The following is a 57,671-nucleotide window of genomic DNA, read 5'->3' as shown; positions in this document are numbered from 1 at the left end:
TCTTTCATTATATTCTCACTCCTCCATTTCACTTTATCATATTCTATGAAACTGAAAGACCAGTAAATACAGCCATTCTGGGAGATGTTTTCCAACAAAAAAAGAGCCGCTTTCTGCGGCTCTTTTTTAATCATTATTCACCTTTATATGCTTCCATATAAATTTCTTTCAGCTCTGAAATAAGCGGTAACTTTGGATTAGCAGTTGTACATTGATCTTCAAAAGCTCTTTCTGCTAATACTCCAACAACCTCTTCAAATTGCTCTTTATCTACCCCTTGTCCTGCAATACTCATATTAATATTTAAGCTTTTTCCAAGCTCAATAATTGCTTTGACGAGTGATTCCACACCTTCTGCTACTGAGCTTGCTGGAAGCCCGAGCATTCTCGCAATATGTGCATAGCGTTCATCTGCTACAAAGTGCTCATATTTTGGGAACAATGCGTGTTTTCTTGGCTTAATAGCATTATAGCGGACTACATGCGGCATAAGAATTGCATTTGCACGTCCGTGCGGAATATGGAATTCTGGACCAATTTTATGTGCTAAGCTGTGATTAATACCTAGAAAAGCATTTGCAAATGCCATCCCTGCAATTGCAGAAGCGTTATGCATTTTTTCCCGTGCTTCTTCATCATTTCCATCTTTATATGCTCTCGGTAAATATTTGAATACGAGATCAATAGCTTTTAATGCTAATCCATCTGTATAGTCATTTGCCATAACAGACACATACGCCTCAATTGCATGTGTTAAAACATCCATACCAGTATCTGCTGTTACATGTGGTGGTACTGTCATTACAAATTGTGGATCAACAATTGCTACATCTGGTGTTAATTCATAATCTGCGAGCGGATACTTTATATTATTTTTCTTATCTGTAATAACCGCAAATGGTGTCACTTCTGATCCTGTTCCTGATGTTGTTGGAATCGCAACAAACTGCGCCTTATTTCCTAATTCCGGATATTTACATGTACGTTTTCTTATATCTAAAAACTTCTGTTTAATGCCATAGAATGTCGTTTCTGGATGCTCATAGAATAACCACATTCCTTTTGCTGCATCCATAGCTGAACCACCACCAAGTGCGATAATTACATCTGGCTTAAAGCTTCTCATCATTTCCGCACCTTTAAAGACAGTTTCATCTGATGGATCTGGTTCGACCTCAAAGAAAACTTCAATTTTCACATCATTTGCATGCTTGTTTAAATAGTGCGTGACTGTATCCACATAGCCATGTTCAACCATTCCAGGATCCGTTACAATAAATGCACGTGAAATGTTAGGCATATTTGCTAAATACGCTGTAGCATGTTTTTCAAAATAAATTTTTGGCGGCAATTTGAACCACTGCATATTCTTTTTTCTATTTGCCAGCCTTTTTATATTTAATAAATGAGTCGCTGTTACATTTTGGGAAACTGAATTTTTTCCGTAAGAACCACAACCAAGTGTAAGTGATGGAATAAATCCGTTATATATATCCCCTATTCCACCTTGTGATGAAGGTGCATTTACAATGAGACGGCAAGCTTTCATACGTAATCCAAATTGCTTTTGCACTTCTTTATTTGTAGAATGAATAACTGCTGAATGTCCTAAACCACCGAGGTTCAACATTTCTTCGCAATATGTAAATCCTTTTTCTAATGAATTCGCCTTCACACAGGCTAATACTGGGCTCAGTTTCTCACGAGATAACGGGTATGCTGCTCCAATACCTTGAATTTCAGCTACAAGCATTTTTGTATGTTCAGGAACAGTAATCCCAACTAATTCGGCAATATACTGTGCTGATTTTCCTACAATATCACTATTTACTGCACATGTATTTTCATTTATAACGAGCTTTTCTAATTTTTTTCTTTCTTCTTCTGTTACAAAGTAACAATTGTTTTCGATCATTTCTGTTTTAACATCATCATAGATTTCTTTATCGACAATGATTGCTTGTTCCGATGCACAAATCATACCGTTATCAAATGTTTTCGATAAAATTAAATCATTAACAGCTCGTTTTACATGTGCTGATTTTTCTATATAACACGGTACATTACCGGGACCTACACCTAGTGCTGGTTTTCCAGTAGAGTAAGCTGATTTCACCATACCAGCGCCTCCAGTTGCTAGAACGAGTGCCACACCCTCATGGTTCATTAATTGTTTCGTCGCTTCGACAGACGGTCTTTCAATCCATTGAATACAATGTTTTGGTGCACCAGCTTTCATTGCTGCATCATATACGGTTTTCGCTGCTGCCACCGAACAATTTTGTGCAGAAGGATGAAATGCGAAAATAATTGGATTTCTCGTTTTTATCGCAATCAAAGCTTTAAACATTGTTGTCGACGTTGGATTCGTTACTGGTGTTACCCCAGCTACTACACCGACAGGTTCTGCAATTTCTATTATTTCTTCATGAGGATCTTCGTGAATAATTCCTACCGTTTTATCTTGCTTTATACTATGCCAAATATATTCAGTGGCAAAAATATTTTTAATGCATTTGTCTTCATAGACACCACGGCCTGTTTCTTCAACAGCCAATTTTGCAAGTGGCATATGTTGATCAACACCTGCTAATGCCATTTCATGAACAATGTTGTCAATCTGCTCTTGTGTAAAACTTTCTAATGCTTGTAAAGCTTGTTGACCGTTATTTACTAACGTATCAATCATCTCTTTTACCTCTTGCATTTCATTTATAACTTTCTCTTTGACTACCATGTAAATTTCCTCCTATTCTGTTATCAGGGTCTTTATAAGTCCCTATAGGTCATAATAAGTCCCGATTAGCGAAAAAAAATAGAGTTACCGTCCTACATGAATCCCATTGTTTGTGAAATATTTCACAAGTTTACTCGTGAATAACATTTCATGAATTCAATATACATGAAATCATTTCATTTGTGTATGTCTAATTTGTGAAATATTTCACAAATTAACATAATAAAAATGCACTGCTCCACATTAGCAGTGCATTTTTTATTACGCTAGCGCTTGTGCTAAATCTTCAATTAAATCTTCACCATCTTCAATACCGACAGAAATACGAATTAATGTATCTGTAATTCCTAATTCTTTACGGCGATCTGCTGGGATTGATGCATGTGTCATTTGAGATGGGATAGAAATTAAACTTTCTACTGCTCCTAAGCTTTCAGCAAGTGTAAAGTATTGCAGTTTCTCAAGTACTTTATTTAATGTTTCCTCACTATCTACATCAAACGAAATAATAGCACCAAATCCATTTGCTTGTTCTGTTGCTAATTCATGGTTTTGATGTGATTCAAGACCTGGGTAATATACTTTATTTACTTTTGGATGATTATTTAAGAATTCAGCAATAGCGCGTGAATTCGTTTCATGTTCTTCCATACGAATTCCTAATGTTTTTAAACCGCGAAGTAGTAAGAAGCTATCTTGTGGTCCAAGAATACCTCCTGTTGAGTTTTGTACAAAGTGAAGGTCTTCTGCTAGTTGTGGGCTATTTACCACTACTAGACCTGCAACTACGTCACTATGACCTCCTAAATATTTCGTTGCACTATGAAGTACAATGTCTGCTCCTAAAGAAATCGGCGACTGCCAATATGGCGTCATGAATGTATTATCAATAATTGTTAATAAATCTTTCTCTTTAGCAAGAGTAGATATTTTCTTAATATCAGTAATTTTTAGTAATGGGTTCGTTGGTGTTTCCACATAGATCGCTTTCGTATTTGGACGAATTGCTTCTACAACTTCCTCTAAGTTTGTTGTGTCTACAAATGTATGTTCAATACCGAAGCGGTTTAATACTTTCGTAATAACACGATACGTTCCACCATAAACATCATCTGTTAAAATAACGTGGTCACCTTTTGAGAACAACATAATTGTCGCTGTAATAGCAGCCATTCCAGAACCGAATGCAAATCCAGCATGACCATTTTCTAATACAGCAATCATTTCTTCTAAAGCTGCACGTGTTGGGTTACCTGTACGTGAATATTCATATCCTTGATGCTTACCAACCGCTTCTTGTTTGTACGTACTTGTTTGATAGATCGGTACGTTTACAGATCCAGTTGAAGGTTCTCCTATGCGAATACCATGAATTAACTTTGTTTTTGCTCTCATTTTTTATTCCCATCCTTTGTATATGTCTTTACTTAAATAGCGCTCACTACTATCAGGAAAAATGGTTACAATATTTGTACCTGGTGCTGCCTTCTCTGCCTCAAGTAAACTCGCATGAAATGCTGCTCCTGAAGAGCTCCCAACGAGAAGTCCTTCTTTTTGCGCTAATTCTTTCACTCGTAAAAATGCATTTCGATCAGAAATCGTATGAATTTCATCAAAATAAGATGTCTTCAAAAATGGCGGGATAAATTCCAGTCCAATTCCTTCGGTCTCATGTGAACCAGCCTTACCACCATTTAAAATAGATCCTTCTGGCTCTACGATAACTGTTTTAATATCTATATTTTTTTCTTTCAAATAAGATGCAGTCCCCATAAACGTACCGCCAGTTCCTGCTCCAGCAACAAATATGTTAATCTCTCCATTCAGTGCATCCCAAAGTTCAGGACCTAGTGTTTTGAAATAAGCACGCGGGTTTGCTTCATTCGCAAACTGACTTGGAGAGTATGAATTCGGTATTTCATTTACTAATTCTTTTGCTTTTGCAATTGCACCGGTCATTCCTTGCTCAGTCGGTGTATGGACGACCGTTGCACCTAGTGCTTTCATTAATTCTTGTTTTTCAATACTAAATTTCTCTGGTACACAAACGATAACACGTAAATCATGTTCTAATGCTGCAAGTGCCAGTCCAATACCAGTATTCCCAGCAGTCGGTTCAATAATTGTTCCACCTTGGGTAACAAGCCCTTTTTCTAGCGCATCTTCGATTAATTCTCTTCCTAAACGATCCTTAACGCTTCCGCCTGGGTTATAAAATTCAAGCTTTGCAAATAAGCGGACCCCTTTCGGAAGTGAAAAACGAGTAATTTCTACAATTGGTGTATGACCAATTAACTCATGAACTCCACGATATACATTCATCGTGTTCTCCCCCTTGTTTGCCAATAAAGAAAAGGCAACTGTATGTATTTTCTTTATATGAGACAGTTGCCTTTTTGTTACATTACTTTAACTCTTCTAACACTTTTACGATAAAGTTTGTAGAATGAAGAGCTGCTTGATCTAAAAACTGATCAAATGAAACATTTGATTCTTTACCAGCAATATCAGAAAGTGCGCGAATGATAACAAACGGAACTTCATATTGGTGGCATACTTGTGCGACAGCTGCTGCTTCCATTTCTACCGCATAAAGATTTTCAAATTTATCACGGATGGCTGCAACGCGGTTCGGATCACTCATAAATGAATCGCCTGTTGCAATCATGCCTTTTACAACTTGAATATTTTCTTCAGTTTGCATACATTTCTCAGCTAATGCAACTAACGCCTCATCAGCTTTAAATCCAGGCGGCATTCCTGGTACTTGACCATATTCATAGTTAAATGCTGTTACATCTACGTCATGGTGACGAACTTCAGTGGAAATAACTACATCACCAACGTTTAGAGAATGATGGAATCCACCAGCTGAACCAGTATTAATTACTTTTTCAGGCTTATATTTTTCTAATAAAATTGTCGTTGACATCGCTGCGTTTACTTTACCAATACCAGACTTTAACAAGATTACTTCATGTCCTGCTAATAGTCCTTTCGTAAATTCACAACCTGCAACCGTTTCTGTCTCTGCTTGTTCTAATTTGTCACGTAAAATACGTACTTCTTCTTCCATTGCTCCAATTACAGCAATTCTCAATCTAATCCCTCTTTCTATTGCTTAGTTGCCTCCATTACCCAAACGAAATGATTTAATCTCGTAAACGTTACATGGAAGCCATTGTTTTCAAAAATAGTCTGCATAACTGGAATGCGTGTATAGTATTCCGTTTGCAAATCGTTTGCTAACTGGTGAAAACCTCTTTGTTTTGCTGTTTCAACAGTTTTATCATATGCATCTTGATCTGCAAATATCGTATCAGCAAACACTATTTTACCACCTTTGTTTAGCAATTGACTATACTTCGCAACCGCTACATTTTTTTCATCATCTGTTAAATGATGAAATGCATAGGTGCTTACAATGGTATCAATTGAATTTGGAACTTCAAACGAAAGAAAATCACCTTCTGTAATCGAAAATTCTTTTGGCAATTTCTCTTTTGCAATCATACGCATTTCACGCGACGGTTCTATACCGTAAACTGTGCGGCCAGCAAGTAATAATTTATTTGTTAAATTACCTGTACCGACACCAAATTCTAATACATTACCAAATGACTTGTTAACTACATCCTCTAGAATATCCTCATAATGGGCGAAAACTTCTTTATATTGTATATCTTCGCCTTGTACGAATGAGTCGTACGTATGAGCCCACTCATCAAATAAACCATTAAATTCTGTGCCCATAAAAATTCCCCTTTTTCTTATCGGTTTTATCAGTATGATATTCCCTCTTTCTAAAAATGTCAATTGAAATGTACATGGTATTTCCTTCTTTTCTTTGTTACACTATAGTTGATTACATAGGAGAGGGGCCGTCTTCATGTCATTTACCTTTGAAATGTTAGAAGATAAAGTAGAATTTTTTGAAGCGGGAGACTTAGCTTCTTTAGAACGAAAAATTAGTGAACAAATCGATAATAATAAAGCACTTATGCTTGAAGTTCATCACATCTCACATCAAATGGTTATGGATCCTGAAAGCAAAAGACCGTATTATAGCGCGGTTGTTCATTTTAAATTAAAGAAATTGCGTTAACTAAAAAAGAGAAGCTCCTAAGGAGCTTCTCTTTTTTAGTTTAGAGTTTGAACAAGTACTGGTTTCCAGCCCTCATTGTCTATCCAATCAATATTTACGTAATATCTTTTTCCACTTTGCTTATCTTGAACGTCACCATAAGCTTTACTCTTTCCAGTTTTGTCTCTTCCAACAAAATGGAATACTAATTGCTCCTTCGGTACTTCAATACCTGCAGCAATTGCACTTTGCATCTCATTCCAATCTGATGACCCCTGTTTAAACGTCATCGCTGGTGATGAACCTTGTTCTGTTCCTACAGCTTTCCAAGAAGGTTTTGTATAAGCCTCTTTTGCCTTGGATACAGTTTTTTCAGCTGATACTTTCTCGTTAGCTTTCGCTTCTTCTTCAGCTTTTTTCTTTTCTTCCTCAGCCTTTAACTTCTCTTCTTCAGCTTTTTGCTTAGCTTCTGCTTGCTCTTTTTCTTTTTCTTTTTTCTTAGCAGATTCTTTATCTTCTGATTTTCCAGCTTTCTCATTCTTTGTTGTTTGTTGAGAGACTTTCTTATCAGTAGAAGATGCTTGCTCTTTCGTACTAGGAACGAACAATTGATATGCTACAATAGCTACTAATAGTAATACAATAGCGATTGCAATATTTAAAACACCGTTTTGACGACGTTTTTGTTGTTTCTGTTGGAATCTTGATCCTCCTGCCATTCTCCAAACCTCCATGCAGTTTTTCCTAATTGCTATTGTAACATTAAATCTAGAAAGGTTGAACATTTACAATGATATTTTCATGAAATGAAAACAATTCACTATAAATTGCAAGATTACTTTTCATTCTCCAATTGATAGATTGCTCCTACCATATCTTTAAAAATAGGTGTGACTTTATTCACTTTGTTATCAGTCTCTAGATCAACAACAACTAAAGCATATCTTGGATTCTCATACGGAAAATAACCTGCAAACCAGCGATTCACCCTCGTCCCTTTCCCTGTTTGCGCTGTCCCGGATTTTCCAGCGACACTGAGCGGCAACGAACGGAATGCCGTTCCTGTTCCTTTCTCCCTTGTTACAACGCCTCTTAATAACTCTTGTAATGTTTTCACTGTTTCATACGAAAGCTGTTTTCCATGTAACGTATGGTTCTCAAATGTAAAAAAATCCGCTCCATTTTTATATACTATTTTTTCAACAGCTTTCACTTCCATTTTTTCTCCATTCCTCGCAATCGTCGCCATCATATTTGCAATTGCTAGAGGTGATATACGTACATCTTTCTGTCCAATCGCTGTTTGCTCTACCGCTTTTTTACTATTTTTGTTTTCTTCATTCCCCCAAATAGTAGTGCCTTTTTCTTCTGGCATTTGCTCGAAATGAGGTGTATGAAATACAGAACCTTTCCATCCAACCTTTTCATTTGCTCCTAAAGCTGCTACGTATGTTTCTAGCACCGTCCTATCCTTTTGTAATAGCTCGTTACCTAACTCGGAAAATGTCCTGTTACAGCTCCTAGCAAAGCTCTCTTTGAAGTTAAGTGTACCCATCATAACTTGTGGGTCGTTTTCACCATATAAATCTTTATTACAATTAAATGTCCGATTAAACAAATTTACTTTTTGATCAATGACTGCAGCTGCAACTACTGTTTTAAAAACAGAGCCTGGAAAATGCGGCGTTAACATTTGATTTTCAAGTGTAGTCTTATATAAATTCTTATCTCTTACTTGTAAAGACGGCTTACTGACCATCGCTAATATTTCATTTGTCTTTACATCAAGTAATACTAATCCCCCCTTCTTTATTTCATTTGCTTCAATCACTTCTTCTGCTTTTTGCTGCAACCCTTTATGTAAAGTAGTTTGAATCCTAACTGGGTAAAATGGATTTCCTGGTGAAGTATATTTCGCTTGCTTTCCGAAAATTGGTTCTCCTTGCCGATCTACTTGATACAATACTTTTGCCTCTCCATCAGTCAATAAAAATTCATCAAATGATTGCTGTAATCCTGAAATACCTATCGGCGTTTGTTTTGAAATTTTTTTCACTTCTCCATATCGCTTTTGAAATTCTCTTTCGTTCTCCCCTACATCACCAATTAAATGATTTATCTCCCCAGTTTGTTTTAATCGCACTTCAGCTGCTACAATACCTAATACATGTAATTGATTCACCTTCTCCATCTGCTCTCGTGTCACTCGAAATGGAGCAGTTTCCCCTTGCAGTATAAATGCATTTTTTTTATTTTTCATTTGTCTTCTGATCTCTTGTCTCGACACACCAATGATATGCGCGATTTTCTCTAACATGTCATTTTTTATTTGTAAAAATGGAAAAACAATTAAAACAGGATACTTTTCCTCACCTATTTCTTTACCACTACGATCTATAAACTGCCCACGTCCATCGTCTACTGCAATGTATTGCGTACGTTGCGTAACACTTTTTTCAATTAAATTTATTTTGCGATCAGTAAATGATTCTGTATCTATAATTTGGATTTGAATTAAACGACAAAGCAATAAAAACATAATGCCCATAAAACAAATTAAAACAATTGTAATTCTCCGTTTTATTTTCATAAAAAAACACCTCGTCTATTATAGTTTGGACGGAGTGTTTCATCTTTTATACAAATAAAAAAATCACTCGTTTTTACACGAGTGATTTTTTTATTATTTTACAGAGACAATCTCTACTTGCATTTCCCCGCCTGGTGTTTGGATTGTTACTTTCTCACCAATTTGCTTACCTAATAAGCTTTTTGCGATTGGAGAATCGTTAGAAATTCTTCCTTCAAATGGATCAGCTTCCGCGCTACCTACGATTGTGTACGCTTCTTCATCTCCGTTTGGTAATTCTTTAAATGTTACTGTTTTACCTAATGTAACAACAGTTGATACTTCGCCAGTATCTTTAATGATAACTGCATTACGAATCATATTTTCTAATTGTGTAATACGTCCTTCTACGAACGCTTGCTCATCTTTTGCTGCATCGTACTCAGAGTTCTCAGAAAGGTCCCCGAAGCTACGTGCGATTTTAATACGTTCTACTACTTCTTTACGTCTTACTGTTTTTAATTGCTCAAGTTCGTTCTCTAGTTTTTGCTTACCCTCTTGCGTCATAGGGTATGTTTTTTCTGTTGACATATTTTCCACTCCTTTTATATACCAATCCCCCGAAAAAAAGAGGAGTTCCATATGAAAACTCCTCCGCTTCCATTGTTAGCGGAGGTTTCTAGTACCCTCGCACTAGCGGAGTTGTCACATACAACCCCGTATTTCCAATTCTTCTTTATATAAAGAAGATATGTATGGAAAGTTGATATAAATATGCCCTCACCTATATATAGATGAGGTTGCATGTTTCATTGTATTCGATGGGAAGGGAAAAAATCCCTTCCTACCGTATATCTTTTACTATGCTATTACAAATTTACTTTTTGTTCAAGAATTGTTGCAATTTTTGTCACCATAATATCAATTGCAACATGGTTTTGTCCACCTTCAGGGATAATAATATCCGCAAACTTCTTAGAAGGCTCAATAAATTGATTGTGCATTGGACGTACAACAGTTACGTACTGATCAATAACTGAATCCATCGTACGACCGCGCTCTTTAATATCACGCTGCATGCGGCGCAGAATACGAAGGTCAGCATCTGTATCAACGAATAACTTAATGTCCATCAACTCACAAAGACGTGGGTCTTCTAAAATAAGAATTCCTTCTAAAATAATTACATCTTTCGGCTCAACTGGAATAATTTCTTCTGAACGCGTATGCAATGTATAGTCATATACAGGCTTATCAATTTGCTCATATGCAAGCAACTGCTGCAAATGTTCAATTAACAGATCATTATCAAACGCAAGCGGATGATCATAATTTGTTTTTAAACGCTCTTCCATTGGTAAATGGCTTTGATCTTTGTAATAATAATCTTGCTCCAAGATTAAAATGGAATGACCTTTAAAATGGTCAAAAATCGCTTTCGTTACACTTGTTTTTCCTGATCCTGAACCACCAGCGATTCCAATTACAACAGGCTTATTCGTCCCCATTCGACTACCACTCTTTCTTATTGAAGTATGCTTTTGCGCATCATATTATTCACATACACTGGTTGATCCACTTTGAATTTCACGATTTGCAACGGATGTCTCGCTGCATCTAATTCGTTTCCATCCTCATCCCAAATTTTCTCCACCGTCTGCGTAAAGTTTTCTATTTCTGGTCCAAAGAACTCCACTTCATGTCCTGGTTTGAAATGATTACGTTGCTCAAGCGTTACGATGCCCGTTTCTTCATTATAATCTAACACTAAACCAGCAAAATCATACGTTGTTTTCTTACTATGATTTCCAAACATTTGCTCTTGATGTCCTGGAACCCCTTCAAAGAATGCAGGAGCTGTATCACGATTTGCACATTTATCAAGCTCATCTAACCATTCTTGTTTAAACTCAAAGTTATCCGGATCCGCACAATAAGCATCAATTACTTTACGATATACAGTTGCTACAGTCGCTACGTAATGGATTGATTTCATACGTCCTTCTACCTTTAAACTATCGATTCCAATTTCAATCATTTTCGGAATTGATAAAATTAAATTTAAATCTTTTGGACTCATCGCAAAGTGAGCATCTTCTTCTTGGAATAGAGGAAGCTCTTTTGCATCTTTATGTTGTGATACTGTTTGAACTAAATCATAATCCCAGCGGCAAGATTGGCAACAACCGCCACGATTAGAGTCACGCGCTGTCATATGGTTACTTAGTGTACATCTTCCTGAATATGCGATACACATTGCACCATGGACGAATGCTTCAATTTCAATATCCACTTTGTCTTTAATTTCTTTCATTTCTTCATAGCTTGCTTCACGAGCTAATACAAGACGATGTAAACCTTCTTCTTTCCAATACTGTGCTGCTTTCCAGTTGGATAGTGATTGCTGTGTGCTTAAATGCACCTCAACAGAAGGCGCTACACGTTTACACGTCTCAATGATAAGCGGATCAGCAACGATAATTCCCGTTACGCCAGCTTTTTCAATCCCTTTTAAATATTCCTCTAGCCCGTCCATATTTTCATTATGTGCGAAAATATTTGTTGTTACATATATTTTCGCTCCATATTTCTTGGCAAATTCAACGCCTTCTGCCATATCTTCCAGCGTAAAGTTACCTGCATTCGAACGAAGACCAAATTCTTGTCCACCTAAATATACAGCATCTGCCCCATAATGGATAGCTACTTTTAATTTTTCTAAGTTACCCGCAGGGATTAACAGTTCAGGTTTCTTCACAATAACGCGCTTGCCATCGATCACTCGTGAAATTTCTTGTACAGTCATTTCCTACACCCTCCTCGTTTAGTAAACCGTTTCTTTAAAGAAGAATCCTGTGTCTAACGGACGATTTACTGGTTGCATTTCTTCTATTTCTTTATATAGAGCATCTTTCACGTCATAATACGCATCACGATCTTCTACGCATAAATCAATTGCTTGACGATATTTCTTCGTTACTTCAATAATGTATTCAGAACTTTTTAGTACACCATCGATTTTTAAGCTGTCAACTTCAGCTTCGATTAGTTCCTCTAATTCATCAATGAAACAAATATCGTTCGGACTCATAATATGAGTACCATTTTCATCTTCATAGATTGGATATTTATTATTACGCTCTGGGTCATATAAGAACATATTCTCTTCATATTTTTTCTTTTCAATGTCAAGATTACGTCCTTGATACTCAAAGTAGTTTCCTACTAATGAACGCTTCGATTGGAACATACAAGTCATACCGTGAATTTGTACTTCTAGTTCCACTTCAGCATTTTCTTTTAAATCAACAATTTCATCTAAGCTCAGCTCACGAGCTAATACAGCACGCTTCGCTCCTCTTTGTCCCCAGTAATTACAAGTGAACCAATTCGTTGCTGTCGTTTCTGTATTCCAGTGCAACTGCATATTTGGCGCTACTTCGCGAACAGCCATTAATACTGCTGGATCTCCGAAAACAATTGTATCTACATTTACTTCATTTAAAAATGAAACGTAATCTGTTAATTCTTCTACTTTATCGTTGTGGAACATAGCGTTCATTGCTACGTATACTTTCACACCATTTTCATGCGCAATCTTCACAGTTTGTTTTACATCTTCACGTGAAAACTCCCCTGCTAAACGTAAACCAAACTTTTGCTCACCGATCATTACCGCATCTGCTCCTGCTTTCGCAAGAAGTTCGATATCCGCCACCGCTCTTGGCGTTACTAACAATTCAGGTTTCTTCATACCTTGGTCACCCTCTCTTTTTACTAACAGCTACTCCATCACCAATTGGGAAAATCGTTGTATCATATCCTTCATGGTTCATAAGCCACTCATTGTACGTCTTAATACGACGGATTAAACCACGTGTACGTCTGTTTTCAATCTTCTCTTTTGTCGTTACAAGACCATGGTACATAACATTATCTGAAATAATTACGCCACCAGGATTTAATAACGGTTCATATAAGTCAAAAAAGCGACGATACTGTCCTTTTGCTGCATCAATAAAAATAACGTCAAATGTCCCGTGTTCTTTTACTTGTTCACCTGTCTCTAACGCATCACCGTAAATAACTGAAATACGATCTGTTACTGGGGAACGTTCTATATATTCAAGTGCTTTTTCATATCGCTCACGATTGCGCTCAACTGTCACAATACGTGAATTTGGAATAGCTTGCATCATACGAATACTAGAATAACCGATTGCTGTTCCAAGTTCTAAAATGCTTTTCGGTCCAATTAAACGTAAAAATTGCAGCATAAATTCCATTCCAAGTCGATCCATAATCGGCACATGATTTTCTGTTGCATATTCTTCCATTTCAAGAATTAATTTATCTTTCGGATTAATAAATGATAATAGGTACTCGTTAACTGCATCCTCCATAAATGGTCCTCCTTATTTACATGGAGAAGTGCCTCTATGACGTCTTTTCCCACATAGAATGCAATAAAAATACAAGCCAGCTTTACCCTTAGCTTGTACGTCCCGTTTTGATATTAAAAACGATTCTTCTGCCAGTTTTTAACCCGATATATTTTACCACAAAAAAGAGGGATGTGCGACTTTTTTCGCTATCCCTCCCCATTTCACTGTTTTTTCGTAATGTATTTTTGCTTTAATGCATTATGCTCTTCTAATGTTTTCGCATAGTACACTTCACCACTTGGTGCAGCTAAGAAATAATAATAATCTGTTTGCGCAGGTTCTAACGCAGCTTCCACTGAATGTTTACCAGAGTTTGCGATCGGCCCTACCGGCAATCCCTTTACAACATACGTATTGTACGGTGAGTTGACCTTTAAGTCTTCGTATAATACACGTTGTTTATGCTTTCCAAGTGCATATAATACCGTTGGATCCGTTTGAAGCGGCATACCTTTTGCTAAACGATTATAAAAGACACTAGCGATCTTTTGACGATCTGTAAAACCAGTTGCCTCTTCTTCAATAAGTGAAGATAATGTTAAAAGCTGATGAACATCCCAGTTCTTCGCTTTCATTTTCGCCTCATTTTGAACAATGATTGCATTTGTTTTCTCAAGCATCGGAATTACAATTTCTTCTAACGTTGTATCTTTCTTATAAAACGAATACGTTGCAGGATATAAATAACCTTCTAATGGGTATTTAATATTACTATCAAAGATTTTATCCGTTAATAACTTCGGATACTTTTGCTGCATTTTTTGAATAAATGCTTTATCGTTTAATTGACGCGTAACATCATCTTTATTCCACTTTAGTTCTGTCGCAATCGTTTCTGCAATTTCAGTTACTTGCGCCCCTTCTTTAATCGTCACTTTATAAAGAGCTGGACGATGCACGTTGCCAGATGACATTTGTTCGATCACATCTTCAGCATTCATTGAAGGGTTTAATAAATATGTACCTGCTTGTAAACTTTTCGATTTAGCCTTTGTATAAAAACTAAAAACTGTACCGTTTTTTACAGCGCCTTTTTCTTCTAAAATTTCTCCAATTTTACTTGTAGATGATCCTTTCGGAATTTCTACTTCAATCTCTTTTTTATTCCCGCTATCAACTGGTCCTAATGCGGATGAAATATACGCATAGACTGAACCACAAACTAAAAGCAGTGCAATAATCGAAAATAAAAAGATGCGTCTACGCTTCTTTTTCACTTGATTCTCTATCAAAACATTTCCTCCTTACTTAATTGTAGACCGTATGTACACCTTTCTATACAGCACGATGTAAAAACGCAACAAATTCACTTATCTTTTTTTAATAGACACTTTATTTTTCTACAATCCGTCTCATTATACTACAAAGACTTACACAGTTTCGACAAAAAATCTTTCATTTTACATATAAATACAAAAAAAGATGGACTGTATGTCGTCCATCTTTTCAGTACTTATTATTCAGCTTCTTGCTCATCAGCAAGAGTGTTGAACATTTCTTGTACCATTTCCCACTCTTCTTCAGATTCGATTGGAAGTAAGCTTCCGCCCTCTTCTTCATTTTGCTCATAAGCCATTGCATCATAAATTGGGTCTCCATCTTCGTCTACTTCACCGATTGGAGAGAAGACTACATATGATTTTTTACCAAATTTTTCAGCATCAAAAGTGAAAATAATTTCACATAAATGTTCGTTACCTTTTTCGTCTACAATTGTAATTTGATTTTCTTCCATTTTGGTCACCTCTTATTTACTATCTAAAAATCCTTGTAAGATTACGACTGCAGCCATCTTATCGATTACTTGTTTTCGCTTCTTACGACTTACATCAGCTGAAATGAGTAGACGTTCCGCTGCCATCGTTGACAAACGCTCGTCCCACATTACAACGTCTAATTGTAACAGCTCTCGTAGGTTTTCTGCAAATTGTTGGCACGCTTCACCACGTGGGCCAATTGTACCATTCATATTTTTAGGTAAACCTACTACTATTTTATCCACATTGTACTGCTTTACTAACTCAGAAATACGATCAAAACCAAAGTGACCTCGTTCTTCGTTAATCTTAATTGTTTCTAACCCTTGTGCTGTCCAGCCCATTTCGTCGCTAATTGCAACTCCGACTGTTTTTGTACCTACATCTAAACCTAATATCCGCATAAACTACTCCTCACGATGATGTTTCAAGTAAGACTTCACAAGCTCTTCAATAATCTCATCACGTTCAAGCTTGCGAACGATGCTACGTGCATCTTTATGGCGAGGTATGTATGCTGGGTCTCCACTTAATAAATAACCGACGATTTGGTTAATCGGATTATAGCCTTTTTCTTGAAGTGCATCATACACAGTTAAAAGTACATCATTTACATGGACACTCTGTTTTTCATCTTGAATGCTAAACTTCATTGTTTTATCAAAACCGTCCATTTCAAGCACCTCACTTATATAGTAAGTATAGGGAGAAGAACTTCTCCTCTCCCTACCATTGTACACTACTATCTCTTTATTTTGAAACAGATTTAACGTACTCTTGTACAAATGCTAAAGCTTCTTCGACTTGAGCTGGGTTTTTACCGCCTGCTTGTGCCATATCAGGACGGCCACCACCGCCACCGCCGCAACGAGAAGCTACTTCTTTCACAAGTTTACCAGCATGGTAACCTTGGCCAATTAAGTCTTTCGTTACACCTGCTAGGATGTTTACTTTATCGTCATTAACAGACGCTAATACAACAACTGCTGACTCTAATTTATTTTTTAGATCATCCATCATCGTACGTAAGTTATTCATATCTGCAACATTTACTTTCGCTGCTAATACATTTACGCCATCAACTGTCATTACAGAATCAGTTAAGTTTCCAGCTTCGATATTGCTTAATTTCGCAGCAAGAGATTCGTTTTCTTTTTGAAGTTGTTTTACTTCAGCAAATAGACCATCAACTCTTGTTAAGATATCTTTCGGATTTGTTTTCATTTTTCCTGCTGCTTCTTTTAATAAACCTACTTGATCGTTCATTAATTCGTATGCAGACTTACCAGTTACTGCTTCAATACGACGAGTTCCTGCACCGATACCAGACTCAGCAACGATTTTGAAAATACCGATAGAAGCTGTATTATCAACGTGACAACCACCACAAAGCTCTAAGCTGTAATCGCCAACTTGTACAACGCGTACAACATCACCGTATTTTTCACCGAATAATGCCATTGCGCCCATTTCTTTCGCTTCTTCGATTGCTTTTTGAGAAATCTCAACATCAATACTTTCCCAAATTTTCTCGTTTACCATACGTTCAATTTTTTCTAATTCGTCAGCTTGTACTTGACCGAAGTGAGAGAAGTCAAAGCGTAAACGTTCAGAAGTTACAAGAGAACCTGCTTGGTTAACGTGTGTTCCAAGTACATCTTTTAATGCTTGGTGTAGTAAGTGAGTTGCTGTATGATTTTTCACAACGCTACTACGGTTTTTCGTATCGATAATAGCTTTCACAGCCGCATCTTTCGTTAATGTACCTTCTTCAACAACAACTTTGTGTAAGTTTTGACCATTTGGTGCTTTTTGCACGTCTTTTACAAGAACTTTCACGCCATCAGCAAGAAGGTAACCACGGTCTGCAATTTGTCCACCGCTCTCAGCATAGAATGGTGTTACATCAAGCATTAATTGTCCTTCTTCACCAGCTTGTAAGCTGTCTGTGTATTCGCCGTTTTTCACAAGTGCAACAACGTTACTTTCTGTTGCAACTGTACCGTAACCAACGAACTCACTCGCTACTTTAACTTCTCCAAGTACACCGCCTTGAACTTGCATTGAGTCAACGTCTTGACGAGCAGCACGTGCACGCTCACGTTGTTTTTCCATTTCATTTTCGAAGCCTTCTTGGTCAACTGTCATACCAGCTTCTTCTGCATATTCTTCTGTTAATTCGATTGGGAAACCGTATGTGTCATATAGACGGAACGCATCTACTCCAGAAATAACAGTTGTTTTTTCTTCTTTTGCTTTTGTAATAACTTCAGCTAAAATTGCTTCACCATCATGAAGTGTTTCATGGAAACGCTCTTCTTCGTTTTTCACAACTTTCGCAATGAAATCTTTCTTTTCAAGTACTTCTGGATAGAAGTCTTTCATTACTTCTCCAACAACCGGTACTAATTCAAACATGAATGGACGGTTAATGTTTAATTTCTTCGAATAACGAACAGCGCGGCGTAATAAACGACGTAATACATAACCACGGCCTTCGTTAGAAGGAAGAGCACCGTCACCAACAGCAAATGTTACTGTACGGATATGGTCAGCAATTACTTTAAATGCCATATCTTTTTCTAAATCGCCATTACGATATTTCTCACCAGAAATTGATTCTGTTGCACCAATCATCGGCATGAATAGATCTGTATCAAAGTTCGTAGGCACATCTTGAACGATAGATGTCATACGTTCTAGACCCATCCCTGTATCAATGTTTTTCTTAGGAAGTGGTGTATATGAACCATCTGGATTATGGTTAAATTGAGAGAATACAAGGTTCCATACTTCTAAGTAACGCTCGTTTTCTCCGCCTGGATATAATTCTGGGTCACTAAAGTCATTACCGTAAGCTTCTCCGCGGTCATAGAAAATCTCTGTATTCGGTCCACTTGGCCCTTCACCGATATCCCAGAAGTTTTCTTCTAAGCGGATAATACGCTCTTTTGGAACACCCATTTTCTCATTCCAAATTGTGAATGCTTCTTCATCTTCTGGATGGATTGTAACTGATAGTAATTCTTTATTGAATCCAATCCATTTGTCGCTCGTTAAGAATTCCCAAGCCCATGTAATTGCTTCTTCTTTGAAGTAATCACCGATTGAGAAGTTTCCTAACATTTCAAAGAATGTATGGTGACGAGCTGTTTTCCCTACGTTTTCAATATCGTTTGTACGAATTGATTTTTGAGCATTTGTAATACGTGGATTTTGTGGGATTACACGTCCATCAAAATATTTTTTCAATGTAGCTACACCACTATTAATCCATAGAAGAGATGGATCTTCATGTGGAACTAGTGATGCACTAGGTTCTACTGCATGTCCTTTTTCTTGGAAAAAGTCTAAAAACATTTGACGAATTTGTGCGCCTGTTAGTTGTTTCATTGTATTTTCCTCCTTAAATATAAAAAACTCCCGTCCCTATAAAAGGGACGAGAGTTAACTCGCGATACCACCCTAATTATGAATTGATTACAATAACAATCAATTCATCACCTCATGGTGCCGTAACGTGGCAAGACGGCAGTGATTAGCTGCTCTCAGGATTAGCTTTCTGTTACCCTTCATTTAAAGCTTCTTTCAGCCATATGGAAGCTTCTCTCTATAAATGGACTGTAACGTACTTGTTCCGTCATTGATTTAATGTATTATATGACTAAATATAATAGAATTCTCTTAAGTTTGTCAATGTAGATAATCATTTATATTGTATTAATCGCTTATTAATCATAGGTATTCTACTATTCATTCTTAACAGCCTTTTCATATATTATGCGTTTATTAATAAATTGGAATCTCCTTACAATAATAATTTATAAAAATTTCTAAATATTACTTTTTTGCTATAATTAAATTATTGTTAATAAAATAAAGGAGCGATCACAATGACAACCTTACTTAACAAAGCTAAAAACATATTAGCGACTGACGAAACGATATTATTTTACGCAGCATGTTCATTAGACATATTTATTTATCGTTCCGTCGCAAGGCCAGGATTGCTAATTTTAACGAACAAAAGGCTATTCTTTTACGGGCCAGATGTAAGTAAGAATCCAATATTTGAAGAGTACTCTTTCGCAAAAATTTCTAATCTAAAAGAACAAAAGCGTCTTTTCAACAATCAAATTGTATTTATGTATGATAACGAATGGAAAAAAATAAAACATATTCAAACAAATGATGTGAACTCTCTCGTTCAAAAGATACACGAGCAGCTTTCTAAATAAATATATGATTAGCCCTCTATTTCTTACATAGAGGGCTTCTATACTTACACATTTTCTTTTTTCAAGAGAGGTCTCACATGAACAATGACAGTACGAATAACTGCTAAAATCGGAACCGATATTAGTAACCCTACAATACCAGCTACTTCCCCCCCAACTAGTAATGCAAGCATAATAATAACAGGATGCATACGAAGTGACTTACCAACAATGTAAGGCGATAAAATGTTACTTTCCACAAATTGCAAAATAGCAATCGTAATCCCCGCCTTAATAAGTAAACTCGTTGATACTGTTGCTGCAATCATTAACGTCGGGATCGCTCCTAAAATAGGACCAAAGTACGGGATTATATCCGTTACCCCAATAATAATGCCAAGCAATAATGGATATTTCATACCGATAAACCAAAAAGAAAGAGCTGATACTCCCCCTAATACTAAACAAACAAATAACTGTCCTCGAATATAACTTCCAAGTGACTTATCAATTTCTTTCGCAAGCATTTGCCCCGTACCTCGCCATTTACTTGGGACTAGTTTCCAAAAGATATGATAAAACTCACCATAATCTTTTAATATGTAAAATACAATGAACGGTATTAAGAAAATAATGAGCAATGAATCGAGTACACCACGAGCTGTACTCATCACTTTATTTAAAAGCGCTTGAATCTTCGTTTCCACACCCACAAAAAGTTGTTTCACCTTTTCATGAATGAACGAAGGGAAATTCGCTGTTTGTTCTGTAACGCCATCCATCCACGAATCGTACATCTTTGTAAACTGCGGAAATTGTTCATTAATCTCTTGTAACTGTTTAATAACGACTGGTGTTCCTTTATAAATCCCATAACCAATTCCGCCAAAGAAAAGGATATAAATGAGCAGAATGGCAAGTGTACGGGGCATCCCTTCCTTATGAATTTTTTCAATTAAAGGGTGCAATAAATACGCAATAAAACAGGCGATAAGAAACGGCGTAATCGCTACTTTAAATACAAAAATAATCGGTGCCCATAGTGGCTTAATTTTTAAAAAGACGAGCAAACAAAGAAAAACAAGTAACAATAATCCTAAACGATATATCCAAATGATTTTAAGATTCTTCACATGAAAAACCTCCTCCACCTTTATTTTGAAAATAAATGGGTTAGGTTATGTGTGAAACTTTTAAAATCTTTTCATACGGACCATACTGTTTTTTAAAGACGTACATATAAATAACATAACAAGGACAACCACCCCTGAGAATACAGCATGAAATAATGTAATCAGGAGGGCTAATTATGGTTTTGTTTATGCTTGGATTATCAGCACTTTTTATGATTCTTGAATGGATTTGTATCGGCTTTGGTATTTGGAAGGGGTTCTTTATTCGTTCCTCACGTAAAGAAAAAGCGAAGCAATTATGGCAGTATGGAATACTTGGCGTTGGCTGTTACGGTCTATCTTATCTTTTCTCAGAAATTGGACTTTTTTATTTGCATATGAGTGCATAAAAAAACTCCCTTGTCTATAAGGGAGTTTTTCACTTTATCGAAATGATTATAAGTAAGACTTAATCATCTTACGTGCTTTTTTCATATTGCGTTTTGAAAATACATCTTGCTTACGAGCATATTGATATGCTGCAGCTCCAACACCTAATGCGATTAATGAATTGCGTAGATTCAAAGTAAATCCCCCTTTTCGTTATCCGATCGTTCTTTCATTCTCATCAAATAAATCATCAAGAGAGCTTAATGAACCATCTTCCTCAACTTGATGCGTATGGATTTTCCCCTTTGAAACCGATAATTCGATATAACAATTCCAGCAATAAAATTGGTTGACACCTATTTTCCCAATGTCTTTCCCTTTGCAATTTGGACAAATGAACATATGGCTTTCATCTCCTTACAGTCTCCCAGATTCTATTCGCCATTATGTCCAAACCGCATTCATTTATACATTGCTGGAGCCTTTCAACGCTATGCGTTTGAAAGTTTCACTATATAATTTCACCTTGTTACATGAAATCATACGGTGAAATGTTTTCCACGTCCATTTCTTCGCCATTAACTGTGACCATCTGCACTTCTCCTTGTGATTCCTGCAAGCGACTAGCTAAAGTTGTTTGACGCATTGCATCATCAAGGCGATTTACACCAGATTGGAAAGCTACTTCCTCTCCGCAAATAATAAGGAACTTCTTACTTCTTGTAATGCCCGTGTAAATTAAATTACGGCGTAACATACGGTTGTAACTTTTCACAATCGGCATAATAACAATCGGAAATTCACTACCTTGTGATTTATGAATGGAACAACAATATGCATGTGTAATTTGATTTAAATCCGGCTTTGTATACGTTACCTCAATTCCATCAAATGAAACGATAATCATATCTTGTTGCTCGACGTTTTCTTTCGCATAAAACACCGAAACAATTTCTCCGATATCACCATTAAACACTTGGCTCTCCGGCTGATTAACAAGTTGCAGTACTTTATCGCCTCTTCGGTATACAACATCACCGTACTGGATTTCTTTACTCTTTTCCCTTTTCGGGTTAAAAACTTGTTGCAGCGCTTCGTTTAATACATTAATACCAGCAGGCCCGCGGTACATCGGTGCTAATACTTGAACATCCCTTGCACTAAAGCCTTTTGTTTTAGCGTTTTCGCAAACTTTTTTCACAACCTCAACAATTTGAGCCCCTGTACAGCTGATAAACGAACGATCTTTTTTATTTTGCGCTAAATCTGGCGGGAGTGTGCCGTCTTTAATCGCATGGGCAAGTTGAATAACAGATGAGCCTTCTGCTTGACGATAAATTTCAGTAAGCTTCACTGTCGGAACTGCACCTGCATTTAATAAATCTTTTAATACTTGTCCAGGTCCTACAGATGGCAACTGATCTTCATCACCTACAACGATAACTTGAATATTCGTTGGTAGCGACTTAAATAGCTGATTTGCGAGCCAAATATCAACCATTGAAAATTCATCGATAATAAGGAGCTTACCTTGGACAGGATCCGTTTCATTACGCTGGAAAGATCCTTCTGGCGTCCAGCCAAGCAAACGGTGAATTGTGCAAGCTGGAAGTCCTGTCGATTCACTCATCCGCTTCGCTGCTCTTCCTGTTGGAGCTGTTAATAGTATTGGAAATGGATTATCATCACTGTATTCATTCGGATTTAACGATAATCCGTGAAGTGACGCATACATTTCAACAATCCCTTTAATAACGGTTGTTTTTCCTGTTCCTGGTCCACCTGTTAATAACATCATCGGTTTATGAAGTGCCGTTTGAATCGCTTCTTGCTGAAACGGTGCATATTGTACATTCAACTGTTCTTCAATTTCACCTAATGTTTTTAACACTTCTGCTTCAGGAAATGAAGGTGTTTCCTCTTGATTCATCAATCGACGAATAGACTTTACAACACCTTTTTCAGAGTAGAATAAAGTTGCTAAATACACTCGTTCTTCTTCTATGATGACTTTCCCTTCACTTTGCATCGTTTCAATACAACCTATAATATCTTCTTCAGTCACTCTTCCTTCTTGATTGTTTAAAAGTGACATCGTTTCTCTTACAAGTTGATCTTTCCTCATATAAACGTGACCAAGTTGCAATGAGACATTCTCTAATGTGTAAAAACATCCCGCTCGTACACGGTCGTCGTGATTACCCGATATCCCTAACGCACGCCCTATATCATCCGCTCGTCCAAAACCAATCCCGTCCACTTCTTCAATAAGTTGATACGGATTATTACGAATCACTTCTAATGTCATCTCTTTATATTGCTGGTAAATCTTAATAGAAAGTTTCGTTCCAAAACCGTAACCATTTAAAAAGCTCATTACTTTTTCTAATCCTTGATGTTCAACAATTGTCTCATATATTTCCTGGGCCTTTTGTTTGTTAACAACACCATTTAACGCCTCAGGGTCATCCATAATTTTAGAAATAGCATGTTCCCCGAGATGATCCACAATTTTTTCCGCTGTACGCTTTCCTATCCCTTTAAATAAATCACTCGCTAAATATTGCACCATACCTGCTTTTGTTTGCGGCAATTCTTTTTTAAATGTTTCAACCATATATTGTTTTCCATACTTTGGATGGTCCTTAAAGTGACCTGTCAATGTAAACACTTCATCTTCATGCATGCGGGGAAAATGACCGTTTATCATTACTTTCTTTTCGTCATACGTTTCATTCGTTTCAATGACTTTCATACTGACAACGGAATAGAGGTTTTCTTCGTTGTGGAAAATGGTATGAAGAACTTGCGCTTTTATAAATTTTTTCTCTTCCTCAAACAAATCCATTGCATGTTGATTTCCCATCTTTCCTCTCCTTTCCGATATTTTCACTTTAATGAGCAGTACATCCCCCACCTTTTTAGATGAGGGATAACTACCCATTAAACTATATTTTTATCTTATTCAGCTTCTTGCTCTAATAAACGAACGCCATTACCAGCTAAAAAGTGATCTGGCTGAATTTCAGTTGCTTTCTTAAATAAAGCGAGAGCTTTCTCGTTATTTTCTTCAAATACGTAAGCAACACCTAAATTGTAATACGCATCTGCATGCTCTTCATCCATTTCTAATACCTTTTCAAAATAAGGTTTCGCCTCTTGAATATGTTCTAGTCGCGCAAAGCAAAGTCCGCACTGGAATACAGCTTCTACATCGTTTTCATCTAATTCTGTTGCTCTTTGTAAGAATGGTAGTGCAAGACGATCATTTCCAAGCTGTACATGTGTAATACCTAACATAAATGTTACATCAGCTGATTGTAATCCAGCTTGCATTGCTTGTTCGAATACAGCTTTCGCCTCAGTAAATTGCTCTTGGCCATAATATACGTTTCCTAAGCCATAATAAGCAGCTGCAGATTTATCATCTAACTCTAATGCACGTTTATAAAATAAAATCGCTCGCTCACTATCACCTAATATGTCTAATAAATTTGCAAAATTAATGTATCCAAGCGCATCTTTCGGATTTTCTTCAATTGCTTCTGTAAAATTTTTAGCCGCTTCTTCCCAATTTCCTTCTTGCATATATTGAATACCTGTTTCAAGTTTGTTTGACATGTCCTTCACCTCTACAACAAATTATAACAAAGAATGTATTTTCCAAGCGAACGAAAATTCGCTTTATGTAAAAGAAACCTCTAACCGCTAATCGGCAGAGGCTTCTCATTTATCCTAAATAATCCAATTTCTTACCACTACGGTATACTTCATCAATTGTAGCACCGCCTAAGCACTCATCTCCATCATAGAAAACGACTGCTTGTCCTGGTGTAATTGCACGAATTGGCTCATCACAAAGAATACGAACTGTATTTTCATCAACGATTTGAACCGTTACTTTATTGTCTTCTTGACGATAACGGAATTTCGCCGTGCACTTAAATTCTGTTTCTTTTTCTTTGTTACTTACCCATCCTACATTCGTAGCAATAACTTCATCACCATATAGAAGTTCGTTATGGAATCCTTGATCAACATATAAAATGTTTTCTTTTAGATTTTTTCCAACAGCAAACCATGGATCACCATTACCACCAATTCCAAGACCATGACGTTGTCCAATTGTATAATACATTAAACCGTCATGCTTCCCTTTCACTTCACCAGATAATGTTTGCATTACACCTGGTTGTGCTGGTAAGTAGTTACTTAAGAAATCTTTAAAGTTACGCTCACCAATGAAGCAAATACCTGTACTATCTTTTTTCGCCGCTGTCGCTAAGCCAGCTTCTTTCGCCATTTCACGAATTTGTGGTTTCTTCAGTTCACCTAACGGGAACATTGTTTTTGATAATTGCTCTTGGCTTAATTGATTTAAGAAGTATGTTTGATCTTTATTGTCATCAACGCCGCGAAGCATTTTATATTCGCCGTCCATATAAGCAACGCGTGCATAATGACCTGTTGCTACATAATCGGCACCAAGCGCAATTGCATGCTCTAAAAATGCTTTAAATTTAATTTCTTTATTACACATTACATCTGGGTTTGGTGTACGACCAGCTCGGTACTCATCTAAGAAGTACGTAAATACTTTATCCCAGTATTGTTTTTCAAAGTTTACTGCATAATACGGAATACCAATTTGGTTACACACTTCAATTACATCATTGTAATCTTCTGTTGCTGTGCAGACACCATTCTCATCTGTATCATCCCAGTTTTTCATAAAAATTCCGATTACATCATAACCTTGCTCTTTTAATAAAAGTGCTGCTACAGATGAATCGACGCCACCAGACATTCCGATGACAACGCGTGTTTCGTGAGGTAGTTTGTTCATCATGTCACCTCCCATGCTAATTTTGTGTTAATCGCTTCACGATTTTCACTGTTTCGTACGCCGCTTTTTCAATTTGCTCTTTCGTATTTCCAAGTCCAAAACTAAAGCGTACGGATGAACGTATTTGATCGGAATCTTTTCCAAACATCGCTACTAATACATGTGATGGATCAATCGAACCAGCTGTACAAGCAGAACCACTTGATACTGCAATGCCAGCTAGGTCTAAGTTCACAAGAAACGGTTCAATGTTCATTCCTGTAAAACTTACATTAAGTACATGCGGTAAGCGATGTTCTAAGTTTCCGTTTACCTCGAAAGTAATGCCTTCATTTTTGAAGACAGATACCATTATATCTTTAAACTCTTCATATTGGGCATTTTTTTGCTCACGAGTTTTTTCAGCTATAAGAATTGCATGCTGAAGCCCAGCAATACTAGGCACATTTTCCGTACCAGCACGGCGTTTTCTTTCTTGCTCTCCACCTATTAATAACGGCTCAAATTTCACATTTGCACCAGCGAATAAGAACCCTACACCTTTTGGCCCATTAATTTTATGAGCTGAAATTGATAATAAATCAATACCAAACTCTTTCACGTCAATTTCTACTAAACCGTAAGCTTGTACCGCATCTGTATGGAAATAAGCTTGATGCTCTTTTAGCAACTTTCCTATTTCCACAATTGGTTGCATTGTCCCTACTTCATTATTCCCAAACATAACAGATACAAGAATCGTCTCTTCTGTTAATGCCTTTTGTATGTCAGAAACTTGAATGCGTCCTGTTTCATCGACAGGTAAATATGTCACTTCAAACCCTTCACGCTCTAACAATTCGCACGTATGCAAAATCGCATGATGTTCAATTTGCGTCGTTATTATGTGGTTACCTTTATGACGGTTCGCACGTGCTACACCTATAAGCGCTAAATTATCAGCTTCTGTACCACCGCTCGTAAATATAATTTCATTCGGATTCGCATGAATGCTGCGTGCACACACTCGTCTCGCCTCATCTACTGTGTGACGAGTTTGACGTCCATAAAAGTGAATACTAGACGGGTTCCCGAATATTTCTGTCATATATGGAATCATCTTTTCGACCACTTCTGGGTGAGTCGGAGATGTCGCAGCATGATCTAAGTAAATGCGTTCCATTAAATCTCCTTCTTTCCAAATCGTTTCACAAGGAATTAAATGTAAAACATATAGCCCCCGTGATTTTCTTCCTCATAACGTACTAAATCTTCTAACGTTGTACTATCTAACACTTCTTGCACGGCATCACGAACACGCATCCATAACTGGCGCTGTGCTGGCTCTTCTTCTTCTATCATTTCTACAACACTAATCGGTCCCTCTAATACACGGATTACATCCCCAGCTGTAATGTTAGCCGGTTGATCAGATAATACATATCCGCCATATGCCCCGCGCGTACTCTTTACAAGACGAGCGTTACGAAGTGGTGAAATTAATTGCTCTAAGTAATGCTCGGATAAGTCATGCGCCTGCGCAATTGATTTTAATGAAATTGGACCTTCACCAAACTTTTTTGCAAGATCAATCATAATTGTTAAGCCATAGCGGCCTTTTGTTGAAATCTTCATCTATTTTGCACCTCTTTTCAAATTTTCACTTCTATTGGTTATATCTTATTTATAAAAAGAACACAATTTAAAATCCTATGAAATTATAGCATAATATAGTATTATAAGAAATTTCAACTTGTGTATCAAAATGATAACATAAAATCACATTGAAAAACTCGGAAATTATTACAATTGAAAGAAAAATGAAAATATTCATCTTCATTTTTCTCATAAAACAGCATCCTATTTCAAATTTCGTAGAAAAAAATGATACGATAGAACGAGATTATATATTAAGGGAGACGGTCTAAATGAAACAACCACTCGCACATCGAATGCGCCCTACAAATATTCAAGAAATTATTGGGCAACAACATTTAGTTGGTGAAGGAAAGATTTTATGGCGAATGGTCCAAGCAAATCATTTTCAATCTATGATTTTATACGGTCCTCCAGGTACAGGAAAAACATCCATTGCCAGTGCAATTGCAGGAAGTACCGGTACCCCGTTTCGTCTATTAAACGCTGTTACTCACAATAAAAAAGATATGGAAGTTGTCGTACAAGAAGCAAAGATGCATCGACACCTCGTTTTAATTTTAGATGAAGTTCACCGTCTAGATAAAGCAAAGCAAGACTTTCTATTACCTCACTTAGAAAGCGGACTTCTTACTTTAATTGGTGCAACGACAAGTAATCCATTCCATGCAATAAACTCCGCTATTCGAAGCAGGTGTCAAATTTTCGAATTACACGCACTAACAGAAGATGATATTTTAATTGGGTTAAAAAGAGCTTTAGAAGATAAAGAAAAAGGCCTTGGAGAATATGCTGTAACGGTAACAGATGAAGCACTACATCATTTTGCAAATGCCTCTGGTGGTGATATGCGTTCCGCTTATAACGCACTTGAACTTGCTGTATTATCTAGCTTTACTACAGACGATCAAGCGGCTGAAATCACACTCGAGATTGCAGAAGAATGCTTACAAAAGAAGAGCTTCGTTCACGACAAAGGCGGCGATGCTCATTATGACGTATTATCAGCATTTCAAAAATCAGTACGCGGAAGTGATGTAAATGCAGCGCTCCATTATTTAGCACGCCTTATTGAAGCAGGTGATTTACAAAGTATTGGCAGACGCCTTCTTATTATGGCTTATGAAGATATTGGACTTGCTAGCCCACAAGCTGGACCGCGTACACTAGCTGCAATTGAATCAGCTGAACGAGTTGGATTCCCAGAAGCACGCATCCCACTTGCAAATGCCGTTATAGAGCTATGCTTATCACCAAAATCAAATTCAGCTTATAAAGCACTTGATGCTGCATTACACGATTTACGCAACGGTCAAACAGGTGACATTCCAAGCCATTTAAAAGATAGTCATTACAAAGGCGCAGAATCACTCGGAAGAGGCATTGGATATTTATATCCACACGACCATCCAAATGGCTGGGTAAGGCAACAATACTTACCTGATAAAATAAAAAACAAGCAATATTATAAACCGAAAACGACAGGGAAATTTGAGCAAGCACTTTCTACTGTTTATGAAAGATTACAAACTTCGAATAAAACGAAAAATAAAGGGTAACATAAACGAAAACGTCACCATTATGGAGGCTTCGCTTATGAAAACACGTCAAGATGCATGGACAAAAGAAGATGATCTCCTTTTAGCAGAAACTGTTTTGCGACATATTCGCAGCGGAAGTACACAAATAAAAGCGTTTGATGAAGTTGGCGACGCTTTAAACCGCACTTCCGCAGCTTGTGGTTTTAGATGGAATGCTGAAGTAAGACCGAATTACGAAGATGCGGTGCAGCTTGCAAAAAAACAACGTAAAGAATTAAAACGTTCTGAAGCTAATATAGAAAAAGATCGGTTCACGAAAACGAAACAACTCGTAATTGACGCCGATTTTTCAGAAGATATTACGCCAAGTAAACAAGATCTTACAATGCAAAATGTCATCTCATTTTTACAAAATTTAGAACATAACAATCCTTCACTTGCAAAGTTGCAAACTGAAAATGATGTATTACAAGCTCAGCTCACTTCTCTGCAAAAAACGAATCATGAACTTGAAACGAAATTAGCGGTACTCACAAAAAAACAACAAGCAATCGAAGAAGATTACGCGATGCTTGTTCGAATTATGGATCGCGCTCGAAAACTCGTTTCGGTTGAAGAACAAGAAGAACATATTGCTCCCATTTTCAAGACAGATCAAAATGGAAATTTAGATATTATATATTCTGCAGAGAATTAAAAACAAGGGTGTCACTTTTTTGACTAAGTGACATCCTTGTTTGTTTTCGATAAACCATATATACATATCGGTAAATGAAATTATATTAACGATTTTTCGAATATATCTATCGTAACTTGCAATATATCAACGATTTTTCAAATATATCTATCGTAACTTGCAATATATCAACGATTCGACAAAGGAGATCGATTTAATGACAAATATTTACAATAACATTACTCCCTGTCATACAAGAAAACTCCTAAAACATATTAGATAATTTTTACTAAAATGTTATTATAACCATATACCTTTAAAGGGAGATGTTTGCTATTTCATTAATAATCTTCAAAATAACTCTTGGCCTTCTCGTCCTGACTTTAGCTCTTTTCACCATTAACAGTCTAAAAAAGACATCCCCCTATAAATCAGATAAATATGATTATTACTTACTAACCTTACTTACATTTGAACTAGTAGTGATGCAAATATCCATATTTCTTTAATACATATAAAAAAGCATATATCCAAAATGGATATATGCTTTTCTTTTATTCTTGCCCTACACGTTTCACTTCTACATTTTTAATACGTTCACGTACAACGTGACTTGCCATAATTAAGCCTGCCACAGATGGTACGAATGCATTTGATGAAGGCGGTAATTTCGCTTTACGAATTTTTGCATTTTCGTCTGGTACGATTTCTTTACGTACTTCTTCACGAATTACGATTGGGTTTTCGTCAGAGAAGACAACTTTTACACCTTTTTTAATACCCTCTTTACGAAGCTTCGTACGAATTACTTTCGCAATTGGATCTGTATGTGTTTTAGAAATGTCCGCAATACGGAAACGAGTTGGGTCCATTTTATTTGCTGCACCCATACATGAGATAATTTTAATTTTACGACGTAAACATTGTTTAATTAAATGGATTTTGAACGTAATCGTATCAGATGCATCCACTACGAAATCTAAACCGTGTTTAAAGAACTCTTCATATGTTTCATCTGTATAAAACATTTCTAATCCAATTACTTCACATTCCGGATTAATGTCTGCAATACGCTCTTTCATTAATTCTACTTTTGAACGTCCTACAGTAGATACTAAAGCGTGAATTTGACGGTTTACGTTTGTAATATCTACAACGTCTTTATCAACTAATACGAGACGTCCTACTCCAGAACGCGCTAACGCTTCAGCTGAAAATGAACCTACGCCGCCAATTCCTAAAATACCGACTGTACTATTTTTTAATATTTCAAGTCCTTCTTTACCGAAGGCTAATTCATTACGTGAAAATTGATGTAACATTCAGCTCTACACTCCTATTACAAAAATGGTCTACCATGTATTCTAGCGTTTTTCCGACTATTTGTATAGAAAAAGTTATAGAATTCCTAAAAATACATATTTCGATAATGAAAACATAGTGTAAACCGGGATTTTGTTTCTTCTTTTAATTATCCATTAAAAAAGTCTAGATGGTTATAGTATAACCATCTAGACCCTATTCTTACTTTTCTTCTTTTAAGCTTAATTTTAAGTTTAACTCTTCAAGCTGTGCTTCTGCAACTGGGCTTGGAGCTTCTGTTAATAAGCAGCTTGCGCTTGCTGTTTTTGGGAATGCAATTGTATCACGAAGGTTCGTACGGCCTGCAAGTAACATAACAAGACGATCTAAACCTAATGCGATTCCGCCGTGTGGTGGTGTACCGTATTCGAATGCTTCTAATAAGAATCCGAATTGCTCTTGCGCTTCTTCTTGTGAGAATCCAAGTGCTTTGAACATTTTTTCTTGTACGTCACGCTCGTAAATACGAAGTGATCCACCACCAAGCTCATAACCGTTTAATACAAGGTCATATGCTTGTGCACGTGCTTTTTCTGGTGCTGTTTCTAGTAGCTCAACGTCTTCACGGAATGGCATTGTGAATGGGTGATGAGCTGCGAAATAACGATCTGCATCTTCATCGTACTCAAGAAGTGGCCAATCAGTTACCCATAGGAAGTTAAATTTACTTTCATCAATTAACTCAAGCTCTTTACCTAGACGTAAACGAAGTGCGCCTAAGCTATCTGCAACAACACTCTTCTTATCTGCTACGAATAGTAATAAGTCGCCAGCAGTAGCTTCTAATGTACTCATTAACACGTTTGCATCTTCTTCACCGAAGAATTTCGCAATCGGTCCTTTTAAGCCGTCTTCTTCAACTTTAAGCCAAGCTAGACCTTTTGCACCGTATACTTTCACGAATTCAGTTAATGCATCGATGTCTTTACGAGAGTATTTACTTGCAGCACCTTTTGCATTAATTGCTTTTACTTGTCCGCCGCTTTCTACAGCACTTGTAAACACTTTAAAGCCACAACCTGCTGCAAACTCAGATAAGTCTGTTAGTTCCATTTCAAAGCGTGTATCTGGCTTATCAGAACCGTAGCGAGCCATTGCATCAGCATATTTTATACGAGGGAATGGTGCACTAACTTCTACACCTTTTGCATCCTTCATAACTTTCGTCATCATACGCTCCATCATTTCTAAAATCTCATCTTGTGTTAAGAATGAAGCTTCAATATCGATTTGCGTGAATTCTGGTTGACGATCTGCACGTAAATCTTCGTCACGGAAACAACGTGCTACTTGATAGTAACGCTCAAATCCGCCGACCATAAGAAGCTGTTTAAATAACTGTGGTGACTGTGGTAATGCATAGAATTCACCGTCATGTACACGACTTGGTACTAAATAGTCACGAGCTCCTTCTGGCGTACTTTTCGTTAAAATTGGTGTTTCTACTTCTAAGAACTCTTCTGTATCTAAGAAGTTACGAATTGTTTTTGTTACGTCGTGACGCATTTTGAATGTGTTGAACATTACAGGACGACGTAAGTCTAAATAACGATATTTTAAACGCACATCTTCTGATGCATCTGTATCATCAGCAATGATAATTGGTGTTGTTTTCGCTGCATTTAGTACATTTACTTTTGTTGCTTGTACTTCAATACGACCAGTTGCCATATTGTCATTAATTGCGCCTTCACCACGTTCAACAACTGTACCTTCTATGTGTAATACGTATTCGCTACGAATTGTTTCTGCTACTTCTAACGCTTCTTTTGATGTTTCTGGGTTAAATACAACTTGTACGATACCTGTACGGTCACGTAAATCGATAAAGATTAATCCACCTAAGTCACGGCGTTTTTGTACCCAACCTTTTAATTGAACTGTTTGTCCAACAGCTTCTACTGTTACTTTTCCACATGCATGTGTTCTTTCAGCCACTGTAAGTTCCCCCTATATTAATTTCTCTGCTACGTATGAAGCAAATACATCTAACGCTACTTCTTCTTGTTCACCTGTTGCCATATCTTTTAAGTTAATGATGCCTTTATCTAGCTCATCTTCTCCTAATACAGCTACAAATTTCGCCTTTAGACGATCTGCTGATTTAAATTGTGCTTTCATTTTGCGATCTAAATAATCTTTTTCAACCGACAATCCAGCTTTACGAAGATCGAATGCCACTTTTGCAGCATGGTCTTTCGCTTTTTCACCAAGCGCTACAACGTAACAATCAATGCTATGTTCAAGTGGTAATTCAATGTTTTCAGCTTTTAGCGCCATAATTAAACGTTCAATACTCATTGCAAAACCGATACCTGGCATTTCTGGTCCACCGATTTCTTGTACAAGTCCGTTATAACGGCCACCACCGCTTAATGTAGTGATCGCACCGAAACCTTCTGCCTCACTCATAATTTCAAAAACAGTATGTTGATAGTAGTCTAAACCACGCACTAAGTTCGGATCTTTTTCAAATGGAACATCCATCATCGTTAATAGTTCTTGTACTTTGTCGTAGTATACTGCTGAATCTTCGTTTAAGTATTCTGTAATAGATGGAGCTGTTGCCATTAATTCATGGTTACGGTCCTTCTTACAGTCTAAAATTCGAAGTGGGTTCTTTTCTAAGCGAGATTGACAGTCAGAGCAGAATTCGCCGATACGTGGCTCAAAGTGTGCGATTAATGCATCACGGTGTGCTTGACGACTCGCTGCGTCACCTAAACTGTTTAATACAACTTTAATATTTTTTAAGCCCATGCCGCGGTAAAATTCAACAGCAAGTGCAATTACTTCTGCATCAATTGCAGGGTCATTACTGCCGATTGCTTCGATACCGAATTGTACGAATTGACGATAGCGACCTGCTTGTGGTCTTTCATAACGGAACATTTGACCGATATAGTATAATTTCGTTGGTTGTGTTGCATCACCAAACATTTTATTTTCAACGTAAGAACGTACAACAGGTGCAGTACCTTCTGGACGTAATGTTAAGCTACGCTCTCCACGATCTTGGAATGAGTACATTTCTTTTTGTACGATATCTGTCGTATCACCAACACCGCGTAAAAATAGCTCAGTGTGCTCAAAAATTGGTGTACGAATTTCTTTATAATTGTAACGACGGCAAATTTCGCGTGCTTGCCCTTCGATATACTGCCATAACTCAACAGTGCCTGGAAGAATATCTTGCGTTCCGCGTGGGATTTGAATAGACATATTCAGTTCCTCCTCAAATTGTTTTAATCTTAATAAAAATAAAAAAACTCCCGCCTCTACTGTTTAAACAGTAGGGACGAGAGTATTATACCCGTGGTGCCACCCTAATTGAAGCACGTATGCTTCCACTTTTTTAATAACGCTTAAATATGCGTTCATCCCTACTAAGCATATATGCCGTTCAAGTTGAAACCTCTAGAGTGTCATTCAATCAGTCATCATGCAGAAATGTTTTCAGCCTAAGACATTCCTTCTCTTTCCATGTGTATCTCATTTACTCTTCTCTATCAACGGTTATATTCATATGTAAATATAAAATTACTATACGTTTGTTAAGTAGGATTGTCAAGTGCTCTAAGAACGTTCAATCTGCTTCTTTAAACGCTTTACATCTTGAAGAGAAATCCCAAACTCGGAAGCAAGCTCCATTGAAGTATTATTTTGCTCTTTTGAAATAAAATCATGAAAATTCACGTTAAACAGTTGATTTGCACCATTTGTAACAGAATGCCCTTTTTCATTCATACGCATACGTATATCCCTCACATTCAATATGGATGTTTTACTTTTTATTGTTCCATATTGATGAGAGAGTTATACATAACCGAAACTGCTATTGATTCCAAATAAACATTAGTATTCGATTTACAACAATAACAATAGCCAGTCCACTTGTGAGCATATGATGCTTCAAATGATATAACGCTGCAACACCTACTCCAAATACGATAATTTCTAATAATACATGTAATATACCTTGTACTTCCCATTCTGCATGTGGAGCTCCAAATAGCCCCCAAATGACAGCAATAACAATTGGAATAATAATAGCAAGTGTAATTTTTATAGCTGTTGTTGTTCCTACTCGATATCCCCAGTATCCAACAATCCCAAGAATACATAACTCTAACATAAAACGTAAAGCTATATTAAATTCTTGAAGCAATTAAACCTACCTCCTACTTTCGATTCCCCTTCTTTCATAGGAAGTAAAGCATACATTAAACTACTTCTACACACTGATTCAATATACGGACCAACGCCTCTGGATTAGTTTCCATTACCCAATGACCACCAACTTCAATAGAAAAAACTTCCCATTTTCTATCTCTTGCTTTTTTTGCTGATTCTAAAAAGATAGACGTCATTGGCCAATGTTCTGGATTATCCTTTACTTCTACGTATATATGCGGTATACATCGCGCTTTAGAGTTTTTTATTTCAACCGATTGTGTAAAAGCCAACAATGACATCGCTGATTTTTTTTCATCTATTATATTTCTAGGAAGAACACGCCATCCCTCCCCGTATACTTTTACTTCTTCTATAAAATTTGCGGACATTTCCGGCCCAGAAATATCCATAACAGAATCACCATTTTCCGGAACCATTGCATCCATGTATACTAGCTCCTTAATAAACTCGGGAATCACTTCTGCCACTCCTGTAATTACCATCCCAGAATAGCTATGTCCTACTAAAATTACATCTTTTAGCCCCTCATATTTAATGGTATTAACAATGTCTTGAATAAATGTTTTCAATCCTATATTAGGTTGCATAAGATGCGTTCGTTCTCCAAGTCCAGTTAAGGTAGGAGTATATACACTATGACCATCTTTCCTTAAAAGTTCAGCTAGTCTTTTCCAAACATAGCCACCATCCCATGCTCCATGAACGAGTACAAATGTTTCCATAAACTTTACCTCCCATAATCCCCCGATTATATCGTTTATTTTCTTAACTATCATAACAATAATTAACAAAATATACCATTAAAAGACACAAAAGAAGAGAGAGGACTCATCCTCTCTCTTCTTAAGCAACACTATTTACTTTCTACAATTAAGGTCACCGGACCATCATTGATTAAAGAAACGTCCATCATTGCTCCGAACTTCCCTGTTTCCACATGCAATCCTTGTTTGCGAACTTCTTCATTAAAGAAATCGTATAAACGCTCTGCGTAGTCAGGTTTCGCAGCATCCATAAAGTTTGGACGTCTTCCCTTGCGACAATCTCCGTATAATGTAAATTGCGAAATAGATAGAACTTGTCCTTCTACATCAAGTACAGAATGATTCATCTTTCCGCTCTCATCTTCAAAAATACGTAAGTTTGCAATTTTTTCCGCAATATAAGTTGCATCTTTTTCTGTATCTTCATGCGTAATGCCAACTAGTAATGTTAAACCGAACGGAATTTGTCCTACGATCTCACCGTCTACTGTGACAGACGCTTTCTTTGATCGTTGTAAAACAACTCTCATCTTTCTACACTCCCTATTAATGCATCATGCGTCGTACTGCATAAATTTCTGGAACGCGTTTAATGCGTTCTACTACTTTTTTCAAGTGTTGTAAGTTACGAATCGAGATTGACATATTAATTGTTGCCATTTTATTACGGTCACTTCTACCAGAAACAGCTGAAATGTACGTTTTCGTCTCTGTAACAGCTTGCAGTACTTCATTTAATAAACCACGGCGATCGTAACCCGAAATTTCAATATCAACGTTATACTCAATTTCTTTTTCAGGGCTACCTTCCCACTCTACTTCTAATAAACGTTCTATAGCTTCTTCTGTATGAACGTTTACACAATCACGGCGGTGAATCGATACACCTCGGCCTTTCGTAATATATCCAACGATATCATCGCCTGGAACTGGGTTACAGCATTTCGATAAACGGATTAATAAATTATCAGCACCGCTTACCTTTACACCAGAATCCCATTTTCGAATTTTCATCGGTTTACGAACTTCTTTAACTTCAACAATTTCTTCTTCTTCGCGTTGTTTGCGGAACTTGTCCGTTAGTCGCGTAACAATTTGCGAAGCTGTAATTCCGCTATATCCAACTGCTGCAAACATATCTTCTTCATTTGCAAAGTTAAATTTCTCAGCGACGCGTTTTAAGTTATCAGGCGCTAATACTTCTTTCATCTCATACTCTAGACCACGTACTTCCTTTTCAACAAGTTCACGGCCTTTTTCAATATTTTCGTCTCTACGTTGTTTCTTAAAGAATTGACGAATTTTATTTTTTGCATGAGATGTTTGAGCAAGTTTTACCCAATCTTGACTTGGGCCATACGAATGTTTCGACGTTAAAATTTCAATGATGTCGCCTGTTTTTAATTTATAATCCAACGTCACCATTTTACCGTTTACTTTTGCACCAATTGTTTTATTCCCAATTTCCGAATGGACACGATACGCGAAATCAATCGGAACCGATCCAAGTGGTAATTCCATTACATCGCCTTTCGGTGTAAAGACGAATACCATGTCAGAAAATAAATCAATTTTTAATGACTCCATAAATTCTTCTGCATTAGAAGCTTCATTTTGCCATTCTAGTATTTGACGGAACCATGTGAGTTTCTTCTCTAATGTACCTGTTGTTTCTGCTGTTTTTCCTTCTTTGTACGCCCAGTGTGCCGCGATCCCGAATTCTGCAATTTCGTGCATTTCTTTCGTACGAATTTGCACTTCAAGTGGATCACCTTTTGGTCCAATTACAGTCGTATGAAGAGATTGATATAGATTTGCTTTTGGCATTGCAATATAATCTTTAAAACGACCTGGCATCGGCTTCCAGCACGTATGAATAATTCCAAGCACCGCATAACAATCTTTAATACTATTTACAACGACACGTACAGCTAATAAATCGTAAATTTCATTGAACTGCTTATTTTGCAGTGCCATTTTACGATAAATACTGTAAATATGTTTCGGTCTTCCAGAAATCTCAGGTTGAATTGCAACTTCTTTTAATTTCTCACGAATACCAGTCATTACTTCGTCTAAGTATTCTTCACGTTCTGCACGTTTACGCTTCATTAAATTTACAATACGATAATATTGTTGGGGATTTAAATAGCGAAGTGACGTATCCTCTAGCTCCCATTTAATAGTACTAATTCCGAGTCTATGTGCTAAAGGTGCAAAGATTTCTAACGTTTCATTCGCTATGCGACGCTGCTTCTCTTGAGGCAAATGTTTCAATGTACGCATGTTATGAAGACGATCAGCTAGTTTAATTAAAATAACTCGAATGTCTTGAGCCATTGCAATAAACATTTTGCGATGGTTTTCTGCTTGTTGTTGTTCGTGAGATTTATATTTAATCTTCCCAAGCTTTGTAACACCATCAACAAGCATAGCAATTTCTTTGTTAAATTCCCGTTCAATATCTTCTAACGTAATCTCTGTATCTTCCACTACATCATGTAAGAAACCTGCTGATACCGTAGCTGGATCCATGTGTAAATCAACTAAAATACCTGCAACTTGAATCGGATGAATAATATACGGTTCACCCGATTTTCTATATTGTTCGCTATGCGCATCACGTGCATATTCATAGGCACGTGCCACTAGCTCAATATCTTCATCCGCTAAATATTGACTTGCTTTCTCGAGTACCTGTTCAGCTGTTAGTACCTGCTCATTTGCCATCGAATCACCTTTTATTGAAAATTGACTTTATCTTTATTTAATAGAATAAATTATATTCTATCATTATAACCCAATGATTGTGAATTGTGAAAAGGAAAAGATTTTACTGACATTTCACCATGATTTTTTGTTCAATTATACAAAAGTACCCGCTCCTCTCCAAGAGATTCACGGGTACTTTTTATCACCGTAGTTTTACCTATATAGTGATTAGTATTTTTCTAATACTAATACATCGTAACCATCTAACATTTTACGACCATCTAAGTAAGTAAGCTCTACTAAGAATGCAATCCCTGCTACAACTCCGCCTAGCTCTTCAACTAACTTAATTGTCGCTTCGATTGTTCCACCTGTAGCTAATAGATCATCTGTAATTAATACGCGTTGACCTGGCTTAATTGCATCTTTATGGATTGTTAAAACATCTTTACCATATTCTTTACCGTAGTCAACTGTAATTACTTCACGTGGTAATTTTCCTAATTTACGAACTGGCGCAAATCCTACTTCTAACGCATAAGAAACTGGGCAACCGATAATGAAACCACGAGCTTCTGGTCCTACTACAACATCGATATCTCTTTCTTTTGCGTACTCAACGATTGCATCTGTTGCTGCTTTGTATGCTTTACCGTCATTCATTAAAGGTGTAATGTCTTTAAACACAATACCTTCTTTCGGATAATCCGGTACAATTGCGATATGTTGCTTGAAATCCATATTTCTGAATCCTCCTCAGATCTAAAAGGTTTGTAAATACAAATCCTTTACCCTAACTGTTCTACTTCTTTATGATTACGAATCGTTTCAAACCATGTATATAGTTGCTGATATGTGCTATAAACCAATTCTTTTTCTAATTGTAAGTGGTTCATTTTCTCACGATATGTGTTCGATTCAATTAAATCACGCTTTTGTTTTTTGTCTGCCATAAAAATGACGCCATCTTTTATTGTAACAAATTCTAACTCAAAAAACACCTGTGTCATGAAATTTACTGTATCTTTTGACCAGCCTTTATGGCGACATAGTTGTTCTCCATATTGTCTTAAAGAAAATGGTGTTTTTTGGCTTAAGAAAGAATAGTACCATTTAAAGTGTTCTCTCGTAGGAACTGTACTAAATAGATGGTTATTTTCTTGATAAAACAGCGTATAAATTCGCGCTGGGAATCCTACTTTAAATAACTCACGTAATTCATCTGTTCCGCTTGGCAAATCGAGTAACACGATGTATTGATCATCCAAATGCGTTACTTCTGACGCATGCATAAGCTTTTCTTTATAGTCCTCTAAAGAAAATTTATTCAATACCTCTTCAGAAAAATACACCATTGTTATTTTTTCTTTCGGAAGTTCTGCTAAATTTGCTTCTGCATTACGCATACTACGCCAATCAAATAATTGCCACGCCTCTATAGCAATATCTTGTACCATTAATTGTGGCTTCTTAAAATTGTTCCATTCATTGATGGATGCTTCTCCTATTACAGATACTTTTGCAACTGGAGAGATTTCTTTCGCATATGCACCAAAACCAAATCCAATTGTATCCAGTGTTGCTTGTCCATCACGAAGAGCCATTTTTAAATGAGAGCCATCTGATCCGATTGCGCGAATACTTTCTAACTCTGCATCTTTCACTGCAATACGTGGTTTCGGATTTCCAACACCAAATGGTGCTAACTTCTGCATATCTTCAATTGCCGCTAGTGTTACATCCTCTACTTTGCAAAAAACATCAACTGCTGTAATTGGAATAAAATCTTCTTCTGTTAAAATTGCATCTGCTTGTTCATTTAAGCGGCGACGTAATTCATCTACATCATTCATATGTAGCGTCATTCCCGCTGCCATCGGATGCCCTCCGAAGTGTGGCAATAACTCTCTACAATCTGATAAATTTGCAAACAAATCAAATCCTGCAATACTACGCGCTGAGCCTTTTGCTGTTTCTTTTATAGGATCAATGCATAATACAATAGTCGGACGATAAAAACGTTCAACTAATTTAGAAGCGACAATCCCAATTACACCCGGATTCCAACCTTCTTTTGCAAGTACTAACACTTTGTTTTCTTCTGGCGGGAAGTTATTTTCAACTTCAGCGATAGCCTCTTCTGTAATTTGCTTTACAATATCTTTTCGCAGTTTGTTCAGCTCATCAATTTCTTCGGCTAACTCTTTTGCTTCCTCAGGATCATCTGATAATAAAAGGTGTACAGCCGGCGTTGCATCTTCTAAACGCCCGACCGCATTAATACGCGGTGCAATTGAGAAGCCAATACTCTCTTCTGTAATTTCACTTTGCGAAACGTTAGCAACTTTAAACAATGCCTTTAAACCAATATTTTTCGTCATACGCATATGTTTTAAACCGCGTTTCACTAGCAACCTATTTTCACCATGAAGTGACACTAAATCGGCTACTGTACCGATTACTGCAATCTCTAATAAATGTTCTGGTACACGGCCTAATAGTGCATGCGCAACTTTAAACGCAACACCTACACCAGCTAAATAGTGAAACGGATATACACCGCCATCTAATTTCGGATGTATAATCGCAAGTGCTTCTGGCAATTCTGGCGGTGGCTCATGGTGATCTGTAATAATTAGATCTATTCCAAGCTCTTTCGCTACATTCGCTTCATGTACTGCTGCGATGCCAGTGTCGACAGTAATAATCAGTGAGAACCCTGCGCTATGCGCCCAACGAAACGCTTCTTCGTTCGGCCCATACCCTTCTGTAAAACGATTTGGAATATAAAATTCTACTTCTGCACCTAATTCTTGAAGAGCAAGATATAACACAGTTGTACTACTTACTCCGTCTGCATCGTAATCACCAAATATTAATATTTGTTCTCCATTTTGAATCGCCTTATTTACACGTTCTACCGTTCTATCCATTCCTTCTAATAAAAATGGATCATGAAATTCTTGATTTTCTGTATTTAAAAAATCTAAAATCTTATCTTCTGTATCTAGTCCTCTACCGAGGAATAATGAAACGACAAGTGGCGATAACTGTAATTTACTTGCTAATTCACTCACTCGTTCGTCATTATATTCTTTTTCTTTCCAACGCGTCTTCGGTTGTAACACGAAATCACCCCTTAACCTGTTCATTATACAAGACAGATTAAGGGGTGACAATATAATGCAAACTACGATGCAATATCTATATACTAAAATGTTAATGATGTTTAATTTGGAGAATACGGATTTATATGTACGAATACATTTTGTACATTATCTTGTTTCATAAGTATTTCTTTCACATGTTTTCCAATACGGTGTCCTTCTTCTACAGTAATGTATGGATCTACAGACACTTTAATATCGACAATAACATAATGACCATGCTCCCGTGCATATAAAGAACCAATTTTTTTCACACCATCTACTTGAAGGACTGCTTCTCTAAGCGGAATAACATCCTCCTCATGAAGAACATGGTCAAGCGTTGCATGAATTGCTTCCGCTCCAATGCTCCATGCCATTTTTACAACAAGAAGCGAAACAACTAATCCTGCAATCGGATCAGCATATACAAGCCAGTCTATACCAAGCTTACCACCGAGTATAGCTGCACAAATACCGATTAAAGCTGCAATTGAAGAAAATACATCCGAACGGTGCTCATATGCATTTGCAATAATTGCATCACTATTTACCCTTTTCCCTAATCGGAATTTATATTGAAACATTCCTTCTTTCACGACGATTGAAAGAACAACAGCAAAAATCGTAATTCCTTTCGGCGGTTCTAGTTCTTGCGAAAAAGCTTTTATAGATGAAATCGCGATTTCAAGTCCCACAATAAATAATAATACCGCAACAATAATCGCTGAAATCGATTCCGCTTTACCATGACCATACGGATGATCTTCATCAGGTGGCTGCTTTGCCGCTCGCAATCCAAAAAGTACAGCTAGCGAACCAATTACATCTGATGCAGAATGCACCGCATCTGCTAGCAGTGCTTTACTGTTCCCAATATAACCAATTACCGCCTTTACAATTGCTAATATAATATTACCAACGATCCCGACAATAGCACCAAACTCGGCCTGTTTAAAACGTTCATCTTTTTCCATAATTAAAATCCCTTCTTTTCTTAACCTATCTTTTTATTTTAACAAAAACAGCAATAACACCACCACTTTCTTCCATCTTCTTCCCATCAAAAAGTTGCTATCTTATTGTATCCACAAACGAAAAAAGAGATGCCTCATAATAAGGCATCATCTTTTCTATACTTGCGGTTCAGATTCTACTTTCTCAACCTTCTTCTTGTTTTTCCCCTTTTTCAAACGACGGTTTTCAAGCATTAACCAAATTTGAGAGGCAACGAAAACAGAAGAGTACGTACCTACTATTAATCCAACAAGTAACGCAAACGAGAAGTTACGTAGTGACTCACTACCGAAGATAAGCAGTGCAATTACTGGGAATAACACTGTTAATACGGTGTTAATCGAGCGACCAAGCGTTTGGCGAATACTTGCATTTACGATTTCTTCTAGATCTTTTATATCGCGCACTCGTTTTTTCTGTTTGTATAATTCACGGTTTCTATCAAATGTAACAATCGAGTCATTAATAGAATAACCGATGATTGTTAGTACTGCAGCGATAAACGTTAAGTCTACCTCTAATTGGAAAATACTAAACATAACAATCATAACGAATGCGTCATGTAATAATGCAAGTACTGCAGATAGCGCATACGTAAATCGGAAACGAATACTTACGTATAAAATGATAACCGCAGAAGCAATCAGTACAGCGATAAATGCATTTCGTGCAATTTCTTTACCGATTGTCGGTGAAACTGTACTTACGTTTGGATCTGTACCATATTTATCGTGGAAGAATGTTTTTGTTTTCGCAATTTCATCTTTTGATAAAACACCTAATGTACGAACTGCGAAACCTTTATTGTCATCTCCAGTCGGTACAATATTTTCTTCCTTCACATCAATGTTCAATTCTTTAAAATCTTTATGAACATCAGACACAGTAACGGCTTGTTTTGATTGCAAGTCGATACGTGTACCACTCGCAAAGTCAATACCAAGATTCAATTTGAAAATTGGTAAGATAATTGCACCCGCAATTACAACTACAATCGAGAAGATAAGGAATTTATGACCGATATTTACGAAATTAATACGATCAAATCTCGTTGGCGGATGTACTACACCTTTTGTTAATGGAATAATATCCTTTTGTTTCACACCAAAATATCCTGGTTTTTTATCAAAGTAACGGCTCTTTACAAGTAGACCTAGTAAGAAACGAGTACCGAATACGTTCGTAATAAAACCAACCAAAATACTTACGATTAAACTTGTTGCGAATCCTTTTACAGAGCTATTACCATAAACGAATAACACACCAGCTGCTGCAAGAGTCGTAACGTTTGCATCTAGAATTGTTGCTAAGGAACGATGGTTACCAGCTCGGAATGCCGACATCATTGACTTACCAATTTTCAGCTCTTCTTTCAGTCTCTCGTACGTAATAATATTCGCATCAACTGCGATACCTACTCCGAGCACTAACGCCGCAATACCTGGCAACGTAAGAACTGCATGCATCCAGTTAAAGACAAGTAATGTAACAAAAATGTATAAACCTAACATAATAACCGCTACAAGTCCTGGTAAACGGTAGAATACAAGCATAAATAAGAAAATAAGAGCGATACCAATCGCACTAGCGAAAATCGTTTGCTCTAATGCTTGTTGACCAAATTTCGCTCCAACAGATGTTGAATACATTTCTTTTAAATCAACAGGAAGTGCACCTGCATTTAATAAAGATGAAAGTTCTTTCGCACTTTCAACTGTGAAGTTTCCACCTACGATAGATACTTCAGCTTGGTTAAATACTTGTTCTACTGTTGCTGCTGATAAAAACTTCGGATTCGGTTTTGCTGATTCTGCTTTATACGAATCTTTTCCTTCTTCAAAATCAAGCCAAATTACCATTAAATTTGTTGGTGGTGGCATTTTTGAAATCTTTTCTGTTACTCCACGGAATTTTTCAGCGCTTTTTAACGTAAGTCCAACACTTGGACGACCTTTATCATCAAATGTTTGCTTCGCTCCGCCGCCTTTTAAATCCGTTCCATCCATAAGAAGGTTATCATCCACATCACGGAATGTTAATTTCGCTTGTGTTGATAACATTTCACGTGCTTTTTGCTGGTCTTGTACACCAGCAAGCTGTACACGAATTCGATCTTGTCCTTCGATTTGAATGTTCGGCTCACTTACACCGAGAACATTAACACGATTTTCAAGAGCACCTACTGTACTTACAAGTACGTCTCGATCGATTTTATCACCTTTTTTGGCTGGTTTTACTTCATACAGAATTTCAAAACCACCGCGAAGGTCTAGTCCTAGACTAATTCCTTTTGCTATGTCTTTTCCTGCCGCACCAATTACTCCACCGATTAATAAGACGATGAGGAAAAAGGCGGCAATTCTTGTACCACGCTTTGCCATATGTACCCTCTTTCTGCTACTAACACTTTCAATAAATCTTTTACGATTCACTGCTATACGTGTGCATACGCCTAGTTAGTAGACTTCCTTTCTATAATTTTTGCTAGTTCATCACTAGCTGTATAGGTAAGCTTTTACACTACCTACACTTTCATCATTTATTTTCCTCTTCACTACCTCCTTTATATATAATCTTAGACATAATTATTTCCTCTTTATCAATACATATCATTATACTGCAAAAGGAAGAACAAACCAATTGCAGTCGGTTATTTATTTTCGTACTCATCAAATGACCAAAGCGGTGCTTGGTACGCTTCAACAGTTAAATATGTCATATATTCATTAGTACTTACTGTTAATACGTCATTAACTAATTCATACAATCTAACATCGCTGTCTATCTTCTTCCACTTTTTCACTTTGAGAAACTTCCAAATGTCATCATCTGTCACTCGGTCGTAACCGAACATTTGAAACTCTTCTACTTTACTTTCTAAAACGACTTGTAACTGTCCGCGGTATGATTCTACCAAAGCCTCTCTATCTAACATTTATAACATCTCCTTCTTATTTCAGCACGAAAAAGTCGCTTTAATCCCGCTCTAATGGACAGCAATAACTACTTTCAAGAGCACTATCATACTTCACTCTCTTAAATGCTTGTCATTCTTGTCTCGTACGTGCATATAAATTATTGTAAATCATTCCATTGATTTTGAGAAGGTAGGAGAAGAACATGACGAGACAAAGCTTTTTAAAAGGCGCATTTATTTTAATGATAGCCGGCTTTATTACAAAAATACTTGGCTTTATCAACCGCATAGTAATGGCACGTATTTTAGGAGAAGAAGGCGTTGGTCTTTATATGATGGCCGTTCCTACATTCATTTTAGCAATTACATTGACACAAATTGGTCTTCCTGTCGCAATCGCAAAGTTTGTAGCAGAAGCGGAAGCTGTAAACGATAAACAAAGAGTTAAAAAAATATTAACCGTATCACTAGCTGTTACATCCGTTATTAGTATCATTTTAACAATCGGAATTATGTTCCTCACGCCTATTTTAGCAAAAACATTATTAACCGACGAAAGAACGTACTATCCATTAATGGCCATTTTGCCCGTTGTCCCGGTTATTGCTGTTTCTTCTGTTTTGCGTGGTTACTTTCAAGGGAAACAAAACATGAAACCTAGCGCTTATGCGCAAGTTCTAGAACAAGTCGTCCGCATTACCATTATCGCTATATGCATCCAGTTATTTTTACCTTACGGCATAGAATACGCTGCAGCCGGCGCTATGTTATCAGCTGTTCTCGGTGAAGTTGCATCCTTATTATTTTTACTCACGTTATTTCAGCGAGAAAAACATTTATCAATACGCTCTGGATTTTTCACTACTGTAAAGGAAAGCAAAGGGACATTTTATTCTCTGATGGATATTGCCCTTCCAACTACAGGAAGTCGTTTAATCGGCTCCGTTTCATATTTTTTTGAACCTATTGTCGTTATGCAAAGCTTAGCAATCGCTGGTGTCGCTGCTTCTGTTGCAACCCAGCAATACGGTATATTAAACGGTTATGCATTCCCGCTTCTATCACTACCCGCCTTTATTACATACGCTCTTTCTACAGCGCTCATCCCTTCTATTAGTGAAGCAATGGCAAAAAGACAACATAAATTAGTGGAGCACCGTTTACAACAAGCACTTCGAATTTCATTAATTACCGGCGGATGGTCTGTCGTTATATTATACGTATTCGCTTCTCCTGTTTTAACTCTTATGTATGGATCAGACAGCGCAACAGCATTCATTCAACTTCTTGCGCCTTGCTTTTTATTTCATTATTTCCAAAGTCCACTTACCTCTGTTTTGCAAGCTTTAAACTTAGCAAGGGCTGCAATGATGAATACATTTATTGGTGCCATCGTGAAATTAATCGTTATTTTTGCACTAGCATCAAGGCCAGAATTTCAAATGATGGGGGTTGCACTTGCTATCGCCGCAAATATTGTAACAGTAACATTTCTTCACTACGCTACTGTTTTAAAAAAGATTACATTTACCATTTACGCAAAAGACTATATTTTCGGCGGACTTGCCATCGGTATCGCAGGCGCCTTCGGTTTTTATCTTCATAAATATATTATTTTCTCTCATTCCCTTGGCATACAAACATTATGGGAAATCACTTTAACAACAATTGTTTATATCGTACTTCTCTTCACTTTCAAACTCATTCGAAAAGAAGAGTTAAGTCGTCTCCCTATCATTCGTAAACTTTCATTTTTGAAATAAGATGAAACTTTAATCAGTGGGGTAATCTCCACTGATTATTAGTTAAACCAATCATTCTTACTCTTTCAAAGGATAAATCTCTAATTTTCTTTTACATCAACAAAAAATTGTCCGTTTTGAAAACTACAGTATAAAATTTGTGTTACATCGTTATAACCTAAGTTTTTTAATTTCTCAATAAGCCATTCATCTGTATGCTCAATCATTTGTAAATGACTAGATTGAATTTCTCCATCAATAATAAGAGGAAGCGTAAACTGTAATGTATCTTGTTTATTTTTTTGTTTTTGAAAGACAGATAACTTCCCAGACGGTTCCAAAATAGCATATTCTACATCCCGAATATCTCCAACTCCTTGTTCCCTTAATTGCATCATTAAATCATCTATATTATACCGTTGCTTTCTCATCTTCTTTTCATCAATCTTCCCCGCGTTTACAAGAATAGCTGGCTCACCTTCTATTAAATGCCGAAAGCGTTGATACTTTAGGGAAATGATTGACAAAATAATTTGGATGCACATAAGAATAGTCATCGGAACTAATTGATGCCAAAGTGATTTATCGGTATTTTCAATTGCCACTACGGCCATTTCTCCAAGCATAATAAATACGACTAAATCTAATACACTTAGCTCTCCTATCTCACGTTTACCCATAAGACGAAAAATAATTAAGATGATGATATACAAAAGCATTGTCCGTCCAATTATTGATATCCATTCCATTTCTACATCTCCTTTTTTACGTATAGACTCCCCTATAAAAAAGAAACTAGTCTAACTTGGGCAAAAGGAAAATATGCTTGTATTAAAAAGGAGGAATGCATAAATGGATGGAACGAAAAAATTATCAACTGCAATTGGCTTCGGCATTGTTACACTACTAATTCTCGCATCTATTACTAGTATGATTATGGCTCTTTTATTAAAGTTTACAAATATAAATGAAGGGACATTAACCGTTACTATTTTTATACTCGCTCTTTTATCTATGCTTATGTCTGGATTTACTGCCGGCAAAAAGGCTCAAGGAAAAGGTTGGCTAGTAGGTTTCACAACAGGGCTCACATTCACTATACTCGTCTTTCTAGTTAACTATTTAGGCTTTTCTCAAACCTTATCGAACTCACAATTACTTTATCAATTAGCATTAATGGGGGCGAGTACACTCGGTGGTATTTTCGGTGTAAATATGTCAAAGCAAAGTAACTAAAAAAGGCCCTGCACATTTCATGCAGGGCCTTCCACATTAGTTTTTCACAACTTCACGAATCGCATTGCGATCGAAAGTTAAGTGTGAACCACCAGATTTAATAACGATTTTCGTCTCATCTACTGATTCGATTGTACCGTGTAAACCACCGATTGTTACGATAGCATCACCTTTTGCTAACTCACTTTGCATTTGAGCAACTGCTTTTTGACGTTTTTGTTGCGGGCGAATTAATAAGAAATAGAAAATCGCAAACATCGCAACGATCATAACGATATTCATCATACCTGCATTCATCTTTTGTTCCTCCTTTTAAATTATGTATTAGAAGTTTTTAGCATTCGGTTTATTAAAGCCATACTGTTCAAAGAACTCTTCGCGGAAATCGCCAAGACGGTCTTCACGAATAGCTTGTCTCACCTGCTCCATTAAGTTTAACAGAAAATGAAGATTGTGATAAGACGTTAAACGAATTCCGAACGTTTCATCACATTTCATTAAGTGACGAATATACGCACGTGAGTAGTTTTTACATGTGTAGCAATCACAGTTTGGATCAAGCGGACCGAAGTCTCTTGCGAATTTCGCATTTTTTACAACGAGTCGACCTTCACTTGTCATACATGTACCATTTCGAGCGATACGAGTTGGAAGTACGCAGTCAAACATATCAATACCACGAATTGCACCATCGATTAATGAGTCAGGAGAACCTACACCCATTAAGTAACGAGGCTTATTATCTGGAAGAAGTGGTGTTGTAAACTCAAGTACACGGTTCATAATATCTTTCGGTTCACCAACAGATAAACCACCTACAGCGTAACCAGGGAAGTCCATTGAAACAAGGTCTTTCGCACTTTGACGACGAAGCTCTTCGTACTCCCCGCCCTGTACAATACCGAATAAACCTTGATCTTGCGGACGTTCATGCGCTTTTAAACAACGCTCTGCCCAGCGGCTCGTACGCTCTACAGACTTCTTCATATATTCAAAAGTAGCCGGGAATGGCGGACACTCATCAAATGCCATCATAATATCCGAACCTAATGCATTTTGGATTTCCATCGCTTTTTCTGGTGATAAGAATAATTTATCTCCATTTAAGTGATTACGGAAGTGAACGCCTTCCTCTTCAATACGACGGAAGTCACTTAAACTGAATACTTGGAAACCACCAGAGTCTGTTAAGATTGCACGATCCCAGTTCATAAATTTATGCAAGCCGCCTGCTTCACGAATAATTTCATGACCTGGACGTAGCCATAAATGATACGTATTACTTAAAATAATGCCAGAATCCATTGCTTTTAATTCTTCCGGTGACATTGTCTTAACTGTCGCAAGTGTACCAACTGGCATAAATGTTGGTGTATCAAATGAACCGTGCGGTGTATGCACACGACCTAAACGGGCACCCGTTTGTTTACATGTCTTAATAAATTCATAACGAATTGCTGTCATAACTTACTCCTTTTATTTGTTTCTCATTTTAGCGTGAGATGCAACGAACATTGCATCACCGAAGCTAAAGAAACGATATTTTTCTTTTACTGCTTCATTATAAGCATGAAGTACATTATCTCTATTTGCAAATGCACTTACAAGCATGATTAATGTTGATTTCGGCAAGTGGAAGTTTGTAATTAAACCATCAATTGCTTTAAATTCATATCCCGGATACATGAAAATATCTGTCCATCCAGAAGCGGCGCAAAGCTTACCGTCATGATCTGTTGCAATTGTTTCTAACGTACGAGTTGATGTCGTACCTACAGTAATAATACGTCCACCATTCTCTTTCACACGATTTAATAATGCCGCTGTCTCTTCAGACATATGGTAATATTCTGCGTGCATATGGTGTTCTTCAATCGTGTCTGCAGAAACTGGTCTAAATGTTCCAAGCCCTACGTGAAGTGTAATGAATGCCAACTGAACGCCTTTTTGCTTTAACTTTTCAAGTAACTCTTCTGTAAAGTGAAGTCCCGCAGTCGGCGCTGCTGCTGAACCGATTTCTTTCGCATATACTGTTTGATAGCGATCGCGATCTTCTAGCGTCTCTTTAATATATGGAGGAAGTGGCATTTCCCCAAGTTCATCTAAAATTTCATAGAAGATGCCGTCATATGAAAATTCAAGCTGACGTCCACCTTGATCTGCAGTTCCTGTGCAAGTTGCTTTTAATTTCCCTTCGCCAAAAGAGATAACAGTTCCTTCTTTTACACGTTTCGCTGGCTTTACAAGCGTTTCCCACTTATCGCCTTCTTCTTGTTTTAAAAGAAGTACTTCAATGTGCGCGCCTGTATCTTCTTTCACACCGTGCAAACGAGCAGGCATAACTTTCGTTTCATTTAAAACTAAGCAATCCCCCTCATGTAAGTAAGAAAGAATGTCCGTAAAATGTTTATGCTCAATATCACCTGTTTCACGGTCTAACACCATTAATCTTGATGTTTCACGATCTTCTAACGGGACTTGTGCAATAAGTTCTTCTGGTAAATGAAAATCAAACAGATTTATATCCATAGCTATATCCACCTATTTCTTATTTAAATCGATTTATTATATACATAATAAAAGATAGTACAATACTTAACACAATACATGTAATGATAGGAAAATAAAAGGTAACGTTTCCTTTTTTCACAAAAATATCGCCTGGAAGCCTGCCAATGAACTTCCAAGCTAATCCAACAACGATGAGTAAGATTCCCGCTGTAATAAGCATTTTGGGCATCTCCATCATACTTTTGGCATCTCCATTCCGAAATGTTCATACGCAAGCGGCGTTACAATTCGGCCCCTTGGCGTTCGTTGTAAAAAGCCAATTTGTAATAAATACGGCTCATACACATCTTCAATCGTATGAGATTCTTCTCCAATTGTTGCTGAAACCGTTTCTAATCCAACTGGACCACCACGGAATTTCTCAATAATACCAAGCAGTAATTTATGATCAATATGATCTAGACCTAATTTATCTACTTGCAGTAGCTCTAATGCCATTTGCGTAATTTCCATCGTAACCGTTCCGTTACCACGAACTTGCGCGAAATCACGTACACGTCTTAAAAGACGATTCGCAATACGAGGTGTACCACGAGCACGTCTTGCAATTTCTAATGCAGCTAACGAATCGATTTCAACTTCAAACACTTCTGCTGTACGTTCAACAATCGCAGAAAGCTGATCTACTGTGTAGTACTCTAACCTTGAAAGTACACCGAAGCGGTCACGAAGCGGTGCCGATAATGCTCCGGCGCGTGTCGTTGCTCCAACTAATGTAAATGGCGGTAAATCTAGGCGTACAGAACGTGCTGAAGGCCCTTTTCCAATTACGATATCAAGGCAAAAGTCTTCCATCGCAGGATACAATACTTCTTCAATTGATCTATGCAAACGATGAATTTCATCAATAAATAATACATCCCCTGGCTGAAGCGCTGTTAATACAGCAGCTAAATCTCCTGGTCTTTCAATCGCGGGACCTGAAGTTGTTCTAACATTAACGCCCATCTCATTTGCAATAATATTCGCAAGCGTCGTTTTACCAAGACCTGGTGGTCCATATAAAAGCACGTGATCTAACGTTTCTTCACGCATTTTCGCTGCTTCAATAAATACTTCTAAATTATGTTTCGCTTTATCTTGGCCAATATACTGACGGAGCGTCTGTGGCCGTAATGAATATTCTAAATCTGCATCTTCATATGCAGATTCCCCTGAAAGGAGACGTTCGTCCATTATACTCACCTCTTACCATTTAGTAAAAGACTAAGTGCCTTTTTAATATACTGATCCGTCGTTAATGATTCTTTTAATAACTCTGGTACAACGCGAGAAACTTCGCGTTCTGCGTATCCAAGTGCGCGCAGAGCTTCCAGTGCCTCATCAAGCTCAGCTGATGAACCTTTCTTCTCATCAAAACGTTCTGTGTCTGAGAATAAATCCACAAATGCATCTGGTACGACATCTGCTAGTTTTCCTTTTAAATCTAAAATCATTTGGCGTGCTGTTTTCTTTCCGACGCCTGGGAATTTCACTAAAAACTTCTCATCTTCATGCTCAATCGCTTGAACGACCTGTCCTGTTTGACCAGAAGCTAAAATTGCAAGAGCGCCTTTTGGCCCAATGCCAGACACGCCTAACAACTTTGTAAATAATAAACGCTCTTCACGTGTTTTAAACCCGTAAAGTGCCATAATATCTTCTCTCACATAATGATATGTATAGACACGGATTTCTTGCTTACTTCTTTGAAATACATACGGATTTGGTGTGAAAATTTGATAACCAATTCCATTATGGTCAATTACGACATATTCCGGCCCTACATACTCCACGTAACCTGTAACATATTCAAACAAAATACGATCTCTCCCTCTTAAATCATGTATTCCATTTTAACATATTTAATGATAGAAAAGCGAGACTGCCCCAACAAATGTTCTCCACTTGAAACTTCTGTTATTTTCCATTGACAGAAAGGTTAAAGCACCTTAATATACAGAGGTCGATAATGATTATCAATACTAATTAAAGGGGTTACATCAGGATGAAACGTAAGCTATTTATTTTATTTACTATTATGCTTGTTGTTCTTTCTATCGTTGGCTGTTCTTCTCAAAAAGAAGAATCGAAAGCAAAAGAACAACCGAAAACAAAAGTTGTAAAACATGCTAAAGGTGAAGCTACAATTCCAGTAAATCCAAAGAGAATTGTTGACTTATCTGGATCAACAGAAGAACTATTACTTCTTGGACACAAACCTGTTGGTACAGCAAATACATATAAAGATAAAATCCAAAATCACTTAACAGACAAATTAGATGGAGTAAAAGCAGTTGGTTGGTACTGGGCACCTAAAGTTGATTTAGAAGCTGTTACTGCTTTAAAACCAGACTTAATAATTTTAAACAACCGTCAATTAAAAATTTATGATCAACTAGAAAAGGTTGCACCTACAGTTGTTCTAGAAACAAACTTAGAAGACTGGCGTGGTAAGTTTAAAGAAGTAGGTAAGCTATTTGACGAAGAGAAGAAAGCAGACAAATGGATTGCAGACTACGATAAGAAAGCAGACTCTTTATCTAAAAAAATTAAAGAGAAAACAAAAGATGAGAACTTTATGTTCGTTGCAGTTACACCTCAAAACTTCCGTGTATACGGCAGCTTCGGATACGGTGACATCATCTTTAACGACTTAAAACTTCCTGCAACAAAAGGTACAGATTTAAAACAAACAATGGCGCAAGTATCACTAGAAGGTCTAGTTGCATTCCAGCCTGACCAAATGTTTATTGTAAACTTTGGTGGCGAAGCTGATAAAGTGTACGAAGACTACAAAAATAGTGCTGTTTGGAAAGACAATAAAGCAGTTAAGAACAATCACGTATATGAAGTATCAAATGAAGCCTTCAATACGAAAGCATTCAATCCAATTGGAAAAGATATGCTAATTGATGAAATCGCAAAAGAAATTTTAGCTAAGAATAAATAAGAAAAAAAGCAGCTCACCATGAGCTACTTTTTTTCTTATTTTGCACTGCATATTGCTTCATTTTTTCAATCGTCTTCACAAAACCTTCTTTTGATTTAATACGAATACCACGTTTCAATTTCGCACGCTCATAGCTCTCAAGCTTTTTCATATCAATTTGAAAGAAAGAATGGATCGCATTATCACTTTTCGGCACGCCTTTGAAAATTTGTAATATCCCTTCCTCTGAAACACCAAAATACCCACTTGTTTTCAATAACGGAGAAATATCATCAACTTTCTTTTGCAATACAATTTGTACATCATCACGATCAACAAGCTGCCATTCTTTATACTGCCGTAAAAATTTTTCTAAGTCCGCTACTTTTTCTGTAAAGATTTCCTCACTTACTTCTCCATCAACATACATACGCTCTAATAAAATTGTAACCTCAGGTTCTTTTTCCGTTACTTCTGGTACTGGCCCTTCCGCCTTCACATTCGTTTCATAAACGAAACAAAACATCATAACGAAAGCTTGCATCGCAATCAGTATCCATTTCATTTCCGTTCACCTCTTTTAGGCAAGATCATACTTTCATTAGTAGTTTTTCCGGAAATGGTGGTTTTATCCATATTACATTTCTTTCGAAAAATAAAAAATGCAGATAAGGGTTTACCTCATCTGCATGTATCATTTACTTTTATATAAAATGAAAGACGCCTGCAAAGCAGGCGTCTTGATGCGTTTACGGCGAGAGACCAGGCGACCACATTCGCGTGTTTAGCACTTAAGCATATCTCTCGTCTTACGTAAATTAGCTCATCGCTTTGTTAATATAACATTAATAAATTATAAGTGCAACATGTTTATAAAAATATTTTATTCCCTCTTTTATCCAACTGAATAATATGTAAATTATAAATTGATAAAAGTAATATATATGTTACAATTAATATAACAGCGAAATCATAATAAACAGGAGATGGATATTGTGAAAAAAATAAAGGATGAACGTCTCATTCTGAAAACATTAAAAAACATACGTATTGCCTTTCTTTTTCAATCGCTTGGTATAATTAGCATTTTAGGCTATATCGGATTCACTGAAGGAATGGATCAAATTACGAAATCTCCATTATGGCTATTATTTATTCTTACAAGTATCGTCCTTAGTTATTTACAGTTAAGTGTTTCAATCGATGTAGAAGAAAGTGAAAAGGAAATAAAGTTAACTCCTTATTATAAACTTGTCTTCCGCTCCCTTATTGTAGGAATCGTTATGGCTATTATTTATATTATTTTCAGTCCAGAAAGACCACTGTTTGAAGCTATTTTAACAGGTAGTATTCTTTTCATATGCTTTTTAGTTTCTTACTCCGTTAGTTATTTTATTAAAAAACGTCGTTTACAAGACAACGATGAATAAAGAGGAAGGGCTCACCCTTCCTCTTTTGTTTTGTTATCGCACTGTACCAGTTAAACCGTAACGAATGTCTCGGAACATATTCACTATGTCACGATTAAAATCGTTTGTAACTGTACCGTTACGTAGACGCGTACTCATTGCATCGACACGAGTAAACATATCATTTCTTACAGAAACATATACGTTTCTGTTTCCAACTTCATTTGAAACCGCTTGACGAATTTCGTTCGCCATCGCCGTTTCATTTGTCACTGTGTTACGTGGTTTTACCGCAATCGCTACATCGTTTCCATATACAACTGTAGACACACGGTCTACGTTATTCATACGTTTCACACGATTTGTTATTCTTTCAGCTGTTTTACCATCATTGTTAATGTATGAATTGTTCATTGTAATATTACGAGTTGGATGCGGATTAGCAATTTGTCCATTGTAATTTACATCTCGATAATAATTGTATCCTGTATCGTTACGACCATTTCTATATGTTACATAATCTGTATAACGATCATTACGTGTCACATTATCACGATACTGGTGTGTATCATTATAAGATGTACGTTCGTAATTGTAGTTACGTCCATCCATTGCATTGTTATCTTTCGGTGTACCACATGCAGCTAATGCACTGGTAACTAACAAAGAAGCAGCAATCACTTTTACTTTCGTATTCAATACAAAAACCCCCTCTGTTAGAATGAGCTTCTCTACTGAAAAGCTCCCTCTTATGATGAGTAACAGAGAAGGTTTTTACACTGTTAATATTTCACTGGGAATTTTCTAGCACTTCATAAAAAAACTGCATTTTCTTAATTAACACGAATGCAAAAAAGGCGGGAATACTCCCGCCTTTTTAAACTTCTTCGTCCTCTTCTTCTGAAACGGGCTCTCCAAATACATTTGGTGGATCTGGTTGATAATACATCGTTCCTGGCTGTGGTGCATATGCAGACTGAGTTGGTTGATAATATAAAGGATTCGCATATTGCGGACCACCTGGTTGTGGACTATATAGTCTACTTTCTCCTCCGCATCCACAATCTTCCTCACCCTGCACAAGCGGCGGCATATTATTATCCATTGGCATCATATTCGGATTTGGCATAGACGTATATTGTGGTCCAAACGGCGCTCCTTGCTGATATGGCATTTGATATGGATTTGGTTGTTGATAATACGGATTCGGCGGCATCATGGGCTGTTGATACGGCATTTGATATGGCATCATATTCGGTGGTTGATTGTTATCCATTATCGGCATCATATTCGGCATTTGATTGTTATCCATAATTGGCATCATATTCGGCATTTGATTGTTATCCATTATCGGCATCATATTCGGCATTTGATTGTTATCCATAATTGGCATCATATTCGGTGGTTGGTTGTTATCCATGATTGGCATTATATTCGGCATTTGATTGTTATCCATAATTGGCATCATATTCGGTGGTTGGTTGTTATCCATAATTGGCATCATATTCGGCATTTGATTGTTATCCATTATCGGCATTATATTCGGCATTTGATTGTTATCCATAATTGGCATTATATTCGGTGGCTGGTTGTTATCCATAATTGGCATTATATTCGGTGGCTGGTTGTTATCCATAATTGGCATTATATTCGGTGGCTGGTTGTTATCCATAATTGG

The 57,671-nt window shown here is 37.0% G+C and carries 57 protein-coding genes, 1 pseudogene and 2 other annotated features (1 of these 60 running past the window's edge); of the genes and pseudogenes, 9 read left to right on the top strand and 49 right to left on the bottom strand.

Translation table 11 applies throughout. The features are described 5' to 3' along the window. The 6 genes from H6481_RS00290 to H6481_RS00265 form a co-directional block, all read right to left on the bottom strand. Positions 1 to 8 carry the start of a YrhC family protein gene (locus H6481_RS00290; protein ID WP_000661454.1) on the bottom strand. It extends 220 nt beyond the left edge of the window, so only the first 8 of its 228 coding nucleotides appear in the window; it begins with the start codon at positions 6 to 8; its stop codon lies beyond the left edge, outside the window. Between the two features lie 125 nt (positions 9 to 133). Continuing rightward, positions 134 to 2,737 carry a bifunctional acetaldehyde-CoA/alcohol dehydrogenase gene (adhE, locus tag H6481_RS00285; RefSeq protein WP_182810894.1) on the bottom strand — a complete coding sequence of 868 codons (2,604 nt, stop codon included), beginning with the start codon at positions 2,735 to 2,737 and terminating at the stop codon, positions 134 to 136. Between the two features lie 261 nt (positions 2,738 to 2,998). Further along, positions 2,999 to 4,132 (bottom strand): bifunctional cystathionine gamma-lyase/homocysteine desulfhydrase, encoded by a 1,134-nt coding sequence (locus H6481_RS00280; protein WP_001201921.1) that lies wholly within the window; start codon positions 4,130 to 4,132, stop codon positions 2,999 to 3,001. Between the two features lie 3 nt (positions 4,133 to 4,135). Continuing rightward, positions 4,136 to 5,059 (bottom strand): O-acetylserine dependent cystathionine beta-synthase, encoded by a 924-nt coding sequence (locus tag H6481_RS00275; protein WP_001103877.1) that lies wholly within the window; start codon positions 5,057 to 5,059, stop codon positions 4,136 to 4,138. Between the two features lie 82 nt (positions 5,060 to 5,141). Continuing rightward, the gene (gene mtnN / locus H6481_RS00270) at positions 5,142 to 5,837 is read right to left on the bottom strand and encodes a 5'-methylthioadenosine/S-adenosylhomocysteine nucleosidase (protein ID WP_001217027.1); all 696 of its coding nucleotides are present in this window, start codon (positions 5,835 to 5,837) and stop codon (positions 5,142 to 5,144) included. Between the two features lie 14 nt (positions 5,838 to 5,851). Then, entirely contained in the window at positions 5,852 to 6,490 is a 639-nt protein-coding gene (locus tag H6481_RS00265; protein ID WP_000536323.1) for a class I SAM-dependent methyltransferase, read from the bottom strand. Between the two features lie 136 nt (positions 6,491 to 6,626). On the opposite strand from H6481_RS00265, the gene H6481_RS00260 reads away from it, so the two are divergent. Further along, positions 6,627 to 6,842 carry a YrzA family protein gene (locus H6481_RS00260; RefSeq protein WP_000010984.1) on the top strand — a complete coding sequence of 72 codons (216 nt, stop codon included), beginning with the start codon at positions 6,627 to 6,629 and terminating at the stop codon, positions 6,840 to 6,842. Between the two features lie 35 nt (positions 6,843 to 6,877). On the opposite strand, the gene H6481_RS00255 is transcribed toward H6481_RS00260, so the two are convergent. The 12 genes from H6481_RS00255 to alaS form a co-directional block, all read right to left on the bottom strand. Next, complete coding sequence (locus H6481_RS00255; RefSeq protein WP_086390441.1) at positions 6,878 to 7,540, bottom strand: YrrS family protein; 663 nt, start codon at positions 7,538 to 7,540, stop codon at positions 6,878 to 6,880. A gap of 116 nt (positions 7,541 to 7,656) precedes the next feature. After that, positions 7,657 to 9,411, bottom strand: a complete 1,755-nt coding sequence (locus tag H6481_RS00250) for a penicillin-binding transpeptidase domain-containing protein (protein ID WP_000695143.1) — start codon at positions 9,409 to 9,411, stop codon at positions 7,657 to 7,659. A 93-nt stretch (positions 9,412 to 9,504) separates the two neighbouring features. Further along, positions 9,505 to 9,981 carry a transcription elongation factor GreA gene (gene greA, locus H6481_RS00245; protein WP_000102591.1) on the bottom strand — a complete coding sequence of 159 codons (477 nt, stop codon included), beginning with the start codon at positions 9,979 to 9,981 and terminating at the stop codon, positions 9,505 to 9,507. 278 nt (positions 9,982 to 10,259) lie between these two features. Beyond that, positions 10,260 to 10,898 carry a uridine kinase gene (udk, locus tag H6481_RS00240; RefSeq protein WP_000537080.1) on the bottom strand — a complete coding sequence of 213 codons (639 nt, stop codon included), beginning with the start codon at positions 10,896 to 10,898 and terminating at the stop codon, positions 10,260 to 10,262. A gap of 17 nt (positions 10,899 to 10,915) precedes the next feature. Then, positions 10,916 to 12,196: a U32 family peptidase gene (locus H6481_RS00235; protein WP_000217961.1), complete on the bottom strand. Its 1,281-nt coding sequence runs from the start codon at positions 12,194 to 12,196 to the stop codon at positions 10,916 to 10,918. An 18-nt stretch (positions 12,197 to 12,214) separates the two neighbouring features. After that, positions 12,215 to 13,144 (bottom strand): peptidase U32 family protein, encoded by a 930-nt coding sequence (locus H6481_RS00230; protein WP_182810892.1) that lies wholly within the window; start codon positions 13,142 to 13,144, stop codon positions 12,215 to 12,217. Positions 13,145 to 13,151: 7 nt separating this feature from the next. Next, positions 13,152 to 13,793, bottom strand: a complete 642-nt coding sequence (locus H6481_RS00225) for an O-methyltransferase (RefSeq protein WP_098379465.1) — start codon at positions 13,791 to 13,793, stop codon at positions 13,152 to 13,154. A 203-nt stretch (positions 13,794 to 13,996) separates the two neighbouring features. After that, entirely contained in the window at positions 13,997 to 15,067 is a 1,071-nt protein-coding gene (gene mltG / locus H6481_RS00220) for an endolytic transglycosylase MltG (protein ID WP_000572135.1), read from the bottom strand. A gap of 224 nt (positions 15,068 to 15,291) precedes the next feature. Next, positions 15,292 to 15,570, bottom strand: coding sequence for a DUF1292 domain-containing protein (locus H6481_RS00215; protein WP_000392245.1), 279 nt, complete (start codon positions 15,568 to 15,570; stop codon positions 15,292 to 15,294). 12 nt (positions 15,571 to 15,582) lie between these two features. Continuing rightward, positions 15,583 to 15,996, bottom strand: coding sequence for a Holliday junction resolvase RuvX (gene ruvX / locus H6481_RS00210; protein ID WP_001221193.1), 414 nt, complete (start codon positions 15,994 to 15,996; stop codon positions 15,583 to 15,585). A gap of 3 nt (positions 15,997 to 15,999) precedes the next feature. Next, on the bottom strand, positions 16,000 to 16,266 hold the full coding sequence (locus H6481_RS00205; RefSeq protein WP_000348591.1) for an IreB family regulatory phosphoprotein: 267 nt from the start codon (positions 16,264 to 16,266) through the stop codon (positions 16,000 to 16,002). Positions 16,267 to 16,342: 76 nt separating this feature from the next. Next, entirely contained in the window at positions 16,343 to 18,985 is a 2,643-nt protein-coding gene (gene alaS, locus H6481_RS00200; RefSeq protein WP_000811849.1) for an alanine--tRNA ligase, read from the bottom strand. 40 nt (positions 18,986 to 19,025) lie between these two features. Beyond that, positions 19,026 to 19,245: a binding site (T-box leader), on the bottom strand. A 240-nt stretch (positions 19,246 to 19,485) separates the two neighbouring features. Here alaS and H6481_RS00195 point away from each other — a divergent pair. Beyond that, positions 19,486 to 19,830: a PH domain-containing protein gene (locus tag H6481_RS00195; protein ID WP_000209465.1), complete on the top strand. Its 345-nt coding sequence runs from the start codon at positions 19,486 to 19,488 to the stop codon at positions 19,828 to 19,830. Positions 19,831 to 19,874: 44 nt separating this feature from the next. Here the strand turns inward: H6481_RS00195 and H6481_RS00190 are convergent, their stop codons facing one another. Continuing rightward, positions 19,875 to 20,942 (bottom strand): AI-2E family transporter, encoded by a 1,068-nt coding sequence (locus tag H6481_RS00190; protein ID WP_000793129.1) that lies wholly within the window; start codon positions 20,940 to 20,942, stop codon positions 19,875 to 19,877. 176 nt (positions 20,943 to 21,118) lie between these two features. Between H6481_RS00190 and H6481_RS00185 the strand changes: the two genes are divergently transcribed. Continuing rightward, on the top strand, positions 21,119 to 21,331 hold the full coding sequence (locus H6481_RS00185; protein ID WP_000242539.1) for a hypothetical protein: 213 nt from the start codon (positions 21,119 to 21,121) through the stop codon (positions 21,329 to 21,331). A gap of 46 nt (positions 21,332 to 21,377) precedes the next feature. Here the strand turns inward: H6481_RS00185 and H6481_RS00180 are convergent, their stop codons facing one another. The 7 genes from H6481_RS00180 to H6481_RS00150 all read right to left on the bottom strand — a co-directional run bounded on the left by H6481_RS00180 (position 21,378) and on the right by H6481_RS00150 (position 27,771). After that, a complete protein-coding gene (locus H6481_RS00180) occupies positions 21,378 to 21,506 on the bottom strand; it encodes a YrzQ family protein (protein WP_001053553.1) in 129 nt (42 codons plus the stop codon). Between the two features lie 18 nt (positions 21,507 to 21,524). Then, complete coding sequence (locus H6481_RS00175) at positions 21,525 to 21,713, bottom strand: hypothetical protein (RefSeq protein WP_000469281.1); 189 nt, start codon at positions 21,711 to 21,713, stop codon at positions 21,525 to 21,527. A 127-nt stretch (positions 21,714 to 21,840) separates the two neighbouring features. Continuing rightward, positions 21,841 to 24,177 carry an ATP-dependent RecD-like DNA helicase gene (locus tag H6481_RS00170; RefSeq protein ID WP_000528080.1) on the bottom strand — a complete coding sequence of 779 codons (2,337 nt, stop codon included), beginning with the start codon at positions 24,175 to 24,177 and terminating at the stop codon, positions 21,841 to 21,843. A gap of 95 nt (positions 24,178 to 24,272) precedes the next feature. After that, on the bottom strand, positions 24,273 to 24,932 hold the full coding sequence (locus tag H6481_RS00165) for a tetratricopeptide repeat protein (protein ID WP_182810890.1): 660 nt from the start codon (positions 24,930 to 24,932) through the stop codon (positions 24,273 to 24,275). A 109-nt stretch (positions 24,933 to 25,041) separates the two neighbouring features. Beyond that, complete coding sequence (gene mnmA, locus H6481_RS00160) at positions 25,042 to 26,157, bottom strand: tRNA 2-thiouridine(34) synthase MnmA (protein WP_001038010.1); 1,116 nt, start codon at positions 26,155 to 26,157, stop codon at positions 25,042 to 25,044. A gap of 16 nt (positions 26,158 to 26,173) precedes the next feature. Further along, positions 26,174 to 27,319 (bottom strand): cysteine desulfurase family protein, encoded by a 1,146-nt coding sequence (locus H6481_RS00155; RefSeq protein WP_000439889.1) that lies wholly within the window; start codon positions 27,317 to 27,319, stop codon positions 26,174 to 26,176. Between the two features lie 35 nt (positions 27,320 to 27,354). Next, on the bottom strand, positions 27,355 to 27,771 hold the full coding sequence (locus H6481_RS00150; protein WP_000704116.1) for an Rrf2 family transcriptional regulator: 417 nt from the start codon (positions 27,769 to 27,771) through the stop codon (positions 27,355 to 27,357). Between the two features lie 293 nt (positions 27,772 to 28,064). On the opposite strand from H6481_RS00150, the gene H6481_RS00145 reads away from it, so the two are divergent. Together H6481_RS00145 and H6481_RS00140 are read left to right on the top strand one after the other, a co-directional pair. Further along, on the top strand, positions 28,065 to 29,351 hold the full coding sequence (locus H6481_RS00145; RefSeq protein ID WP_000812919.1) for a replication-associated recombination protein A: 1,287 nt from the start codon (positions 28,065 to 28,067) through the stop codon (positions 29,349 to 29,351). A gap of 37 nt (positions 29,352 to 29,388) precedes the next feature. Next, on the top strand, positions 29,389 to 30,030 hold the full coding sequence (locus tag H6481_RS00140) for an RsfA family transcriptional regulator (protein WP_000857708.1): 642 nt from the start codon (positions 29,389 to 29,391) through the stop codon (positions 30,028 to 30,030). 533 nt (positions 30,031 to 30,563) lie between these two features. Here the strand turns inward: H6481_RS00140 and H6481_RS00135 are convergent. The 13 genes from H6481_RS00135 to H6481_RS00075 form a co-directional block, all read right to left on the bottom strand. Further along, the gene (locus H6481_RS00135) at positions 30,564 to 31,331 is read right to left on the bottom strand and encodes a tRNA threonylcarbamoyladenosine dehydratase (RefSeq protein ID WP_000903182.1); all 768 of its coding nucleotides are present in this window, start codon (positions 31,329 to 31,331) and stop codon (positions 30,564 to 30,566) included. Between the two features lie 202 nt (positions 31,332 to 31,533). Next, positions 31,534 to 33,309: an aspartate--tRNA ligase gene (gene aspS, locus H6481_RS00130; protein WP_182810888.1), complete on the bottom strand. Its 1,776-nt coding sequence runs from the start codon at positions 33,307 to 33,309 to the stop codon at positions 31,534 to 31,536. A gap of 12 nt (positions 33,310 to 33,321) precedes the next feature. After that, the gene (hisS, locus tag H6481_RS00125) at positions 33,322 to 34,593 is read right to left on the bottom strand and encodes a histidine--tRNA ligase (protein ID WP_000027079.1); all 1,272 of its coding nucleotides are present in this window, start codon (positions 34,591 to 34,593) and stop codon (positions 33,322 to 33,324) included. Positions 34,594 to 34,662: 69 nt separating this feature from the next. After that, positions 34,663 to 34,893 (bottom strand) — a binding site (T-box leader). Between the two features lie 54 nt (positions 34,894 to 34,947). Beyond that, positions 34,948 to 35,124, bottom strand: coding sequence for a hypothetical protein (locus tag H6481_RS00120; protein ID WP_001242605.1), 177 nt, complete (start codon positions 35,122 to 35,124; stop codon positions 34,948 to 34,950). Positions 35,125 to 35,206: 82 nt separating this feature from the next. Beyond that, positions 35,207 to 35,539, bottom strand: coding sequence for a YrdB family protein (locus tag H6481_RS00115; RefSeq protein ID WP_182810886.1), 333 nt, complete (start codon positions 35,537 to 35,539; stop codon positions 35,207 to 35,209). Positions 35,540 to 35,594: 55 nt separating this feature from the next. Further along, positions 35,595 to 36,290: an alpha/beta hydrolase gene (locus H6481_RS00110; RefSeq protein WP_182810884.1), complete on the bottom strand. Its 696-nt coding sequence runs from the start codon at positions 36,288 to 36,290 to the stop codon at positions 35,595 to 35,597. A gap of 131 nt (positions 36,291 to 36,421) precedes the next feature. Next, positions 36,422 to 36,862 (bottom strand): D-tyrosyl-tRNA(Tyr) deacylase, encoded by a 441-nt coding sequence (locus tag H6481_RS00105; RefSeq protein ID WP_001266965.1) that lies wholly within the window; start codon positions 36,860 to 36,862, stop codon positions 36,422 to 36,424. Between the two features lie 16 nt (positions 36,863 to 36,878). Continuing rightward, positions 36,879 to 39,062 (bottom strand): GTP diphosphokinase, encoded by a 2,184-nt coding sequence (gene relA / locus H6481_RS00100; protein ID WP_016086172.1) that lies wholly within the window; start codon positions 39,060 to 39,062, stop codon positions 36,879 to 36,881. Between the two features lie 210 nt (positions 39,063 to 39,272). After that, positions 39,273 to 39,785 (bottom strand): adenine phosphoribosyltransferase, encoded by a 513-nt coding sequence (locus H6481_RS00095; RefSeq protein WP_000346215.1) that lies wholly within the window; start codon positions 39,783 to 39,785, stop codon positions 39,273 to 39,275. 47 nt (positions 39,786 to 39,832) lie between these two features. Further along, positions 39,833 to 42,172: a single-stranded-DNA-specific exonuclease RecJ gene (recJ, locus tag H6481_RS00090; protein ID WP_071729597.1), complete on the bottom strand. Its 2,340-nt coding sequence runs from the start codon at positions 42,170 to 42,172 to the stop codon at positions 39,833 to 39,835. Between the two features lie 101 nt (positions 42,173 to 42,273). Beyond that, a complete protein-coding gene (locus H6481_RS00085) occupies positions 42,274 to 43,167 on the bottom strand; it encodes a cation diffusion facilitator family transporter (protein ID WP_000409746.1) in 894 nt (297 codons plus the stop codon). Between the two features lie 156 nt (positions 43,168 to 43,323). Continuing rightward, positions 43,324 to 45,588: a protein translocase subunit SecDF gene (gene secDF, locus H6481_RS00080; protein ID WP_100655100.1), complete on the bottom strand. Its 2,265-nt coding sequence runs from the start codon at positions 45,586 to 45,588 to the stop codon at positions 43,324 to 43,326. Between the two features lie 269 nt (positions 45,589 to 45,857). After that, positions 45,858 to 46,142 (bottom strand): post-transcriptional regulator, encoded by a 285-nt coding sequence (locus tag H6481_RS00075; protein ID WP_000886979.1) that lies wholly within the window; start codon positions 46,140 to 46,142, stop codon positions 45,858 to 45,860. Between the two features lie 185 nt (positions 46,143 to 46,327). On the opposite strand from H6481_RS00075, the gene spoVB reads away from it, so the two are divergent. Beyond that, complete coding sequence (gene spoVB, locus H6481_RS00070) at positions 46,328 to 47,887, top strand: stage V sporulation protein B (RefSeq protein WP_182810882.1); 1,560 nt, start codon at positions 46,328 to 46,330, stop codon at positions 47,885 to 47,887. A gap of 80 nt (positions 47,888 to 47,967) precedes the next feature. Here spoVB and H6481_RS00065 read toward each other — a convergent pair whose 3' ends face one another. Next, positions 47,968 to 48,615, bottom strand: coding sequence for a DUF421 domain-containing protein (locus tag H6481_RS00065; protein ID WP_182810880.1), 648 nt, complete (start codon positions 48,613 to 48,615; stop codon positions 47,968 to 47,970). A 103-nt stretch (positions 48,616 to 48,718) separates the two neighbouring features. Here H6481_RS00065 and H6481_RS00060 point away from each other — a divergent pair, with 103 nt between their 5' ends. Then, complete coding sequence (locus H6481_RS00060; RefSeq protein WP_000349148.1) at positions 48,719 to 49,102, top strand: TIGR04086 family membrane protein; 384 nt, start codon at positions 48,719 to 48,721, stop codon at positions 49,100 to 49,102. A 36-nt stretch (positions 49,103 to 49,138) separates the two neighbouring features. On the opposite strand, the gene yajC is transcribed toward H6481_RS00060, so the two are convergent. From yajC to ruvA, 6 genes are read right to left on the bottom strand one after another with little or no spacing between them, the layout of a single operon-like run. Further along, on the bottom strand, positions 49,139 to 49,399 hold the full coding sequence (yajC, locus tag H6481_RS00055) for a preprotein translocase subunit YajC (RefSeq protein ID WP_000991115.1): 261 nt from the start codon (positions 49,397 to 49,399) through the stop codon (positions 49,139 to 49,141). A 27-nt stretch (positions 49,400 to 49,426) separates the two neighbouring features. Beyond that, positions 49,427 to 50,566, bottom strand: a complete 1,140-nt coding sequence (gene tgt, locus H6481_RS00050; RefSeq protein WP_000125365.1) for a tRNA guanosine(34) transglycosylase Tgt — start codon at positions 50,564 to 50,566, stop codon at positions 49,427 to 49,429. A gap of 12 nt (positions 50,567 to 50,578) precedes the next feature. After that, the gene (queA, locus tag H6481_RS00045; RefSeq protein WP_000354014.1) at positions 50,579 to 51,631 is read right to left on the bottom strand and encodes a tRNA preQ1(34) S-adenosylmethionine ribosyltransferase-isomerase QueA; all 1,053 of its coding nucleotides are present in this window, start codon (positions 51,629 to 51,631) and stop codon (positions 50,579 to 50,581) included. Positions 51,632 to 51,650: 19 nt separating this feature from the next. After that, positions 51,651 to 51,851 carry a DUF2905 family protein gene (locus tag H6481_RS00040; protein WP_000970410.1) on the bottom strand — a complete coding sequence of 67 codons (201 nt, stop codon included), beginning with the start codon at positions 51,849 to 51,851 and terminating at the stop codon, positions 51,651 to 51,653. Continuing rightward, positions 51,848 to 52,849, bottom strand: a complete 1,002-nt coding sequence (gene ruvB, locus H6481_RS00035; protein ID WP_000344450.1) for a Holliday junction branch migration DNA helicase RuvB — start codon at positions 52,847 to 52,849, stop codon at positions 51,848 to 51,850. The genes H6481_RS00040 and ruvB overlap by 4 nt, the downstream gene beginning before the upstream one ends. Before the next feature lie 5 nt (positions 52,850 to 52,854). After that, positions 52,855 to 53,472 (bottom strand): Holliday junction DNA helicase RuvA, encoded by a 618-nt coding sequence (gene ruvA / locus H6481_RS00030; protein WP_000464511.1) that lies wholly within the window; start codon positions 53,470 to 53,472, stop codon positions 52,855 to 52,857. Between the two features lie 188 nt (positions 53,473 to 53,660). Between ruvA and H6481_RS00025 the strand changes: the two genes are divergently transcribed. Continuing rightward, entirely contained in the window at positions 53,661 to 54,605 is a 945-nt protein-coding gene (locus tag H6481_RS00025) for an iron-hydroxamate ABC transporter substrate-binding protein (protein WP_078993642.1), read from the top strand. A gap of 13 nt (positions 54,606 to 54,618) precedes the next feature. Here the strand turns inward: H6481_RS00025 and H6481_RS00020 are convergent, their stop codons facing one another. Continuing rightward, on the bottom strand, positions 54,619 to 55,149 hold the full coding sequence (locus tag H6481_RS00020; protein ID WP_023523098.1) for a BofC C-terminal domain-containing protein: 531 nt from the start codon (positions 55,147 to 55,149) through the stop codon (positions 54,619 to 54,621). 430 nt (positions 55,150 to 55,579) lie between these two features. Here H6481_RS00020 and H6481_RS00015 point away from each other — a divergent pair, with 430 nt between their 5' ends. Further along, positions 55,580 to 56,014, top strand: coding sequence for a branched-chain amino acid ABC transporter substrate-binding protein (locus tag H6481_RS00015; RefSeq protein ID WP_069356231.1), 435 nt, complete (start codon positions 55,580 to 55,582; stop codon positions 56,012 to 56,014). Between the two features lie 33 nt (positions 56,015 to 56,047). On the opposite strand, the gene H6481_RS00010 is transcribed toward H6481_RS00015, so the two are convergent. Beyond that, a complete protein-coding gene (locus H6481_RS00010) occupies positions 56,048 to 56,692 on the bottom strand; it encodes a YhcN/YlaJ family sporulation lipoprotein (RefSeq protein WP_001093537.1) in 645 nt (214 codons plus the stop codon). A gap of 178 nt (positions 56,693 to 56,870) precedes the next feature. Further along, a pseudogene (gene exsA / locus H6481_RS00005) lies at positions 56,871 to 57,671 on the bottom strand (spore coat assembly protein ExsA); the annotation flags it as partial.

It is taken from the genome of Bacillus sp. ME78, assembly GCF_903970865.1.
In the GTDB taxonomy this organism is placed as follows: domain Bacteria; phylum Bacillota; class Bacilli; order Bacillales; family Bacillaceae_G; genus Bacillus_A; species Bacillus_A cereus.
This window is presented reverse-complemented; position numbering and strand designations above follow the sequence as displayed.

Excerpts from the sequence above, each read along its gene's own strand:
- adhE (WP_182810894.1), bottom strand. The coding sequence starts at position 2,737 with ATGGTAGTCAAAGAGAAAGTTATAAATGAAATGCAAGAGGTAAAAGAG.
- H6481_RS00280 (WP_001201921.1), bottom strand. The coding sequence starts at position 4,132 with ATGAGAGCAAAAACAAAGTTAATTCATGGTATTCGCATAGGAGAACCT.
- H6481_RS00275 (WP_001103877.1), bottom strand. The coding sequence starts at position 5,059 with ATGAATGTATATCGTGGAGTTCATGAGTTAATTGGTCATACACCAATT.
- H6481_RS00265 (WP_000536323.1), bottom strand. The coding sequence starts at position 6,490 with ATGGGCACAGAATTTAATGGTTTATTTGATGAGTGGGCTCATACGTAC.
- H6481_RS00260 (WP_000010984.1), top strand. The coding sequence starts at position 6,627 with ATGTCATTTACCTTTGAAATGTTAGAAGATAAAGTAGAATTTTTTGAA.
- H6481_RS00255 (WP_086390441.1), bottom strand. The coding sequence starts at position 7,540 with ATGGCAGGAGGATCAAGATTCCAACAGAAACAACAAAAACGTCGTCAA.
- H6481_RS00250 (WP_000695143.1), bottom strand. The coding sequence starts at position 9,411 with ATGAAAATAAAACGGAGAATTACAATTGTTTTAATTTGTTTTATGGGC.
- greA (WP_000102591.1), bottom strand. The coding sequence starts at position 9,981 with ATGTCAACAGAAAAAACATACCCTATGACGCAAGAGGGTAAGCAAAAA.
- udk (WP_000537080.1), bottom strand. The coding sequence starts at position 10,898 with ATGGGGACGAATAAGCCTGTTGTAATTGGAATCGCTGGTGGTTCAGGA.
- H6481_RS00235 (WP_000217961.1), bottom strand. The coding sequence starts at position 12,196 with ATGACTGTACAAGAAATTTCACGAGTGATCGATGGCAAGCGCGTTATT.
- H6481_RS00230 (WP_182810892.1), bottom strand. The coding sequence starts at position 13,144 with ATGAAGAAACCTGAATTGTTAGTAACGCCAAGAGCGGTGGCGGATATC.
- H6481_RS00225 (WP_098379465.1), bottom strand. The coding sequence starts at position 13,793 with ATGGAGGATGCAGTTAACGAGTACCTATTATCATTTATTAATCCGAAA.
- H6481_RS00215 (WP_000392245.1), bottom strand. The coding sequence starts at position 15,570 with ATGGAAGAAAATCAAATTACAATTGTAGACGAAAAAGGTAACGAACAT.
- ruvX (WP_001221193.1), bottom strand. The coding sequence starts at position 15,996 with ATGCGGATATTAGGTTTAGATGTAGGTACAAAAACAGTCGGAGTTGCA.
- H6481_RS00205 (WP_000348591.1), bottom strand. The coding sequence starts at position 16,266 with ATGGACGGTTTTGATAAAACAATGAAGTTTAGCATTCAAGATGAAAAA.
- alaS (WP_000811849.1), bottom strand. The coding sequence starts at position 18,985 with ATGAAACAACTAACAGGCGCACAAATTCGTCAAATGTTTTTAGACTTT.
- H6481_RS00195 (WP_000209465.1), top strand. The coding sequence starts at position 19,486 with ATGACAACCTTACTTAACAAAGCTAAAAACATATTAGCGACTGACGAA.
- H6481_RS00185 (WP_000242539.1), top strand. The coding sequence starts at position 21,119 with ATGGTTTTGTTTATGCTTGGATTATCAGCACTTTTTATGATTCTTGAA.
- H6481_RS00175 (WP_000469281.1), bottom strand. The coding sequence starts at position 21,713 with ATGTTCATTTGTCCAAATTGCAAAGGGAAAGACATTGGGAAAATAGGT.
- H6481_RS00170 (WP_000528080.1), bottom strand. The coding sequence starts at position 24,177 with ATGGGAAATCAACATGCAATGGATTTGTTTGAGGAAGAGAAAAAATTT.
- H6481_RS00165 (WP_182810890.1), bottom strand. The coding sequence starts at position 24,932 with ATGTCAAACAAACTTGAAACAGGTATTCAATATATGCAAGAAGGAAAT.
- mnmA (WP_001038010.1), bottom strand. The coding sequence starts at position 26,157 with ATGAACAAACTACCTCACGAAACACGCGTTGTCATCGGAATGTCTGGT.
- H6481_RS00155 (WP_000439889.1), bottom strand. The coding sequence starts at position 27,319 with ATGGAACGCATTTACTTAGATCATGCTGCGACATCTCCGACTCACCCA.
- H6481_RS00150 (WP_000704116.1), bottom strand. The coding sequence starts at position 27,771 with ATGAAGATTTCAACAAAAGGCCGCTATGGCTTAACAATTATGATTGAT.
- H6481_RS00145 (WP_000812919.1), top strand. The coding sequence starts at position 28,065 with ATGAAACAACCACTCGCACATCGAATGCGCCCTACAAATATTCAAGAA.
- H6481_RS00140 (WP_000857708.1), top strand. The coding sequence starts at position 29,389 with ATGAAAACACGTCAAGATGCATGGACAAAAGAAGATGATCTCCTTTTA.
- H6481_RS00135 (WP_000903182.1), bottom strand. The coding sequence starts at position 31,331 with ATGTTACATCAATTTTCACGTAATGAATTAGCCTTCGGTAAAGAAGGA.
- hisS (WP_000027079.1), bottom strand. The coding sequence starts at position 34,593 with ATGTCTATTCAAATCCCACGCGGAACGCAAGATATTCTTCCAGGCACT.
- H6481_RS00120 (WP_001242605.1), bottom strand. The coding sequence starts at position 35,124 with ATGCGTATGAATGAAAAAGGGCATTCTGTTACAAATGGTGCAAATCAA.
- H6481_RS00110 (WP_182810884.1), bottom strand. The coding sequence starts at position 36,290 with ATGGAAACATTTGTACTCGTTCATGGAGCATGGGATGGTGGCTATGTT.
- H6481_RS00105 (WP_001266965.1), bottom strand. The coding sequence starts at position 36,862 with ATGAGAGTTGTTTTACAACGATCAAAGAAAGCGTCTGTCACAGTAGAC.
- relA (WP_016086172.1), bottom strand. The coding sequence starts at position 39,062 with ATGGCAAATGAGCAGGTACTAACAGCTGAACAGGTACTCGAGAAAGCA.
- H6481_RS00095 (WP_000346215.1), bottom strand. The coding sequence starts at position 39,785 with ATGGATTTCAAGCAACATATCGCAATTGTACCGGATTATCCGAAAGAA.
- H6481_RS00085 (WP_000409746.1), bottom strand. The coding sequence starts at position 43,167 with ATGGAAAAAGATGAACGTTTTAAACAGGCCGAGTTTGGTGCTATTGTC.
- secDF (WP_100655100.1), bottom strand. The coding sequence starts at position 45,588 with ATGGCAAAGCGTGGTACAAGAATTGCCGCCTTTTTCCTCATCGTCTTA.
- H6481_RS00075 (WP_000886979.1), bottom strand. The coding sequence starts at position 46,142 with ATGTTAGATAGAGAGGCTTTGGTAGAATCATACCGCGGACAGTTACAA.
- spoVB (WP_182810882.1), top strand. The coding sequence starts at position 46,328 with ATGACGAGACAAAGCTTTTTAAAAGGCGCATTTATTTTAATGATAGCC.
- H6481_RS00065 (WP_182810880.1), bottom strand. The coding sequence starts at position 48,615 with ATGGAATGGATATCAATAATTGGACGGACAATGCTTTTGTATATCATC.
- H6481_RS00060 (WP_000349148.1), top strand. The coding sequence starts at position 48,719 with ATGGATGGAACGAAAAAATTATCAACTGCAATTGGCTTCGGCATTGTT.
- yajC (WP_000991115.1), bottom strand. The coding sequence starts at position 49,399 with ATGAATGCAGGTATGATGAATATCGTTATGATCGTTGCGATGTTTGCG.
- tgt (WP_000125365.1), bottom strand. The coding sequence starts at position 50,566 with ATGACAGCAATTCGTTATGAATTTATTAAGACATGTAAACAAACGGGT.
- queA (WP_000354014.1), bottom strand. The coding sequence starts at position 51,631 with ATGGATATAAATCTGTTTGATTTTCATTTACCAGAAGAACTTATTGCA.
- H6481_RS00040 (WP_000970410.1), bottom strand. The coding sequence starts at position 51,851 with ATGATGGAGATGCCCAAAATGCTTATTACAGCGGGAATCTTACTCATC.
- ruvB (WP_000344450.1), bottom strand. The coding sequence starts at position 52,849 with ATGGACGAACGTCTCCTTTCAGGGGAATCTGCATATGAAGATGCAGAT.
- H6481_RS00025 (WP_078993642.1), top strand. The coding sequence starts at position 53,661 with ATGAAACGTAAGCTATTTATTTTATTTACTATTATGCTTGTTGTTCTT.
- H6481_RS00020 (WP_023523098.1), bottom strand. The coding sequence starts at position 55,149 with ATGAAATGGATACTGATTGCGATGCAAGCTTTCGTTATGATGTTTTGT.